Source organism: Microbispora sp. NPDC049633, assembly GCF_040675265.1.
Classification (GTDB): domain Bacteria; phylum Actinomycetota; class Actinomycetes; order Streptosporangiales; family Streptosporangiaceae; genus Microbispora; species Microbispora maris.
Genome location: NZ_JBFAOO010000020.1, coordinates 1 through 57,671, shown reverse-complemented (window position 1 = coordinate 57,671; position 57,671 = coordinate 1). Strand labels below are relative to the sequence as shown.

Annotated in this window: 44 protein-coding genes, 1 tRNA gene and 3 pseudogenes; 23 read left to right on the top strand and 25 right to left on the bottom strand. The window is 68.8% G+C overall.

What is annotated here, in order from left to right; genetic code table 11:
- Positions 1-146: 146 nt before the first annotated feature.
- The 4 genes from AB0J39_RS08205 to AB0J39_RS08190 all read right to left on the bottom strand — a co-directional run bounded on the left by AB0J39_RS08205 (position 147) and on the right by AB0J39_RS08190 (position 4,141).
- Complete coding sequence (locus tag AB0J39_RS08205) at positions 147-1,142, bottom strand: HEAT repeat domain-containing protein (protein ID WP_363462719.1); 996 nt, start codon at positions 1,140-1,142, stop codon at positions 147-149.
- 6 nt (positions 1,143-1,148) lie between these two features.
- Positions 1,149-1,817 (bottom strand): HEAT repeat domain-containing protein, encoded by a 669-nt coding sequence (locus AB0J39_RS08200; protein ID WP_363462718.1) that lies wholly within the window; start codon positions 1,815-1,817, stop codon positions 1,149-1,151.
- Positions 1,818-1,930: 113 nt separating this feature from the next.
- Complete coding sequence (locus AB0J39_RS08195; RefSeq protein WP_363462717.1) at positions 1,931-3,736, bottom strand: MDR family MFS transporter; 1,806 nt, start codon at positions 3,734-3,736, stop codon at positions 1,931-1,933.
- A 177-nt stretch (positions 3,737-3,913) separates the two neighbouring features.
- Positions 3,914-4,141: a hypothetical protein gene (locus AB0J39_RS08190; protein WP_363462716.1), complete on the bottom strand. Its 228-nt coding sequence runs from the start codon at positions 4,139-4,141 to the stop codon at positions 3,914-3,916.
- A gap of 909 nt (positions 4,142-5,050) precedes the next feature.
- Between AB0J39_RS08190 and AB0J39_RS08185 the strand changes: the two genes are divergently transcribed.
- From AB0J39_RS08185 to AB0J39_RS08170, 4 genes are all read left to right on the top strand, one after another.
- Positions 5,051-5,236, top strand: a complete 186-nt coding sequence (locus AB0J39_RS08185) for a DUF6229 family protein (RefSeq protein ID WP_363462715.1) — start codon at positions 5,051-5,053, stop codon at positions 5,234-5,236.
- 19 nt (positions 5,237-5,255) lie between these two features.
- Positions 5,256-8,132, top strand: a complete 2,877-nt coding sequence (locus tag AB0J39_RS08180) for a type 2 lanthipeptide synthetase LanM family protein (RefSeq protein ID WP_363462714.1) — start codon at positions 5,256-5,258, stop codon at positions 8,130-8,132.
- 754 nt (positions 8,133-8,886) lie between these two features.
- Positions 8,887-9,753, top strand: coding sequence for an IS481 family transposase (locus tag AB0J39_RS08175; RefSeq protein WP_363462713.1), 867 nt, complete (start codon positions 8,887-8,889; stop codon positions 9,751-9,753).
- A gap of 1,845 nt (positions 9,754-11,598) precedes the next feature.
- Positions 11,599-13,662, top strand: a complete 2,064-nt coding sequence (locus tag AB0J39_RS08170) for an AIPR family protein (RefSeq protein ID WP_363462712.1) — start codon at positions 11,599-11,601, stop codon at positions 13,660-13,662.
- 93 nt (positions 13,663-13,755) lie between these two features.
- Here AB0J39_RS08170 and AB0J39_RS08165 read toward each other — a convergent pair whose 3' ends face one another.
- The 6 genes from AB0J39_RS08165 to AB0J39_RS08140 form a co-directional block, all read right to left on the bottom strand.
- On the bottom strand, positions 13,756-14,538 hold the full coding sequence (locus tag AB0J39_RS08165) for a SprT family zinc-dependent metalloprotease (RefSeq protein WP_363462711.1): 783 nt from the start codon (positions 14,536-14,538) through the stop codon (positions 13,756-13,758).
- 5 nt (positions 14,539-14,543) lie between these two features.
- Complete coding sequence (locus AB0J39_RS08160) at positions 14,544-18,080, bottom strand: type I restriction endonuclease (RefSeq protein WP_363462710.1); 3,537 nt, start codon at positions 18,078-18,080, stop codon at positions 14,544-14,546.
- Positions 18,081-18,227: 147 nt separating this feature from the next.
- Positions 18,228-19,439 (bottom strand): restriction endonuclease subunit S, encoded by a 1,212-nt coding sequence (locus tag AB0J39_RS08155; RefSeq protein ID WP_363462709.1) that lies wholly within the window; start codon positions 19,437-19,439, stop codon positions 18,228-18,230.
- Positions 19,426-22,017: a class I SAM-dependent DNA methyltransferase gene (locus tag AB0J39_RS08150; protein ID WP_363462708.1), complete on the bottom strand. Its 2,592-nt coding sequence runs from the start codon at positions 22,015-22,017 to the stop codon at positions 19,426-19,428. Before AB0J39_RS08150 ends, AB0J39_RS08155 begins: the two co-directional genes overlap by 14 nt.
- Before the next feature lie 91 nt (positions 22,018-22,108).
- Entirely contained in the window at positions 22,109-22,771 is a 663-nt protein-coding gene (locus AB0J39_RS08145) for an RloB family protein (protein WP_363462707.1), read from the bottom strand.
- The gene (locus tag AB0J39_RS08140) at positions 22,768-24,027 is read right to left on the bottom strand and encodes an ATP-binding protein (RefSeq protein ID WP_363462706.1); all 1,260 of its coding nucleotides are present in this window, start codon (positions 24,025-24,027) and stop codon (positions 22,768-22,770) included. Before AB0J39_RS08140 ends, AB0J39_RS08145 begins: the two co-directional genes overlap by 4 nt.
- Positions 24,028-24,136: 109 nt before the next feature.
- Here AB0J39_RS08140 and AB0J39_RS08135 point away from each other — a divergent pair.
- Positions 24,137-25,099 (top strand): annotated as a pseudogene (locus tag AB0J39_RS08135) (replication initiator); the annotation flags it as partial.
- Entirely contained in the window at positions 25,099-25,290 is a 192-nt protein-coding gene (locus AB0J39_RS08130; protein WP_357314946.1) for a helix-turn-helix domain-containing protein, read from the top strand. The pseudogene AB0J39_RS08135 and the gene AB0J39_RS08130, both read left to right, overlap by 1 nt.
- An 8-nt stretch (positions 25,291-25,298) precedes the next feature.
- On the opposite strand, the pseudogene AB0J39_RS08125 reads toward AB0J39_RS08130, so the two are convergent.
- A pseudogene (locus AB0J39_RS08125) lies at positions 25,299-26,339 on the bottom strand (IS110 family transposase); the annotation flags it as partial.
- 394 nt (positions 26,340-26,733) lie between these two features.
- Here AB0J39_RS08125 and AB0J39_RS08120 point away from each other — a divergent pair.
- The 3 genes from AB0J39_RS08120 (at position 26,734) to AB0J39_RS08110 (ending at position 30,029) form a co-directional block, all read left to right on the top strand.
- Positions 26,734-27,273, top strand: a complete 540-nt coding sequence (locus AB0J39_RS08120; RefSeq protein WP_363462705.1) for a hypothetical protein — start codon at positions 26,734-26,736, stop codon at positions 27,271-27,273.
- 1,033 nt (positions 27,274-28,306) lie between these two features.
- Positions 28,307-28,666, top strand: coding sequence for a hypothetical protein (locus AB0J39_RS08115; protein ID WP_363462704.1), 360 nt, complete (start codon positions 28,307-28,309; stop codon positions 28,664-28,666).
- Between the two features lie 112 nt (positions 28,667-28,778).
- Entirely contained in the window at positions 28,779-30,029 is a 1,251-nt protein-coding gene (locus AB0J39_RS08110) for a hypothetical protein (RefSeq protein ID WP_363462703.1), read from the top strand.
- Positions 30,030-30,294: 265 nt separating this feature from the next.
- On the opposite strand, the gene AB0J39_RS08105 is transcribed toward AB0J39_RS08110, so the two are convergent.
- A tRNA-Ser gene (locus AB0J39_RS08105) sits at positions 30,295-30,383 on the bottom strand.
- 100 nt (positions 30,384-30,483) lie between these two features.
- Positions 30,484-32,661 (bottom strand): AAA family ATPase, encoded by a 2,178-nt coding sequence (locus AB0J39_RS08100; protein WP_363462725.1) that lies wholly within the window; start codon positions 32,659-32,661, stop codon positions 30,484-30,486.
- 447 nt (positions 32,662-33,108) lie between these two features.
- Between AB0J39_RS08100 and AB0J39_RS08095 the strand changes: the two genes are divergently transcribed.
- Positions 33,109-34,071, top strand: coding sequence for an NAD(P)H-quinone oxidoreductase (locus AB0J39_RS08095; RefSeq protein ID WP_363462702.1), 963 nt, complete (start codon positions 33,109-33,111; stop codon positions 34,069-34,071).
- Between the two features lie 124 nt (positions 34,072-34,195).
- The gene (locus tag AB0J39_RS08090) at positions 34,196-34,723 is read left to right on the top strand and encodes a bacterial proteasome activator family protein (RefSeq protein ID WP_363462701.1); all 528 of its coding nucleotides are present in this window, start codon (positions 34,196-34,198) and stop codon (positions 34,721-34,723) included.
- A 19-nt stretch (positions 34,724-34,742) separates the two neighbouring features.
- Here the strand turns inward: AB0J39_RS08090 and AB0J39_RS08085 are convergent, their stop codons facing one another.
- Positions 34,743-35,540 (bottom strand): HAD family hydrolase, encoded by a 798-nt coding sequence (locus AB0J39_RS08085; RefSeq protein WP_363462700.1) that lies wholly within the window; start codon positions 35,538-35,540, stop codon positions 34,743-34,745.
- Between the two features lie 240 nt (positions 35,541-35,780).
- Between AB0J39_RS08085 and AB0J39_RS08080 the strand changes: the two genes are divergently transcribed.
- The gene (locus AB0J39_RS08080; protein WP_041952879.1) at positions 35,781-35,984 is read left to right on the top strand and encodes a cold-shock protein; all 204 of its coding nucleotides are present in this window, start codon (positions 35,781-35,783) and stop codon (positions 35,982-35,984) included.
- Between the two features lie 443 nt (positions 35,985-36,427).
- On the opposite strand, the gene serS is transcribed toward AB0J39_RS08080, so the two are convergent.
- The 4 genes from serS to AB0J39_RS08060 form a co-directional block, all read right to left on the bottom strand.
- The gene (serS, locus tag AB0J39_RS08075; RefSeq protein WP_363462699.1) at positions 36,428-37,693 is read right to left on the bottom strand and encodes a serine--tRNA ligase; all 1,266 of its coding nucleotides are present in this window, start codon (positions 37,691-37,693) and stop codon (positions 36,428-36,430) included.
- Positions 37,694-37,731: 38 nt separating this feature from the next.
- The gene (gene pheA, locus AB0J39_RS08070; protein ID WP_363462698.1) at positions 37,732-38,652 is read right to left on the bottom strand and encodes a prephenate dehydratase; all 921 of its coding nucleotides are present in this window, start codon (positions 38,650-38,652) and stop codon (positions 37,732-37,734) included.
- Positions 38,653-38,856: 204 nt separating this feature from the next.
- The gene (locus tag AB0J39_RS08065) at positions 38,857-39,285 is read right to left on the bottom strand and encodes a DUF4446 family protein (RefSeq protein ID WP_363462697.1); all 429 of its coding nucleotides are present in this window, start codon (positions 39,283-39,285) and stop codon (positions 38,857-38,859) included.
- A 22-nt stretch (positions 39,286-39,307) separates the two neighbouring features.
- Positions 39,308-40,561 (bottom strand): glycosyltransferase 87 family protein, encoded by a 1,254-nt coding sequence (locus AB0J39_RS08060; protein WP_363462696.1) that lies wholly within the window; start codon positions 40,559-40,561, stop codon positions 39,308-39,310.
- Between the two features lie 65 nt (positions 40,562-40,626).
- On the opposite strand from AB0J39_RS08060, the gene AB0J39_RS08055 reads away from it, so the two are divergent.
- Complete coding sequence (locus tag AB0J39_RS08055; RefSeq protein WP_363462695.1) at positions 40,627-43,041, top strand: hypothetical protein; 2,415 nt, start codon at positions 40,627-40,629, stop codon at positions 43,039-43,041.
- Positions 43,042-43,612: 571 nt separating this feature from the next.
- On the opposite strand, the pseudogene mptB reads toward AB0J39_RS08055, so the two are convergent.
- The 3 genes and pseudogenes from mptB to AB0J39_RS08040 all read right to left on the bottom strand — a co-directional run.
- A pseudogene (mptB, locus tag AB0J39_RS08050) lies at positions 43,613-44,095 on the bottom strand (polyprenol phosphomannose-dependent alpha 1,6 mannosyltransferase MptB); the annotation flags it as partial.
- 518 nt (positions 44,096-44,613) lie between these two features.
- Positions 44,614-45,360 carry a glycosyltransferase gene (locus tag AB0J39_RS08045; protein WP_363462694.1) on the bottom strand — a complete coding sequence of 249 codons (747 nt, stop codon included), beginning with the start codon at positions 45,358-45,360 and terminating at the stop codon, positions 44,614-44,616.
- Positions 45,361-45,364: 4 nt separating this feature from the next.
- Positions 45,365-45,715: an STAS domain-containing protein gene (locus tag AB0J39_RS08040; RefSeq protein WP_030511009.1), complete on the bottom strand. Its 351-nt coding sequence runs from the start codon at positions 45,713-45,715 to the stop codon at positions 45,365-45,367.
- Between the two features lie 224 nt (positions 45,716-45,939).
- Between AB0J39_RS08040 and AB0J39_RS08035 the strand changes: the two genes are divergently transcribed.
- The 3 genes from AB0J39_RS08035 (at position 45,940) to AB0J39_RS08025 (ending at position 48,679) form a co-directional block, all read left to right on the top strand.
- Positions 45,940-46,377 (top strand): hypothetical protein, encoded by a 438-nt coding sequence (locus AB0J39_RS08035; RefSeq protein WP_363462693.1) that lies wholly within the window; start codon positions 45,940-45,942, stop codon positions 46,375-46,377.
- A 198-nt stretch (positions 46,378-46,575) separates the two neighbouring features.
- Positions 46,576-47,046 (top strand): hypothetical protein, encoded by a 471-nt coding sequence (locus AB0J39_RS08030; RefSeq protein ID WP_363462692.1) that lies wholly within the window; start codon positions 46,576-46,578, stop codon positions 47,044-47,046.
- A 10-nt stretch (positions 47,047-47,056) separates the two neighbouring features.
- The gene (locus AB0J39_RS08025; RefSeq protein ID WP_363462691.1) at positions 47,057-48,679 is read left to right on the top strand and encodes a multicopper oxidase family protein; all 1,623 of its coding nucleotides are present in this window, start codon (positions 47,057-47,059) and stop codon (positions 48,677-48,679) included.
- Positions 48,680-48,682: 3 nt separating this feature from the next.
- Here AB0J39_RS08025 and AB0J39_RS08020 read toward each other — a convergent pair whose 3' ends face one another.
- Entirely contained in the window at positions 48,683-49,798 is a 1,116-nt protein-coding gene (locus AB0J39_RS08020; RefSeq protein WP_363462690.1) for an ATP-binding protein, read from the bottom strand.
- Positions 49,795-50,508: a response regulator transcription factor gene (locus AB0J39_RS08015; RefSeq protein ID WP_182905073.1), complete on the bottom strand. Its 714-nt coding sequence runs from the start codon at positions 50,506-50,508 to the stop codon at positions 49,795-49,797. The genes AB0J39_RS08020 and AB0J39_RS08015 overlap by 4 nt, the downstream gene beginning before the upstream one ends.
- A gap of 378 nt (positions 50,509-50,886) precedes the next feature.
- Between AB0J39_RS08015 and AB0J39_RS08010 the strand changes: the two genes are divergently transcribed.
- The 4 genes from AB0J39_RS08010 to AB0J39_RS07995 all read left to right on the top strand — a co-directional run bounded on the left by AB0J39_RS08010 (position 50,887) and on the right by AB0J39_RS07995 (position 52,603).
- Positions 50,887-51,054: a hypothetical protein gene (locus AB0J39_RS08010; RefSeq protein ID WP_182905071.1), complete on the top strand. Its 168-nt coding sequence runs from the start codon at positions 50,887-50,889 to the stop codon at positions 51,052-51,054.
- 1 nt (position 51,055) lies between these two features.
- Positions 51,056-51,337 carry a DUF6412 domain-containing protein gene (locus tag AB0J39_RS08005; protein WP_363462689.1) on the top strand — a complete coding sequence of 94 codons (282 nt, stop codon included), beginning with the start codon at positions 51,056-51,058 and terminating at the stop codon, positions 51,335-51,337.
- Positions 51,338-51,412: 75 nt separating this feature from the next.
- The gene (yidC, locus tag AB0J39_RS08000; protein ID WP_363462688.1) at positions 51,413-52,075 is read left to right on the top strand and encodes a membrane protein insertase YidC; all 663 of its coding nucleotides are present in this window, start codon (positions 51,413-51,415) and stop codon (positions 52,073-52,075) included.
- Positions 52,076-52,102: 27 nt separating this feature from the next.
- Positions 52,103-52,603, top strand: coding sequence for a GNAT family N-acetyltransferase (locus AB0J39_RS07995; RefSeq protein ID WP_363462687.1), 501 nt, complete (start codon positions 52,103-52,105; stop codon positions 52,601-52,603).
- Between the two features lie 46 nt (positions 52,604-52,649).
- Here AB0J39_RS07995 and AB0J39_RS07990 read toward each other — a convergent pair whose 3' ends face one another.
- Both AB0J39_RS07990 and AB0J39_RS07985 read right to left on the bottom strand, forming a co-directional pair.
- Positions 52,650-53,102, bottom strand: a complete 453-nt coding sequence (locus AB0J39_RS07990) for an ATP-binding protein (RefSeq protein ID WP_363462686.1) — start codon at positions 53,100-53,102, stop codon at positions 52,650-52,652.
- Between the two features lie 150 nt (positions 53,103-53,252).
- Positions 53,253-55,136 carry a PAS domain S-box protein gene (locus tag AB0J39_RS07985; protein WP_363462724.1) on the bottom strand — a complete coding sequence of 628 codons (1,884 nt, stop codon included), beginning with the start codon at positions 55,134-55,136 and terminating at the stop codon, positions 53,253-53,255.
- A gap of 191 nt (positions 55,137-55,327) precedes the next feature.
- On the opposite strand from AB0J39_RS07985, the gene AB0J39_RS07980 reads away from it, so the two are divergent.
- The 3 genes from AB0J39_RS07980 to AB0J39_RS07970 all read left to right on the top strand — a co-directional run.
- Positions 55,328-55,888 carry a methylated-DNA--[protein]-cysteine S-methyltransferase gene (locus AB0J39_RS07980; RefSeq protein WP_363462685.1) on the top strand — a complete coding sequence of 187 codons (561 nt, stop codon included), beginning with the start codon at positions 55,328-55,330 and terminating at the stop codon, positions 55,886-55,888.
- Positions 55,889-56,067: 179 nt separating this feature from the next.
- Positions 56,068-57,210 carry an ABC transporter permease gene (locus tag AB0J39_RS07975; protein ID WP_363462684.1) on the top strand — a complete coding sequence of 381 codons (1,143 nt, stop codon included), beginning with the start codon at positions 56,068-56,070 and terminating at the stop codon, positions 57,208-57,210.
- The coding region (locus tag AB0J39_RS07970; protein WP_363462683.1) for an ATP-binding cassette domain-containing protein at positions 57,207-57,671 on the top strand (465 nt) is incomplete at its 3' end. The genes AB0J39_RS07975 and AB0J39_RS07970, both read left to right, overlap by 4 nt.

Sequence of the window (57,671 nt, the reverse complement as noted above, 5' to 3'; positions counted from 1 at the left end):
GCCGGCCCCGTACGTGACACGCACGGGGCCGCACGCCGCAGGGCGGCCCCGTGCGCCATGCTCTGCCGCCGTATGAGAAGGCTCCGTCACCGCGCATGCGTTTCCGTCGTCGCGCGCCGTCTTCCGCCAACGCCCGTCGTCTTCCGTCAACCGTCGCGGAGCTTGAGGATGTACGTCGCGGTGAGCGCGACGGCACGGTCGTCGTCCTGTGCCAACTCGGCGAGCGCGCGCGATGCCGTGGGCCCCGGGATGTCCGCCAGCGCCTGCGTCAGCCGTAACCGCGCGGACGATCCCACGGCGCCATGGGTGAGGCGGTCGACGAGCCGCGTAGCGATCCGATCCGCCGACGCCTCGGCCCTCGCCAGCACGCTCAGCGCGTCGGCCGCGTCGGTGTCGTTCGCCCCCTCGACGACCATGTCGATGAGCGTCGGGACCGCGTCGGCCACTCCTCGCGCCCCGAGCGCCAGAGCCGCACGCCTGCGGACCGCGAGGTCGGAGTTCGTGAGGGCCTCCCGCAGCAGTGCGGTCGCCGCGTCGTCCGGAATCTCGGCGATGGACTGGACGGCGCGCTCGCGCACCTTGGCCACCGGTGAGCCGAGGCCCTCCGCCAGCAGTGCCAACGCGTCGTCGCCCGATCGTGCCAGAGCCCATCGAAGGGCTCCGGCGACGTTCGGGTCCGTCTCGCTCAGCGCCGCCTCGACCAGAGCGTCCACCGGCACCTCCGCGGCCGGGGACAGGGCCGCGCGCTGGCGCTTCCCCGCGTTCTCCGACCCCAGGGCCTGAAGGAGCGCGACGATCCGGAGGACGTCCTCCCAGTCGGCGGGTTCGGCGGCACCGATCCGGCGCAGCCGCGTGAGCAGCTCCGTCTCACGCGCGATGCGTTCTCGCGTCTCGCGGATGAGGTCCTCGACGAGCTTCGCGGGCGTGAAGCCGGGATCGTCGAGCGCGCGCCCGACCTCACGCAGCGACAACCCCAACGACCGCAGGATCTCGATGTGGAAGATCCGCCGGATGTCCTCGCTGGAGTACTCCCGGTAGCCGGCCCCGCTACGACCCGTCGGCCGCACCAAACCGAGCGATTCGTAATGCCTGAGCATGCGGGCGCTGACCCCGGACCGTCGTGCCACATCCCCGATCAACACCGCCTGTCACCCCTCCTGGCCGGTCGTACCGAGGGCCACGATGCGCTTCGCCTCCTCGATCGCGAACTCGAACCCGGCATCCGGGTTGCGCGACAGCCGTTCCGTGGCGATCGCGTGCTGACGTACGCGAGGGTCGGGATCCGCCATCGCCTCGCGCAGGATCGGCGTGATCACCGCGCCGAGCGCGATCAGCGCCCGGCTGAGGCTCAACTGCGTCTCACGCTCGCCGCGTCCGAGCTGCGTCGCCAGCACCGCGGCCAGCCCGGGCTCCTCACCCTCGGGCACGAGCACGACCGCCGCCCGCCAGGCGGCCCGCGCCACCTCGTCGTCGGCGTCGGTCAGCAGCGCCCGCGTGATCGCCGGCCACGCCCGCCGATCCCCGATCTTGGACAGCGTGTGCAACGCCTGGCTCCGTGCCTGCGCACGCTCCGAACGGAGTTCGTCGACGAGCTTGGGAAGCGTCAGCGACGACGGGTGGCGGGTGAGCGCCCAGGTGAGCATGTCGCGCACGTAGAAATCGGGCTCCACCGCGCACCGTTCGACGAGCTTGTCGACGAACAGCGGGTCCGGGGCCGTCCCGACCGCCAGAACCGCCTGCAACCGCACCGAGGCGCTGCCGCTCTCCAGTCCCTGGAGCGCCCGCGTCGTGTTCGTGTCCTCTTTCGGCATGGCCATCGGGACCACCTCCTTGGCCACAGTGAAGACCTTGTCACTGTGTCAAGGTCAAGCGGAACCACACTGTGAGGCGGCGCCGACTGAAATCACAGCGTGCTGCCGTGACGCCCGTTTCAATGGCCGGACGGCCCCGGCTCGACGACGCCGTTCGCTCGCGCCGGCAGGAGCAAGGCGCTGACGACCACGGCCACAGACAGCACCGCGCCGATGACGAAGGCCAGCCGCATGCCGTCGAGGTTGGCCAGCACCTCTGAGGCTCCCGCGGCTTTCAGGGCGTCGGCTCGCGCGCTCATCACGGTGATCACGAGCGCGGTGCCGAAGGCCGCGGCGACCTGCTGCAGGGTGCTCAAGATCGAGCTGCCGTGGGAGTAGAGCTTCGGGGGCACCGCGCCGAGCCCGAGGGTGAACACCGGGGTGAAGGTCGCCGCCAGGCCGATCATCAACAGTGCGTGCAGCCCCAGGAGCTGCCAGTACGGCATGGTCATGGTGACCTGCGTGAGGCCGGCGAGCGCGAGCGCGATTCCGATCGCGCCGGGAACGACCAGAACCCGGCCGCCGAACCGGTCGAACAGGCGGCCGACGGTCGGCCCGAGCAGCCCCATCGCGAGGCCGCCCGGCATCACGAGGAGGCCGGTCTCCAGGGGGCTGAGCTCGCGGATGTTCTGCAGGTACAGCGGCAGCAGGATCATCGAACCGAGCATCGCCATGAAGGCCACCGACATGAGGACCAGCGCGATCGTGTAGGTGCGGTTGCGCAGGGTGCGCAGGTCCATCAGCGGCGCGCCGCGCTTCTGCAGCGCCAGCTGGCGGACGACGAAGACGGCGATGGCGACCAGGCCCGCACCCACGATCGCGACGGCCACGCGGACGTCACCACCCTCGAATCGGCTGAGCCCGTAGACCAGGCCGCCGAAGCCGGCGGCGGCGGTCACCACGCTCAGCCAGTCGATCGCACCGGCCTGGGTCTCTCCGACGTTCTTGAGCTGCTTCAACCCGCCCCATGTGATCAACGCGGCGATGGGCAGCACCACGGCGAACAGCAGCCGCCAGGACCCGAACTGGAGGATCACACCCGAGACCGTCGGGCCCATCGCGGGCGCGACCGAGATGGCCAGGGAGACGTTGCCCATCACGCGGCCACGCTCCGACTCCGGCACCACCTGCATCAAGGTCGTCATCAGCAGGGGCATCATCACGGCCGTCCCGGACGCCTGGATGACGCGTGCGCCCAGCAGCACCTCGAACGACGGCGCGACGGCGGCCAACGCCGTGCCGAACAGGAACAACCCCATCGCGGTGGCGTACGCGCTGCGGGTGGACACCCGCTGCAGGAACCATCCGGTGATCGGGATGACAGCGGCCATGGTCAGCATGAAGGCGGTCGAGAGCCACTGGGCGGTCTGCTCGGTGATGTGCAGCGCGTCCATCAGCCGCGGGATCGCATTGATCATGATCGTCTCGTTGAGGATGACCACGAACGTGGCGAGCACCAGCAACCGGATCACGGGCGGGGTGCGGCCCGAAACGGGGGCCGCGGAATCGGCAGGCGAATCAAGCTGTGCGATGGACACGGCACCTCGATCAGAGTTGTCAGGGGGAATGGCCTGGTCTTGGCTGGTGTTCCAGCCCGGGCCCCACAGGAGTTCGTGGTCATGGCAAGCCTGACAGCCGCCACCGACAAAACTCATCGCCCGCCCCCAAGGATTCCGGCAAGCGACGCGTGGTGTCATCCGGTTTTCACCGGCGCCGGACGACGAGCTCCGGCTGTACCCACGGAGGTCCCGGCCTTCCCATCTCCTGCGTGTCCGTGCCTTCTCCACAGGCTGTGGCGCGCTGGTGCGCCGCTCCCGCCATACACGCACTACCTGCGGCAATGCGGCCACGACCTTCACGCGTACCACGCGGGCGGCGACGGGCATCTCAGGGCTCCTTCCGCAACGATCACCGCTTCGACCCAGGTGTCCGAAAAGCGGTCAGGCTCGTACGTAGCGCGCCGCCGAGCGGCGTCGGCGAGGGATAGGTGCGTTCCGTGAAGCGCGAAGACGGAGCCGACGCGATGACGGAGTGCCTGATCTCGTTCCCGAGTCGCGCCATGGTCATCCCCGACGAGGATCTGCAGGCGTTTCGGATGCGTCGCACGCTGTGGTTAAGGAGGCGAAGGACGCCGGCGCCAGCTGACGGGCCTCGATCTCGCCGGGAATCGCATCCGGCCTCGGATCGACGCCGAGGTCGTCGAGCTGATCGTCCGCTTCCGCAAGAAGCTGTCCGGCCGGGCCCTGAACGCCGGGCCGGACACGGTCGCCTGGCACCTGCAACAGCACCACCACGCCACCGTGTCCGGGGCGACGATCAGCCGTCGAAGGTCCCCACGTCCGGCGCCGGGCGGGGCGACCGAAGTTCACGTGGACGCCATGGCGCCTGAGGTGGGGAGTCAGTTCATTCTGGCCACCGCCCGACGGATAAGGGCAGATCGGCGAACCGCTGTGACGGATCACAAGGAGGTGCCGGAGGGCGTTCGGCGCGATGGTGCTGAACGACCCCGACTACGGCCGCCATGCCCGCCCGGCCGCCGAGACCCTCCTCGATCACGCGCCACGCCGTCCCCGCCGGTGAACTGGCCATTGCACGGCGAGGCCCGCTACGACGGCCGGCTCGACCCTCGGCTCACGCACCGCGAAGAACAATGGTTGTCCACTGCTCGGTCCACTGCTCGGGGTCGGCTCGCCGCTGACGGCCCGTCGACGACGCTCGGGCCGGGCGGCGCGTTGCCGGAGGATGCATTCACAAATCGCGATAATTGTCGCCCGCAATATGTGGAGAATCTCCGGTACATTGGTGGGAAATGTCGCCGGACACCCGTGGCCGCAGCTGTTCGCCGCCGTCTGCCGCGCTTCCGAACAGCGAAAACCTTCTCGCGGCTTAAGCGGTTCGCTGGGTCGTCCCGCACTTGGCGTCGTCGCCGAGGTGGCGGTCATGGCCCGTTGCGGGACGAACCCCCTGACGTGCACTGTCGTCCCCTTTGGTGGGCGTGGGCGGGTGGTGTGGAGGGTGGCCGGTCTCGCTCGCGCGTTCCGGACATCCCGTCGGCGTCTAGGCAAGCTGCGTCACAGTCAACCGCAGCTTTCGCCATTTCTGCTGAATGCCGACAAGTCTACATTTCGTCCGCTATGTATTGATTTTTTGAATCGGCTGACTAACGCTGATCGGGACGCCTGGTCATGGAGGGAGTAAGAATGCCTGTCATCCTGGAACGCTCTGAGGAGATCGTCGCCGCGTGGCGCAGCGGATCCGACGTCGAGGGCTGGGGCAGCCCGGCCGGTCCGCTGTTCATCGGCGAGTACGCCGAGTCGGAGATCACGCTGACGGCCCTGGACACCCGGCTGGCGAGCTCGTGCACCTGCAGCCGCTTCTGCTGCTGATCAAGAAAGGAGGATCCGAATGGCCGGGGACTTCGACCCGTCGCTGGACTTTCTGACCGCACCGGCGCTGGCCGGGCTGTCCGCCACACTGGGATCGATCCCCGGCCTCACGGAGGCGGAGGCCCGGCTGATATGCCAGAGCACCGCCGAAGCGCTGGAGGAAACCGTCCGCCTCAAGGTAAACAGGGTCCTGCTGCTGGAACTCAACGCCGCCAGGATCAGCGGAAGGCTGACCGCCGAGACGCCGCAGCTGCGGTGGCAGGAGTGGAAGGCGACGGCCGCGACGCCCGAGTTCTGGCTGTCCCTGACCGGGCACTACCCCACGATGCTGTCCAGGCTCGGCACGATCATCGACAACAGGTGCGCCGCGGCCGTGGAACTGGCCCGCAGGTTCGCCGCCGATCGCGCGGCGCTCACCACACTGCCCGGTGGTCTCCGAGGCGAGCTGGTCGGAGTCGACGTCGGGGCAGGAGACAGCCATCGCGGAGGGCACAGCGTCGCCGTCCTGCGCGGCTCGCAGGGCGAGGTGGTCTACAAGCCCCGGTCCCTCGCCGTGGACGAGGCGCTGGCGCGGCTGATCGACCGCCTGGCACCCCAGCTGCCCGCCGGCAGCCGCATCCGGGTACCCGACGTGCTGATTCGCCAGGGGTACGGCTGGGCGGAGCACATCCAGCACCGCTACTGCGCCGACGAGACGGAGCTGCGGTCCTTCTACCGCAGTGTCGGGCACTGGCTGGCGCTGATGCGGCTGATCGGCGGCAGCGACCTGCACGGCGAAAACCTCATCGCGGCCGGTCCCGCGCCCGTCGTCGTCGACTGCGAGACGCTGTTCACCCCGCACGTCCCGGCCAAACCGTCCGGATACGGCGACGCCGTCGACCAGGCGACCGACCTGCTCAGCGGATCGGTGCTGCGCACCGGACTCCTTCCCGGACGCGGCGTCTCGCTCGCCTGGCGCGGCGTCGACATGTCCGCCGCCGGAGGCCTGCCCGGCCAGCAGCCGTACACGCAGGTGCCGGTCATCGTCGACGCGGGCACGGACATGGCGAGATTGGGAATGGAACGGGTCGAGCTGGGAGCGGTGAGCAACCACCCGAGCCCCGATCCGATCCTCGTCCACTACTGGGACCTGGTGCTGTCCGGATTCACCGAGCTGGTCGAGCACCTCGACATACTGGATCGGCGGGGTGAGCTCGCCGGGCTGCTCACGGAATTCGCCGACCGTCCGATCCGGGTCGTGCTCCGCGCCACCGAGGCGTACGCCGAGCTGGCCCGCATGTTGTGGCACCCGGCCTCACTGCACGACGAGCCGACCGCGATGGGTAGGGCGGCGAGGTTGCTGGCCCAGCATGCCGAGAACCTGCCCGGCGCGCCATCGGACCCCGAGGTGATCGACGCCGAGGTGGCCGAGTTGCTGGTCGGCGACATCCCCTTCTTCGCCACAACCCCTGCTCGCGGCCGTCTGGATGGCCCTGGCGGAACCTCATACGGAGACGAGCAGGACCTCATCGCGGACGCGCTGCGGCGCTGGCGCGGCCGCGACGCGGCCCTGGACCGCGAGGTGATCCGGTCCGCTCTGGTCAGCGCCTACCTCAATGAAGGGTGGATGCCCGCCAACAAGCGTATGACCGTGCCTCTCATCCGGCACCAGGACCTCGAGCGGCGCCGGCGCCGGATCGCGGCCGGGATCGCCCGCAGCATGCTTGACACGGCGGTCCGGGGCGACGACGGCACCGTCACCTGGACCGCGCCGGTGCTCACCTCCGACGGCTGGTTCGTACAGCCGCTGTCTCCCGACGTGTACGGCGGGGCATACGGGGTCGCCATCACTCTGGCCGCCTACGTGAGTGAGACCGGGCAGGGCAGGGCCGACGAGGTGCCGGGGCTGGACGGGCTGCTCGCCGATCTCCTCCGTACGATCAGACTGGCCGAGGAGCGCGACGCGGAGGCACGCCGCACCGGCCCACGGCGCCGCCCCGTCACCCCGGGCGGCTATGTCGGCATCGGCTCGCAGATCTGGAGCTGGCTGCTGCTGCGCAGGCTGGGCACCATCGGCTCGGAGGAGGCGGTCGCCCGGGCCGGCGCCCTGGCGGGGCAACTGCCCGAGGCGGTGGCCGCCGACGGGGTATACGACCTGCTCACCGGCATGGCAGGCGCCATCGTGCCGTTGCTCCGCCTGTCGGAACAGACCGGTGACCAGCAGTGGTCCACGCAGGCCGACCGCATCGGGGAGCGCCTGCTCTCACTGGCCCACATCGACGAGCGGGGAGCACGCTGGCCCAGCACCGCCTTCCCCGAAGGGTTGGGCGGCGTCTCACACGGCGCCACCGGGATCGCCTGGGCGCTGGCCCGGCTCGCTGACAGTGCCACGACCGGCGCTGCGGACTTCCGCGCCCTGGCAGACAGGGCCTTTCTGTACGAGGAGTCACTGTACGACCCGGCGGAGAAGGGCTGGCGTGACCTGCGTGAGATGGACGACCGTCGCGTGACCTCCAGTGCATGGTGCCACGGAGCCGTCGGCATCGGCCTCGTCGCGGCCGACCGGCTGGCCCGCGAAGGTGACCCGCGCTGGGCGCACGTGCTACGCCGGGCCGCCGCGTCGTCCTGGTCGAGGGGCATCGGCTGGAACCACACGCTCTGCCACGGAGACCTCGGCACCTGGGAAATCGTGCGCCAGGCGATCGATGTGGGTGTCGGGCCCGAAGAGCTGACTCCGGAGTACCTCGCCGCGTACATGATCGGCAGCATGGACGAGCACGGCCCGGTGAGTGGCCTTTCACGTGACGCCTTCAGCCCAGGTCTGATGCCGGGAGTGGGCGGCATGCTCTACCAACTACTACGCCTGCACCCCGGCACCTCCCTCCCCTCTGTCCTGCTCCCTGACCCGGAGAACTGACCGCCTCGTCTCCTCTCCTGCCCGCCCCGGTTTTCTTGCCGCGGCCCTGCTCGGTGACCGGAGAACTGGTGAGGGCCAAGCACGTGTGGGCGGAACGCCGACAGAGCTTCAGCGGAGCTGGGACGAGGCCCGCCGCGCCGCCCTCAGTCCGGACAGTACGGCTCACCGCTGGCGAAACGGCGTCTACGACTCCGTCATGCGTGCCTGTCCACCTGGCTCAACGCGGGCGTCTCACCGAAGCAGGTGGCCGAGTGGGCAGGCAACAGCGTGGAAGTGCTCTTGCGCACCTACGCCAAGTGCCTCGTGGGCCAGGACCAGGTCTCCATGCGCCGGATCAGCGAAACTCTGGGCTGAACCTTCGCCACGCATTCGGCACGATCAACCGGAGTCAACGGACGACAGCCGGACACCGGCAACTGATCCAGAACACGAAAATTCTGCTTCTCGAGCCCAGGAACCGACGCAATCGCTAGCGCCCAAGATCATCCCGCGCATATTCCGCGGGGGACAGGACAGCGGCTGAGGGCTGCTCAGGGTGGCGTACGGCTGCGCATGGCTTGAAACGAGCAACGGCGTCTGAACCGAGCGAAATCGCTGGTCAGACGCCGTTTCACGAGGTTGAGCGGAGAGCGTGGTGTTCTGGTTCAGGACATAGGAAACGGGTGTCTCGAGACATAGGAAACTCCGGCGGCGCATGTCTCCGGAGATAGGAAACACAGAGAGCTAGAACCTGCGGGCGGTCGACAGTCGGCCCGTGTCGAAGGCCAGACTCATCATCACGGCGGTCGTCGTCGAGGGCCGCTCACAGGCAGAGGTCGCCCGCTCCTACGGCGTCTCCAAAGGCTGGGTGTCCAAGCTCGTTGCCCGCTACCGACAGCAGGGCGAGGACGCCTACGAGCCCCGATCCAGACAACCCAAAATCTCACCGACCGCGATCGACGCCGCCACCGTCGAACTGATCCTCCGCCTGCGCAAGGACCTGTCCGACCAGGGCCTGGACGCCGGGCCGGACACCATCGCCTGGCACCTGCACCACCATCACCAGGTCACCGTGTCCCGGGCGACGATCAGCCGTTACCTGACGCGGGCCGGTCTGGTCACCCCCGAGCCGAACAAACGACCACGATCGTCCTACATCCGCTTCCAAGCCGAGCAGCCGAACGAGACCTGGCAGGCCGACTTCACCCACTACCGCCTGGTCGACGGCACCGACGCCGAGATCCTCACCTGGCTGGACGACCACTCCCGCTACGCCCTGTCGGTGACCGCCCACCCCCGCGTGACCGGCCCGATCGTGCGCGACGCCTTCCGCCACGGGGTGGCCGCCCACGGCGTGCCCGCCTCCACCCTGACCGACAACGGCATGGTGTTCACCACCCGACTGGCCGGCGGCCGCAACGCCTCAAAAAGCGGACTGCGCCGCCTGCACGTGATTCAGAAGAACTCCACCCCCAACCACCCCACCACCTGCGGAAAAGTCGAACGGTTCCAGCAGACGATGAAGAGGTGGCTGCGCGCTCAGCCCGACCAGCCCGCCACCATCGGCGACTTACAGACTCTCCTCGACTGCTTCGTCGACGCCTACAACCACCACCGCCCTCACCGGTCGTTGCCCCACTGAGCCACCCCCGCCGCGGCCTACAACACCCGGCCCAAGGCCCACCCGGCCGGCAGCCGCGAAAGCGACACCCATACCCGGGTCCGGCACGACCGCGTCAACCACACCGGCGTCGTCACCCTGCGCATCGGCGGCCGACTCCACCACATCGGCATCGGACGAACCCACGCCCGAACCCACATCATCATGCTCGTCGACGATCTCCACGTCCGCGTGGTCAACGCCACCACCGGAGAGCTGATCCGCGAGCTGATCATCGATCCCACCCGCGACTACCAACCCCAGTACACAAAGAAACCCCCGAACCGTAGGTTCGAGGGTTTCCGACGTCCTGCGACAGCACAGAGCGGAGAGCGTGGGATTCGAACCCACGAGACCGGTCACCCGGCCTAGCGGTTTTCAAGAGCACTACGGTTTCTCCGTCCGTACCGGCCTTGACCTGGGGCTCAGCCATCACCGAAGGTCGGGCCGAGCAAGATCACCCCGCGCATATCCCGCACTGGACCGGCGCTAGCCGATGTGCGGCAGGCCGGTACAGGTGAGGTAGTGGCGGATCCGCAATGCCCTTGGCCGGCCCATCGACAGTCCCGCGACCTGGGTCACGGGGGACGATTCAAGATCGTATAGATTGCGGCTGCCCGTCCGCCGACCGTGTGGACCGCAGGGATGCCATCAGTTGGCGAATCCGTGGCGTCGCAGGTGCTCCAACGCGTCGGGCTGAGTTCGCGTCCACTGTGTGCAGACCGCCCAATGCACCGGGGTTCCGTCCTTCTCTTCGAGTAGCACGTCATGGTTGCCGACTCCGCCGCATGCCCCCGCTTCCCCGTGCGCGCTGCACCGGCCAGCGGACCCGTCTGTGTCGATGAGGAACCGGTTTGGGTCGTAGTCCCGAAAGATCTTGAGGATGGTGGATTCCATCTATCAACAGACCAAGGGGGTGATGCTGTCCGTCAATGGGCCTGGTAATCGCGACCGTCCGCTTGTCAGGCGGAGCAATTACCCAGGTCGGCTGATCGAGACCGTAGTCAGGGAAGTGTGGACGGACGGCGGCGCAGGCGTGTCGGCGTACGGGGACGTTGCTGTCAGCGCTGCTGTCACCTCAGCCATGGTCACCCAGTGCCGAGGCCCGACGAAGGAGAAACTCGGCGGATCGCCCCCGCCATCGACGGCGAGAACCGAAGTCGGCAATCATCACGGCCTTGACCGGCGACAACGTGTCCCGTGTATGTAACCAGATGAGCGCCTACTTGCAAACGAACGCCAGTCACGGCGTAGAAACCTCCTCGCCCTGCTCAAGCGGCAGACGGCGAGCGGCGGCGTGCCATCGTCGCGGTCGGCCACTCCATCCTGGTCATCATCTGGCACCTGCTATCCGGCCCCGAGGCGCACTTCATAGATCTCGGCGCCAACTTCTACACCCGGCGCACCAACCCCGACCGCAAGAAGCGCAACCACAGCCGCGAACTTGAAGCCCTCGGCTAGCACGTCGCCCTTGAACCTGCCGCCTGACCACTACTGCCCGCACAACCCCGCTCCCCATCACCACATGAGGTTCGCTGCCGCGTGCCCGGCGAATGACTGATTCTCGGATCAGGAGAGCGCAGTCACTTGAAGTCATCGTTAGGGATGACCTGCAAAAACACCCTCTTCGGCACTCGTCGCTCTCGTGATCATCCCGGGTATGTCCCGCTGCCACCGCTGGGTGAAACAGGCCAGGTTGGTCGCCGTGCTCCATGAGTGTAGCTTGGTCATTCTCCATGTTCGGATGGCTTACTTGAGACTGGTAGCGATGAAGCATGGGTTGGCAGACGACCTGCTAACTGGGCGGGTTCGGATCTAGGGGGTTCGGTGAGCGTTCTGCTTGTCCGGCATATCGAAGGGGAGTTGAGGCGTTCCTTCGAGGGGTTAATTGATCTCATTGATGTAGCTGAGAATGCTTCCAAGGAACAACGGGATGCACAGTTTCTGAGCCGCGCGTTGGCGGCCTACGTCGCGCAGCATATGAGCAAGTGCTCTGCTGAGGAAGCCGCCGGGTTCGTGATCGACGGCCGCGATGACAACGGCATCGACGCCATCGCGATCGATGATGACAAGCCCCATGTGTGGCTGATACAGGCCAAGTGGGTCAAGGCTGGAGATGGGTCGATCGACAAGGAGACGACGCTCAAGCTAAAGGAGGGTCTCGATCTACTGCTGACTATGGACTATGACGCTTTTAACGGGCGCTTCGCGAAGCTGGCAGACCGGGTTGATAAGGCGCTGGGAAACCCTGAGGTGAGGATTACCCTGGTACTCGCGGTGCTAGGGAACGCGAAGATGGACCCTGTCGTTGAGCGGCCGCTGTTGGCCGCGAAAGACTACGTCAATGCTGGAGCGAAGCCTGAGGACGAGATCCTCGACATCCAACCATTCGGACTCCAGGATATCCACAAGGCCATTCGGGCCAAGTCGGCTCCGGAGAGTATTGATCTCTCAGTGACCCTGGACGGTTCAGGGCGCCTGCAGGAGCCATACCTCGCTTACTACGGGACGGTCTCGGTCGGCCAGGTGGCTCGCTGGTACGACCAGTTCGAGGGCAACCTATTCGAGCAGAACATTCGTAAGTCACTCGGCCTGACTGGTGTCAACAGATCGCTGGTCGAGACGCTGGTGAGCCGTCCGCGAGATTTCTGGTACTTCAACAATGGAATTACGGTTCTGTGTGACAAGGTCCGGCCCTCTGTGCAGTACGCTATCTCCGATAGCGGGCCCCGCGAGTTCAAGTTAGAGGGCGCGAGTGTCGTCAACGGCGCCCAAACAGTTGCGGCGATCAGCGAAGGATTGCGGCGAGCGCCCGACGAGGCTGGAGCGGCACGGGTCTGGATCCGGTTGATCTCACTAGAGGACTGTCCAGAGGGCTTTGCCGACCAGATCACGCGAGCGACCAATACCCAGAATCAGGTTGCACGCCGTGATCTAGCAGCGCTCGACAAGGTGCAGGTTCGGCTGCGAGAAGAGTTCTCCTGGGCCCTGTCCCGCACCTATGTGGTCAAAGGAGGGGACGGGCCTCCCGATCCGAACCGTGGGTGCAGCAACGTCGAAGCCGCGGAAGCACTCGCCTGTACCCACGCTCGGCCCGAGCTCACCGTCCAGGCGAAGACCAGTGGCGACACGCTCTGGGAGCGAGAGGGCGGGAACGTCTATGACCAGGTGTTCCCTAGGAAGATCAGCGTCCACAGAGTCTGGCGAGCCGTGCTGTTCAACCGAAAGGTCGGCGCGGCTCTGGACGAGGAGATCGAGCGGCTTGAGGGAATCACCGCCAGAGTGGCGGAGCACGGCAGGGCACTGATCACGCACATCGTCTTCCACACCTTTGACCAAACGGGGATAAACGAACCGCTGTCCTCCTGGGAGGACAGGGTTCTCCCAGGAGTCAAGGGACGCACCATCGAAGTCCTGGCCTGGCTCGCTCACCATGTCGAGACAATGGGCGGTTACGCCGGAAACACCTTCAAGAATCCGGAGAAGTGCCGGTCTCTCGCAGCCTCGGTGGCCGCGTCACTCAAGGGTCAGACCGCCACGCCGGAGCTCCAGGTGAAAACGCGTAGTGCGCGCGCGGTCGGGGTGCTCGTCGACGCCGGCGTAATCAGCGAGGGAAGCGTGCTTGAGCTCAAGATAACCGGTGAAGAACAGGCTGGAATCGAGTCATGGCTGGCCGAGGATCAACGGCGCGGGCGAGCCACTTGGGTGAACAGCAGATCGAAGCCGCTGATCTGGGAAGCGGACGGCGTTGCGTACTCTCCAACCGCGCTCGTGGCCAAAGTCAGACTTGCTGCCCTGAGTAAGAAGAGCGCGGTACAGGGAACGAAGTACTGGTATCTGAATGGGCGGTCACTGGTTGAGCTTGCCGAGCAAATCCGCAACGCCGAGTAGGCGAAATGCCCATGGCATGCTCGCGGGCGCTCTCGTCGCACAGCTCGGCGCGGCCGCTCAGAGAGGCGCACATTCTGAGCCCCTCGCTCTATGCTAGACAACTTCTCCCATCCACATACGCCGGCCAAGGTCATCGAGTTCCATGCGGCTTTCCTTGTATTCGGGCAGCGCCTGCCTCACCAGTCGCCAAAAGTAAGCGTTGTGCCCGGGAATCCGGGCGTGGGCGAGCTCGTGAGCGATGACATAGTCAATTAGGTGCATCGGGAGCTGGAAGAGGGGCCAACCAAGGCTCATTCGGCCCGGCCCTCGCCCCGCTTCCTCTGAGCGGTACGTTCCCCAGCGGCTGCCCAGGTCACGTACATCCACCGCCGGCTCCGGCACGGACATCCGAGCCGCCCAGGGTTGGAGTCGTCCCGTTACCCAGGCATGACCGGTCCGACAGTACCAATCAATCAGCGCCGCCCGACCACGTGCCGTGTCTTCGGCCAGTTCGCGGCTCATCACCATGCGTCCGGCCACTAACCGAACCCTGTCGTTCTCTGACGCTTCCCCCAGTATGGCGAGCCGATACGTCCGGCCAAGGTAACGGAAGATCTCCCCCTCTATAAGGCGTTTCGACGGATTCAATGGTCGAGCCTGCTCTCGCAGTGCACGTTTACTCATCAGCCAGGCCCGGTGCGCGCGTATGAAGTCTTCAGCGTCCGATGCCAAGCGCCCCTCTGGAGCGTGCAGCGTGAGAGCGGCGTCCGCCTCCACCGTCAGCGCGAAGCGTCTACGTCGGGCGCTGATACGCACTCGAAGCGCCAGCCCATCGACGGTGAGGAGGCTGTCGTCCCTCAGTGTCTGCGGGGTGCGGTCCTCGGCCAGTACGGTCACCCGCCCTATTCTCCCTGAGCCCTCCGCAGGAACTGTGGACGGTTGTCGTTGGCGTACGCCGCGAGGCTCTCCGCGATGGCCTTCAAGGGCGCCCAGTCCACACCCGCGGGTCGGAGACCGCCGCGGAGCAACTGACTGTGAATGGCGTTCGCCAGATCGCCGACGTCCTGGCTCTGGCCTTGATATGCGACACTACCCATAACGCGTGCGGCAGTGTCGCACACCATATCGACCAGCTCCCGTAGGTCCGTTTCCCCGCGGAGGACTTCCGGGTTCCCCTCTACCTTCTCCTCGATGAATCGGTACAACCGCTGCTCCAGCACGCTGAGCCCAGCCAGGAAAGGGTCCTCCTCGTCCTCCCTACGTGCCTGTTCGATGAGCGGACCCAACTCCTCGACCTGCTCTTCAAAACGACCGGGAAGTCTTTTCAAGAGCTCCTCCAGGCGCTGCGAGAGCCGGATGTACTTCTCCGGATCCTCTCGTCTGACCCGTTCCTCCAGGTGGAAGCGGAGTGCGTGACCCATCTCGGCCGCGGCCTCACGCGCCGGAATGTCCCTCACCATGTCGTTGAAGGCGTCCGAGGTTAGCGAGACCGGCGGGATGACCTGTTCGATCTGCGGACCTTCCAGGTGGGCCGCGATCATGGATCGCACCTTCCGCCCGTAGCGGCGCAGGGTGAAGGTGCCGCCCTCCGCGTCCCGGTAGAGCCTCCGAATGCGCTTCTGCAACATCCCCCAGCGCCGGGCGTCGGACACGTACTCCAGGGCGTGTTCGTGAGGCAGCACACGTTCCAGCGCATTGAGGAACTCGTGCAGCACCTCGTCGAAGGCGAAACGGTCCTGCTCGTCCTCGAAGGCTAGGGCCGCTCTCCGCAGCCCGGCGAAGCCGGTGAGATCCTCATCGGTGACCCCCCGACGGCGCAGGAGGCCGCGGACGACATCGGCCGCCGGGCGGAGATTCCCGATCTCCTCAGACAGGCTGCGCATGGTGTCGTCGACATCAATCTGTCGGTAGGCACCGAGCGCGTCGGCGAGATGCTCCAGGACACCGTAGTAGTCGACGACGTAGCCCACCTTTTTGCCTGGCATCGGGCGGTTGACCCGGGCGACGGCCTGGAGCAGCTCTGCGTCGCGAATCGGTCGATCGAGGTAGAGCACCTGTTCGCGAGGGGCATCGAAGCCGGTGAGCAGCATCGACTTCACGATGAGGAAGGCAACGGGGCTGTCGGGGTGGACTGGGTCGGGTCCAGCTGCCGGTTCCGGCCGCCCAGGCACCTGACTCTGGGACCAGGGATTGTCGCCTGCACCGCCGTACGGCGTCTCCCCCGGCAGCGGGTTGAAGGGAACGATGGCCGTCCAGTCATGATCTGGTGGCAGCTGGGGAAACGGCTGGTGAAAACGGGCGATGTACGCCTTCTGCCGTTCCGCGTCGGTCCAATACAACCACTGGTGGTGCTTGCGCTCCGCGCCCGCGGATATCACCGGCACGAAGTCGACACGACGCAGCAGCGCGCGGTACTGGTAGGCCATGTGGAGATAGCGCATCCTTTCGGACATCTTCTCCACGGGAATCCCGGCCGCCGACTCCGGATCAAACCCGGTGAGCTCCTCCAAAAGGGCGTCCCGCGCCCGCCGCAGGGCAGCGCGATACTCTACGGCCGCCTTCCGGCTGACCGCGGCGACCTGGGCCTTGAACCCCTCCGGCAGCACCCAGCTCACCCAGTGCTCCAGCATGTCCTCGGCCTTGGCCTGGATCATCGGCTCCGACTCGGCGATGTCGCGCTCGGTGGGCCAGCGTTTCAGCAGGGCTCTGCGCTCGTCGTCCGTACGCTCACGGACCAGGTCGTCGAAGTTCCGGTCGAGGCCGTCCCTGTCGAAGACCTTGCCCTCGCCGGTGCGGCCCTCGTAGCGGATGCGTACGACGACGCCGTCACGCTCGGCCTCGCTCATCCGGTACTCGTCGAGGAAGCCCCCGCCGGGGCCGCCGCTGAAGATCCGTCGTGTGTCCTCCGTCCGCCCGGTCATGATTGGTGTGCCGGTAAAACCAATTTTTGCCGCGTTGGGGACGGCCTTACGCAGGGCGGCGTGCAGCACGCTGGTGTGCGAACGGTGCGCTTCGTCGACCAGGACGAGGATCGCGGGAGAGGTGTTGCACTCCGGGAAGTTCGGCTCCGGCGGGATCTTCTCGGCCTTCCCTTCCCGCCTGGCCTCTTCCGCGGCCTCGTACTCCTTCGCCAGGTCGCGGTCGTCTCCGTCTTCGGCGGCCTCCGCGGCGAATGCGAGCCCGCTTCCATACTTCTGGATCATTGCGAAGACGACCCGCCTGCCGCCGTCCCGGAGGAGCCCTTCCAGTTGGGCGCGGGTCTCAGCGGTCTGGACGTCGGACTCGCTCAGCTTCAGGGTCTGGGAGAGCTGGTCCTGAAGCTGGGTGCGGTCGGTGACGACCACGACCATGAACTCGCTGAGCTCATGGTGCAGGTGGATGCGGCGCACCAGGAAGGTCATGGTGAGGCTCTTGCCGGAGCCCTGCGTGTGCCAGATGACCCCGCCGCGCTCGTCGGCGTCCCGCGGCCCGCTGCGGATCCGCCCGGTCCGCAGCCTCCGTACGGCCTCCTCCGCGGCCCGGTACTGCTGGTGCCGAGCGACGATCTTGACGGTCCGGGTTCCACCGGATTCGTTCTCGACGTGGAATGGGATGACGTAGTGCCGTACGACGTTGAGCAGGGCGGCGGGGCGCAGCACGACCCCGACCAGTTTGTGCCTCTCGTTCAGCGGGCCGGCCCTGTCCGGCGTCTCCGCTTCAAGCGTCTCCCGGCGTTCCGGCTTCACGCTCCGCCAAGGGTGGAAGTGGTCGGGCGTAGAGGTGACCGTGCCGACGTGCGCGGTCTCCGCTGTAGCCGCGACCAGCAGCTGAACGGTGCGGAAAAGCTCCGGGAGGCCGGCGGGCTTCGGACCGCTTTGAGAGTCTCCCTCGTCGGCGAGTGGAGTCCCCGCGTAATGCCGTAGATCACGTACGGCCTGGTAGATGGGGTCAGCGAGGTCGGGACTCTTGCACTCGACGGCGACGAGGGGGATGCCGTTTACGAAGAGGACGAGATCGAGGACCGACACGTCCCCTGAGTTGGTCCGCACCCGGAGTTGATCGACCACGGTGAAGTCGTTGAGCGCGACGCGGTCTTCGTGCCACTCGACGTACTGCACAGTCGCGGAGGGGCCGCCGTGCGCCGCGGACGGGCCCGCCAGGACGAACCCGTTGAGAAGCAGGTCAGTGGCGTCGAAGTTGGCCTGGACGACACCGCGGCCGAGGGAGACAGAGGACAACCGCTCGACGGATCTCGCCACGTCGGAGTCGTCCATCCACGGCCCGCGACCGGTCGTCTTGAGATTGATCCGGCGCAGAGCCGCGGTCAGCCTCTTGATGAGGAGTGGGCTGCCAGTGTCGAGCGTCCCGACCTCCGTGCCGGAAACGTGCGTCCAGCCCATAGCCTCAAGCTGGGCGATGATGGGTCGTTCCACCTCGTCCCGCTCGACCTGTACCACCACGTCACCACGCCCTCCGGCCCTCGCCTGCCGCTTCAGTGATCCATTCTGCGCTTTGCAGGGGCGTAAGGGTGAGGGTTCCGCCGAAATAGGACACCCTGATGAGAGGCAAGCCCATTGCTCAGTACCACCGGCGACGAGTCGGACCGGTCAGACGCTGACGCGGCCGCTCAACAGGTCGTCTACCATCCCCTGCTTGAGCCTGCCCAACTTGGCGAGCTCATGTTCAAGGGAACGCCTCTGCTGCGCAAAAGCATCGACGCCTTCGATGATGCGTCGTTGCTTGGCGAGCGGCACAAGCGGGAAGTTCAGTGCCGCGAATCGCTCACCGCCAAGATGGGCGATGCTTGTGGTCTTCTTGGCAACGGCAGCGAAGACTCCGTCGCTCAACCAGCGCTCAAAGATCACCTGTGCATATGCAGGGAGAACTTGTTCGCTTGGACGGAAACGAATAAGGGTATTTTGGAAGCAGAACGCGCCCTCATTGCCATCGTAAATGGCACTCCGACCGACAAGCTCAAGACTCTGCCCTTCATTCAAAAGGATATCACCCGGTCGCAGGCCATATGTCTCGCGTTCACTCTCACTAAACCCCATAGTTTTTACATCGGAGTAATCTATTCTTCCATTCAATACATTAGCAACTCGCAAGTAAGGAAACTGCCCGGTCGCCTCGCGGCTCGACGGAGAGAGCTGTTTCCCCATCCGTACCGTCCCGACCTCGCGCACCGGGATCTCCATGAGCGAGTCGCGCTCCACTGCAAGAAGCTCGGCCGTGATTCCTGTCTGGACAACTTCCAGTTTCGCGATCGACGCCTTGATGGCCGACTCCTGATTGGAAACCGCATCGACTATCTCCAAGACTCGCTGCTGCTCGCTAATGGGCGGACTAGGGACCGGCATCGCTTTCAACTGAGACAGACTAATTGACGCCAAATTCGTCGTCTGTTTGGCGATCCTCAGAAAATATGCCTTGCCTTCCGGAGAACCCATATAGAGGGCAAGGAACCCTGGCAGCAGCTTATTTTCCAGGCAGCGCACCCTAAAGACGTGATTTTGATGGAGGCATGGGTCAATCCGCCCATCCCATACCGCCCCGCGCCCCAGCTTGTCTGCGTCCCCGCCTTCGGTAAGTACAACATCACCGCACCTCAGGCGGAATCGCTCTACCAAACGAGCCGATACCGAAATAATCTTGAGATCCGCCGTGGAAATATATCCGTCTTGAACGTTGGCAACACGCAAGTACGGGAGTTTGACACTTGCCCCATCGGGTGAGATTCCACCAAGCGTTATTCCACCACTTACATCAGCCATGGAGTCGAGACGAGTATATTCGACGCTCTCATCATTGGTGGGCATAGCCAAGCTCCTTCAGAAATCCGTTCAGAATCGCCGCCGATCTCTCCCGCTCCGCCTCGATATCCCGCAGCGACACCGCGTACTTGTCCTCCCACCTCTGGTAAGCCTCAGCCAGCTCCTGGCGGCGCCGTACGACATGCCCTTCCAACTTGGCCGCCAGGTCGTCCCGAAGGAGGTCGAGCACCACCCTGCGCTCGTCCTCCAAACTGAGCTCCTGTCGTGCCCGGAACAGGCGGGGCGGCTCCTCGTCGAGCTTGGGCGGGTCGCTCGGCCAGGGGAACCAGAAGTCGGTCTCCAGACGCTTGACCACAGCGGCGGCCTTCGTTCGCGCCTTCTTCACCCGGTCGAGCTCCGCCTGCTCCTCTGGGCTCAGGACCTTCTGGTGGCGCGCCGAGTCCTCGTCGTCGCCCTCCGCCTCGCCGTCCTCGGACGGCTCGGCGTTCAGCTCCTTCCACCGCGCGTCGAGCTCCGCCTTGCGCGTCTCGGCCTCGGCCAGCTCCTTCAGGAAGTCCGGGGCGATGGCGGCGACCACCTTATGGTCGTAGGCCTGGCGCCTCTCGGCGGCCGTCCGGTTGCGCAGCTTCCTCGTCCTGGGGTCCTGTTCGGGGGCGAGCATCGTCTCGACATTCTCCGCCCACCCGTCCAGGACGCCCGCGAAGCCGTTCTCCGAGAGGGTAAGCAGGTCGTACTTCGCCTCGTACCACCAGCCGGCCACCGCGCCAGCGAGCGCGTACTGGTCCAGCAGACCTTCCTGGCCCAACCGCTCCACAAACGACTCGATGAGCGAACCGCGGACCGCCATCAGCGCCGCCTTGCGCTCCGAGGGGGTCAGGTCGGCGAGGCGCTCCGGAGTCGCAGCCACCGCCTCCAGTTGCCGGGACTCCGCCTCCCACCACTTCGCGAATGCTCCCCGCAACTGTTCTTCGCACGGGCGAGCCAACTCGCTCAGCCGGGCGGCGTCCGGGTGCCTCCCCTCCGGCAGGAAGTCCACGTAGTCCGGGTCCATCGGGTCCCGCTCGGCGAAGAGGTCTCGCAACCCGATTCCGTACGCGTCGAGCAGTTCCTTCCTGCCCTCGATCTCCGCGCGCGGCACCCCGCCCACCAGATGGGCTCGCACGTCCTGCGGCTCCGGCGGCGGTGTGTTGTCCACGTAGCGGCGGATGTTGAGGTTGTCGCCGTTCTCGCGCAGCGTCTCGCGCTTGACGATCCGGGAGAAACCGGGAACCTCGGCGTAGGTGTGGAAGGTAGAGGTGATCTTCTCGGCGTGTTCGGGGAGGAGCACGTTCTGCGCTCGCTCCGCGTGGTACTCACGGTCGGCGTTAATGAACAGGATCTTGCCCGCGCGTTTCGGATCCTTCTTGCCCGGCGGGCGCAGCACCATGATGCAGGCCGGGATGCCGGTGCCGTAAAACAGGTTCGGGGCCAGACCGATGACCGCCTCGATCGCGTCCTCGTCCAGGAGCTTCGTGCGGATCTCTTGCTCCCCACCCCCGCGGAACAGTACGCCATGCGGCATGACTGTGACGACCATGCCGCCGGGTCCCTCACGCTTGGTCATCCAAAGCATGTGCTGGAGGAACATCAGGTCGGCCTTGCCTCGCTCGCTCGTCTTGCCGTACGCCGCGCGCTGGCTGGGGAACCTGAGATCGGCGAGGACGTAGTCCATGGAGAACGGCGGGTTGCTGAGGACCGCGTCAAACCGGTCCGCGTCGGATTGCGGCCGGTGCGCCGGCTCAGCGAGGGTGTCGCCGGTCTTCAGGTCGAAGCGGCGCACCCCGTGCAGCACCATGTTCATCGTCGACATGATCCACGAGCCGCTGTTGGCGTCCTGGCCAGCGAAGAACATGTCCTTGGTGTCCCCGCCGTGCTCCTCCACGTACTCCTTGGTGTGAATGAGCATGCCTCCCGAGCCGACGCACGGGTCGTAAATGCGCATGCCCTGCCGAGGGCGGACTAGCTCGACCATCATGCGGACCACATCACGCGGGGTGTAGAACTCGCCGCCCTTACGGCCCGCCGAGTCTGCGAACTCCTTGATCAGGTATTCGTATGCGGCGCCGATCAGGTCGGGAAACTCGAAGTCGTCGGTCCGCAGCCGGACGCGCCCGAAGTGCGCGATGAGCAGCTTGAGGCGCTGGTCGGCGAGCTTGGCCGCGGTCGCGGCCGCGCCGGAGCCGCCGATGCGGTTGAAGTCGAGGTGGTCGAAGAGACCTCTGAGCTTGCTGTTCTGCCCTTCGAGCGCCTGGAGCGCCGGACGCAGCCGTTCCTCATTGATGTTGTGGGTGGCCGAGGAGATCCACTTCCAGCGGGCGTTCTTGGGGACGAACAGCACGTCGCGTTCGCCGTAGGGTGCAGGCTGTTCCAGAAAGCTGTCCAGCAGCTCACCCGTGAGGCCGAGTTCCCGGACGGCATGTTCCCGGACGCGTTCCCGGGCCGCCTCGAACTCGTCGTTGGCCCGCTTCAGGAAGAGCAGGCCGAAGATGTAGTCCTTGTACTCGGAGGCGTCCATCGTGCCGCGGAGGATGTCCGCGGCGGCGAACAGATGCCGCTCCAACTGCGCGAGTGTGAGCTTGGCCACCCGTATGACTCCCTATGACCTGGCGTGACTAAGGAACCCTACGGCGACAGCGTGCGGTAGCGGAAAAAATTGCACCGATGGGCGGGAGTTCTCAGTAGGCGGTGAGGCCTAGGCCCTGCTCTACGAAGTGATAGACGTCGGTGTACGGATCCCGCTTCTGCAGGGGCACGTGGTCACTGTGCTGGGCATTCATGCGAAGGGCACGTTTCTTCGCCTCGGCGTACCTGCCTAAGATCTGCTCCGGCCGCACCTTCTTGATGTTGACTGTCTCCTTGAACGGAAGCCGCGCTGTCACCAGGTCGCACACCTGATTGAAGGTCCCGGCTACGTCCTTGTGGTGCAAGAGCCTCCACACCTCGAAGCAGGGGTGTGAGAAAGCGACGCGGACCTGTCCCTCACGAGCCTGTATCAGCGCCTGCTCCAGTTGCTGGTGATCATCTCGATCGAATAGGCACCATACCTGGGGCCAGAACTCCTCCCGCAGCCGGCTGCGTTTCGCCTCTACAGCCAGCTCACGCATGAGCGGCACCGCTGCCTCAACCAGGTTGATCGGCTTGCGCCGGGAGCCCGGTGCGCTGGCGTTCGCAATCCGCACGTCGACAGGAAGCGTCTGGTCCTTGAGGACGTCCTTCATAATGTCGATGTACGAAGGCTCGGTCAGCTCTCCTTCGGTAAAGACGTGGACGACTCGGTTGCGTCGGCCACGCTGCCGCTTGGAGGGCCCCAGCGCGTCCTTCCCTCTCGTGCGTGTCATGGGACCCGCTCTGCCGCGTGCCTGGGTTCCAGCCCACTTACGCCGGACAATCGGCGAGCGATCTCCCCTTCCACGATGGAGGGAACCCCCCCGAAGGCCCCAGCCAGATAGGACTTCATCAGGTTCTCGTCCTCTCCTGGCTCGGCGGCGGTTAGGGGGTATAGCTCGGTTGCACCGTCCTTGTTCTTCTCCGTCAGCCACACCTGGCCCGGCTCCAGCAGACGCTCACCACTCGGAGTAGCGAGTAGTGATGAGTCATGCGAGGTGAAAACGAGTTGAGCACCCCTGGGGTTGGCATTTGAATCTCGGAAGAGTCTGACGACCTCAGCGGCGAATCGTGGGTGCAGACTCGCGTCTAGCTCGTCAATGAGCAATACGGCACCCTCGTCGAGCGCCAGCAGCATGGGACCGAGCAGCGCGAACCACGAGCGGGTGCCGAAGGACTCGTTCTGCCAATCGAGGGGAACTTCTCCGGTAGCGGATTGGTGTATCAGCTTTACCGTATGGTGTTTCTTGCCCTCCCGGATCACCTCCGCGCCAGTGATCCCTAGATCGGCGACTCTCAAGAGTTCTTTGATCCGAAGTGCGCGACTGCCGGAGAGCTCTCTCAGAGTAAACTCCTCTCGTTGTTCTCGCTCGTTCTCCGGGTTGATGAGCCACAGATTGCGACGGAACCAGTGGAAGAGTGTTGAGAGCTGAGGGTGGTTGTCCGTACCCGCTGTGGACAGCACTAGCGCGTTGGGGCGAGTGCGTTTGACCAACTGAGCCCGATCCTTGACCCGATGGCCCGGCCATTCATACACCTCGACCCGTGAAGCATCGCGATCGAGCCATACCTGACGGTGGCCACGGGGATAGCTGTGGATCCATTCGGCCGCGACACGGGTCGAGCCCAGCTCAAACCCGTACGTCCAGCGCACATCATCGATCACGAGGTCGACTTCGAAGAAACTCGGCTCTCCTTCTCCTTTAGGCTCCAGTCTGAACGGCTCGCGTGGAACACCCTCAAACGAAGCCCATTGGGCGTAGGAGTTGAGGACCGCCGTACGCATATCGGTTAGAGCGGCCAGCACGTTCGACTTACCTGAAGCGTTGGCACCGAAGATGCCGATCAGAGGGAAGACGCTCGTGGAGCGGCCCCCGCCGAGCGTTATCTGACGTGCTGCCTCGCTCGACTCCGGTTCAGGGACCACAAAGGACAGCTCTTGCTCGTCGCGTAGTGACCGTACGTTCGCGGCACGGAATCTGAGCAGCACGCCATCCCCCTCTCACTCTACGGTTAGAGTAACTGCCCGATCTCCTGCTGGCTCGCCCCAGTAGAGATCACGTTCTGATGAGCTTGAGAAGCTTGGCCACAACGGGAGCGTCCTGCCCTGCCATCCGCGCCGTGACGCCGAGACCTGCCCGCACGGGCGCGTCCTGTCCTGCACCGCCCGGCACAGCACCGAGGATGAGTGCCTCGGCGAGCCGCTGTGCCCCGCCTGCTACGACTACACCGGCTCGGTCCTGTTCAACGCGGTCGCGCCGCTGCTGTGGAAGCGCTTCGCCGACGCCCTTCGCCGGCACCTGGCCAAGCTCGGCGGCCTGACCCTGCGCGACATGCGTGACCAGCTCGTCGTCTCCTTCGCCAAGGTCGCCGAATACCAGCGCCGCGGCGTCGTCCACCTCCACGCCGTGATCCGCCTCGACGGCCCGGCCGGACCCATCTCCCCACCCCCGACCTGGGCCACCCTCAACCTGCTCGCCCAAGCCGTAGGGCACGCCGCCTCCGTGGTCACAGCCAAGGTGCCCGCCTACGACGACCTACCGGAACGGGTGCTGCGCTGGGGCACCCAACTCGACGCCCGCCCGATCACCATGGACGGCGAGCTGACCGACCAGGCCGTAGCCGCGTACGTGGCCAAGTACGCGACCAAGGCGGCCGAATGCGTCGGCACCATCGACCGGCGCATCGTCCTCGGTGAGGACCTGACCGCCCTGCCCGTTCGCGACCACGCCCGGCATCTCATCACCGAATGCCTCCGCCTTGGCGCCTTCGAGGAACTGGCCGACCTCCGGCTCATCCACTGGGCGCACATGCTCGGCTTCCGCGGCCACTTCTCCACCCGATCCCGTCGCTACTCCACCACCCTCGGCGACATCCGCGCCAACCGCCAGAACCACGCCCGCGACGATGACATCGCCACCGGCCGCCTTCCCCTCCTCGACGAAGACGCCGTCCTCGTCATCAGCGAGTGGGAGTACGCCGGGAAGGGCTACTCGCCGGGTGACGCCCTCGTCGCCGCACTTACCGCCTCCTCGTCAACCGGCGTCGGACGGAGCGGCTGATGGCGCGCAACGACCAACTCCTCACCGTTCCCGAAGTGCTTGCTGAACTCGGTGGAGTGTCCCGCCGAACCTTCTACCGCTGGCGCGAACTCGGGCATGCGCCTAAGTGCATCAAGCTTCCCAACGGTGAACTCCGCGTCTGGCGCAGCGAATTGTTGGTCTGGCTCGACACCCTTCGGGAGGCTGCCTAATGCTTCTGTCAAGCCACCGCAGCCCGGACATGGCTAGGCTCGTACGGCCTCCTGTGCCGCAGAATCGCGTGCAGGACGTTGACACGGCGGCGGGCCAGGGCGACGAGGGCCTGGTGATGCCGTTTGCCGGCGGCGCGCTTGCGGTCGTAGAAGGCCCGGCTGGCCGGATCGCAGCTGATAGCGATGAACGCCGACTGGTAGAAGACCCGCTCGAGGGCCTTGTTGCCTGCCGTGGCGCGCTGCAGGTAGCGGACCTTGCCCGACTGCTTGAGCACCGGGGCCAGGCCCGCGGCCGAGGCGAGCTGGTCGGGGCTGGCGAATCGGGCGATGCCGCCGGTTTCGGCGAGGAACTCCGCAGTCAGGGTCGCCCCCATCCCCGGCAGGCTGAGGATGAGGGCCGCGTCAGGGTGGCGCGCCAGCACCTCCTGGATGCGCGCATCGAGCTGGGCCAGCCGTTCACGTCCGGCCAGCGCTTCGGCCGCCAGGTCCCGGATGATGTCGGCAGCCACCGTCTGCCCGGGGACGGCGATGTGCTGGGCCGCTGCGGCGTCGACCGCCGCCTCGGCCAGTGCTCGGACCATCGAGGCCTTCACATGCCGCACCTGGCGCAGGTGGGCCAGCGCGTCCTCCAGTCCGGCGTCGCGGATCTCAGCCGGCGTGACGAAGCGGGTCAGCAGGTGGAGGCCGAGCTTGCCGGTGACATCGACCACTCGTTCCAGGCCGGGGTGGATCGAGGTGAGCAGATCCCGCAGGCGGGCGGCCCGCCGGGTGGCGTCGGTGACCAGCTCCGCACGCCGGCCGACCAGCAGCCGCAGTTCGGCGTCCAGTTCCCGGCCCGGCTGCACCGGCCGCAGGTCATCGCGCATGCGTACCTGATCGGCGATCACGCGGGCGTCCTTGGGGTCGCTCTTGCGCTCCCCGCCCACGGTGGCGCGCCGTGCCCGGTTGACCGCCATTCCCGGCACATGCACCAGGGCAAGGCCCGCATGCAGCAGCATCGCCTCCAGCAGGCCGGCGATACCACCCAGCGCGTCGATCCCGACAGTGGCCGGCCGTGCTCGGCCTGCGCGACGGTGATCTGCTCGATCAGCTCGCCAATGGCACCAGGGGTGTTGTCGAAGCGGCGGCTGAGCAGCACCTTCCCGGTCTCAGCGATTTTGATCTCGGCCCAGTGGAACTCCTTGGAGACGTCGATCCCCACAGCGACGGCCATGCCACTCCTTCCTCTCCCGTCACTGCCATGCAGCCTCTCCTCGCCGTCCATGCCCTACATAGCGATCAATCGCAGTGCCTAATCAGCGGTCAAGGAGAAGCGACGAGGCAGGGGGCCGAGCCTCCCTTGCCATCGAGGGCAGCCAGCGTGAGAGCCATCCCTGCCTCGTTCGCACACCCCGATCTTCTACACCAACCGGAGCGTGCTCGCACTCAGAAAGGTAGGGCCGCGTGAACACCAGCTATGACGTGAAGTTCTGGGACATCCGTCGCAACGCCTCCAGCAAGACGCCCTCCTACGTGGTCCGGTGGAAGGTAGGCGGGCGCGAGAAGTCGAAGACGCTGAGGACAAAGGCCCTGGCGGAAAGCTTCCTTTCCAACCTTCGCCAGGCCGCCAAGAACGGTGAGGCATTCGACATGGTGACGGGACTGCCCGTGTCGATGCTGAAGGTCAAGAACGCCGTGACGTGGTACTCGTTCGCTCTGGCCTACGTGGACATGAAATGGCCGCATGCGGCAGCCAAGACGCGGGGCAGCCTGACTGACGCCCTCGCTAGGGTCACCCCGGCCCTCGTGGTGGAGGACGCACCCGACGCGCCGGATCTCCTGGTGCTGCGGGAAGCGCTCCGGCAATACGCACTCCCCCGTCGTCTCGCGACCTCGCTCAACCGGACGACATCCGTACGGCTCTCGCCTGGCTCGCGTGCCATTCCCTCCCCGTTGCTGACTTGGCCAAAGTCCGCAATGCACGCCTCGGCCTCGACGCGCTGACGCTCCGACTCGACGGCGGAGCAGCTGCGCCCACGACTATCGCGCAAGCGCTCAGTCTTCTACAACGCCCTTCAGTACGCGGTGGACCTGGAAGAGTTGCCAGCCAACCCCATCGACAAGCGTCAAGGCGTGGAAGCCGCCGAAGGTGCGTGAGGTGGTTGATCGGCGCGTGGTGGTCAACCCGAAGCAGGCGCGCGAGCTACTGACTGCGGTCACCTACATGGGCCGCCTCGACCGAGGGCGTCATCTTCGGGCCTTCTTCGCCTGTCTCTACTTCGCCGGCCTACGCCCCGCGGAGGCCCTCGGTCTCCGTAAGCAGGACTGCTATCTTCCAGAGACCGGCTGGGGGCGTCTGATCCTCGCCAAGTCGAAGCCCCAGGCCAACAAGAAGTGGACGAACAGCGGAGAAGCTCACGACGATCGAGGGCTCAAGCATCGCGCTCAGGACGAGGGCCGACCCGTCCCAATCCCACCTGAGCTGGTGACCACCCTTTCGCGAGCACATCGAGGAGTTCGGCGTTCATGACGACGGGCGCCTATTTCGCACGTCACGCGGCGGCGTGATCTCGATTGGGACATACTGTCACACCTGGAAGGCGGCGCGAGCCCTGGCGCTGCCCCCCGAACAGGTGGTTTCCCCACTGGCCGCCCGGCCATACGACCTGCGTCACGCTGCCGTAAGCCTCTGGCTCAACGCCGGAGTCTCAGCCCCTGATGCGGCCGAACGGCAGGACATGAGGTAGACGTCCTGCTCAAGGTCTACGCCAGGCGGCGCAAAAATCGCCAACCAGAGAATTGACCTCGCTCTGAACTCGTAATCAGGGCAGGGGACGGGCCTCTGCAAGAGGGCCGGGGGTCCGCTCCTCCCTGACGCGACGTCCGGTTCGTGTTATGTCCCTTCAACCGCCCTGCCGACGTTGCCGCTATTCGGACAGCGCCCGCAGTACTTGATCCGTTCCCGGGACATGGATGCCGTTGGGTGCGTAGGGTTAACACCTACTAGGTTCGACTAGCGATTAATAGGAGATCAAGGGTGCCAGACGCCGGGATCGCCGAGTTGAGAGCTAAGCTGCAGCGACTGCACGAGGACTACGTCAGGAAATCTAAGCAGGCACTAGCGGCCTTGGAACGCGAAGAACGTGCAATCAAGCGAGAGATAGCCGCAAAGATCAAGACGGCCGGACAGCTCAAGGTTCTGATGCGCCTAACCACAGGTCCGGCTGTGACTAGCTACCACTCTGCCCGCTACCCGTGTGGACGTGTCACATTCAGAGAAAACTACAAGGAGCTGGCAGAAGCGGATGCGCAGGGCCGCGGCCTGTTGCGGTGCACGGCCTGCAACTGGTCACGCCACGAGATGGACGAAGCCGAGCATCCGAGTGACGGTTCGTAGCATCGTTCGACCAGGACAGCCTCATGCCTGATAGCCTAATTGGCTGCCCTTTCCCCCGGCCACCGCCTAAGCCGTACAGGCGAACGCCGCCGCATGCAAAGGAGTGTGCGCCATGCCCCAGGCGGTTATCAGTTACGTGGGCGAGATGCCCTACAGGCCGGGGGGCATCGAAGACCTACATCCGTTCGTGCCATGCCTGCAAGCTGAGATGGGCGACGAGCTGCTATTCAAGGTGTGGGTGCAACTGTCCTTCGAGGGCAGCATCAACGCCATCCGGCAACTTGAACGACGGGGACTATCGACGGACGCGGCGAATCAGGTTATTAGTCACGCGCTCGTTCGGTATGGAGTGGATCGCTTAGAGCAGTTCGTCACCGAGTACTTGAGCGCTGGTAGCGGGCCCGCCGGATCTTCTGACGTATGGCGCCTGACCACTGACGACGTACCGCAACTACTTGCGCTTGTTGAGCATAAGGCGTGCGACTACCAAATGCGCATGCAGCGTGATCTCTTTTGCACGGCGGCGATCGCCAAGGACGCATCAGGGGTAGGAAAGGTTAACGGGCGCAATGCCGCTCCTACCAGTAGACCTCTATGCCAAAGCTGCGCGCTGCCTGGTACCCAAATCATCTGCTCCCATCTCATGCATCCAAGAGTGACGGCCCTCATAAGTGGTGCATCAAGGATTTCCGAGCGCCACGTCGTCGACGCTCTATGCGACAGAGGCATGAACGAGGTGCGCAACGTGGATGGATGTCGTGCTGGGGGGCATGGATGCTGGCAACGCATCGTGGCAGTCGAGCCACCGGATGCACCGCCCGTCTCACCACTCGAACTGGCAGAAGCGTTCGACGTGTTGGATGCCGTGTGGCGTCTTGCATTCGACAAGAAGAAGCCGCTGCTGTCGTTGAGCACGGTAGCAACGCCGGCCGCGTTGTCGCTGCGCTGCACTACGCGAGCCGAGTTCGAGACACGCATCAGCGACTTGGCCGACCTGATCGATCGCATCAAGGTAGACGATCTTTATTTGAAGCCGCGTTCGGAAGAAGAGTTAGAGAAGGACAAAGACAAGCTGAAGGCAAGCCTCAACCGCATTGAGGACTGTCTGCATTACCACCTGGATCGTGCACAGCATGCGGCAGTAGACAGGGCTATCAAGACTCTGCGCACGATCCGCCAGGCGCGTAACGCGGAGCAACACGGCATCACCGAAGGCGGGGGTCTGACGGCAAAACTCCGTGATCTGGGCATCTATGACGCCCCGCCGAATTGGGGCGGCGCATGGGATGCGGTGCGGGCACGGGCAGTGGAGGCACTGACCACCCTCCGGCATGAGCTCATGGCGTACGTAAACGCTCAGTGAGGCCGAGCAATCGCTCGGTCCTGGCGTCCGTCGGACAAGGTAGCCAAGGTGCTAGTGATCACGCTCAGGAGAGTTGTGGGAGTGGCCGAGGCGCCCTCCCGCAACCGGGTGGCCTGCCAAAACACACCCAAGATCATTCCGCGCATATTCCGCAGACAGCGGCCGAGGGCTGCTCAGGGTGGCGTATGGCTGCGCACGGCCGGAATGATCAACGGCGTCTGAACCGAGCAAACCTGCTGGTCAGACGCCGTTTTGGCTGGTTGAGCGGAGAGCGTGGGATTCGAACCCACGAGACCGGTCACCCGGCCTAGCGGTTTTCAAGACCGCCGCCATCGTCCACTAGGCGAGCTCTCCCCGGCGCCCCGCGCTGGAAGCGCCACGCAGCAGCCTAGCCCCTCACCCGCAGGCGCGTGACCGCGACCGCGAAAGAGATCATTCCCGCCCTGCCAGTCGCCTACAGGTGGTCCGGAATCTCGGAGAACCTGCGCTCGGACAGCGCCTGCGGGCCGGCGAAGCCGTCGCCCACACTGGCGGCCAGGCGGAGGTAGGCGTCCCGGGTCGTCTGCTGGAGCCGGTCCAGGTCGATCTCCGCACCCTCCTCCAGGTGGGGGTCGTACGGCACCCGGACCACGGTGCGGCAGCGGGCGGCGAAGTGGGCCTCCAGCTTGTCGAGGTCCACCGTGGACTTCGACCGGGGCCGTACGCTGCACAACACCACGGTGGCGGCCCGGACGAGGTCGCCGTAGTGGTGCGCCTCCAGCCAGTCCAGCGTGGCCGAGGCCGCGCGGGCGCCGTCCACGGACGGCGAGCTGACCAGCACGATCTGGTCGGCCATGCCGAGCACGCCCGACATGGCGGAGTGCAGGAGACCGGTGCCGCAGTCGGTGATGCAGATGGAGTAGAAGTTCTCCAGCACCTGCGCCACCGCGTGGTAGTCCTTGGCGCTGAACGCCTCCGACACCGACGGGTCACGGTCCGACGCCAGGATCTCCAGTCGCGAGGGCGTCTGCGACGTGAAGGCCCGGATGTCGACGTACCGCTTGATCTGCGCGCGCTCGTTCAGCAGGTCGCGTACGGTGGCCGCCGTCTCCAGCTCGACCTTGTCGGAGAGCGTTCCACGGTCGGGGTTGGCGTCGACGGCGATGACGCGGTCGCCGCGCACCTGGGCGAGCGTGGCGCCGAGGCCGACCGTCGTCGTGGTCTTGCCCACGCCGCCCTTGAGGCTGAGCACGGCGACCCGGTGGTGGCCGGTGGCGACGGGCGTGCGGGCGCGCTGCACGAGTTCGCGGCGCCGCCGCACCTCCGGGGCCTCGCCCGGCTTGATCAGTCCGGCCGACGCCTTGTAGACCAGCCGCCGCCAGCCCGTCGCGGGGGTGTTCCTCCGCCCCCTCAGCAGGGTGACCGGGTCGAGGCTGTCGGCGGTCGGCTTGGACCCCGCCTTCGACCCTGTCGTACGCGCCGGCGAGCTGAAGGCGGAAACGGGAGGAGCCGGGCGGCGCGCGGTCTGGTACGCCTCCCGCTCCGCCACCGCGTCACGTTCCACCGCGTCGCGTTCCACGGTGGGCGCCTGCTCGAGTGCGGGGCTCGGCGCCGACGTGCGCTCGGGCGCGGGCATGGGCGCGGGTGACGGCACGGGCGCGGGCGCCGCGACAGGACCCGGCTCGTACGGCTTCCGCTCCTCGGCGGCCAGGTCCTCCCGCAGCGAGCCGGTGAAACGGTCGTCCGTGAAGTCAGGCGCGGTCTCGGCCCGCGCAGGGCCGAAGGGCCCCTCGGGAACGAAGGGCCGCTCAGGGCCGAAGGGCCGCTCAGGGCCGAAGGGCCGCGCGGGAGGCTCCTCCGGCTCGGTGGCGCGTTCCTGCTGCGAGGGCGGCACGGGTACGGCCGGCTCCAGCCAACCCCGCAGAGGCTCCTGCGATGGAGACGGCTCGTCGGAGGCCGACGGGGCGTAGGGCTTGACGGTCTCGCTGCCGGAGAAGGCCCCGACGTTGTAGGAGTCGGTGTCCGCGGGGGAGCCGGGGATGACGCCGCCGCCGAAGCCTCGTTCGCCGAACAGGGGGGTCGTGTAGGCCGAGGAACCGCCCGGCGGCGGGATGGAGTGGCCGTCGTCGTCCGGCTCCCGGTCGCCGCTCGGCGACTCCGCCGTCGCCTCCGAGGGCTCCGGTCTCGCGTCGACTGACGAACCGAAGGACGACGCGGCCGATCGATCCGGCGCTTGGCCGTAGGACGACTCGGACGCCGGCTCGTAGGACGACTCGGACGGCGAGCCGTAAGACGACTCGGACGCCGAACCGTAGGAGGTCTCGAAGGACGGGGCGCTGACGGGCCCGGTCGACGCGGCGGACGTCTCCGAGCCGGAATCGGTGCCCTTCTCGGAGGCATCGCCAGCGGCCGGGCGCTCGGCCGGCGCGTCCTCGCTCTCCTCGGTAGACGAGGGCTGAGGCCTGGTCACGAAGGCCGTGTCGCCGAAAGCCGAGTCGGCGAAGCCCGAATCACCTAGGCCGGTGTCACGGAAACCACCGTCACCGAAGGCCGTCTCGCCGTAGCCCGATTCGGCACCATACCCAAATCCGGACTTTTCGCCACTTTCATACCCAAAGACGCCCGAATAGCCACCGAAGGTGGACTCCCGGATGGGACTGGTGGCGGACGCCTCGCCGGCCTCCGAGCTCTCGAAGGTCTCCGCGTCCTCCCGCGACGGGGCACCGTACGCGGAGCCGGTCGCACTGTCGGCGGCGCCACGGAGCAGCCCGCCGGAGGCGGGCTCGGACGGGACGAGGCTCCAGGGGTCGGCGGGGTACGGGGAGGCGGACTCGGGGTCGGCGGGCGGCGGCTGTGGAGAGGCAAGGGTGGCGGAGGTGACAGCGCTGACCGCTATCTCCACCTCGTCGGGCATCTCCTTGATCGCGTCGAGCCACGCGAGCTGGTCCTCGAGAGAATGGGGATCCTCGCGATCATGTCTCGCCACCGTGTACCCCCTCGGGCTGGGCTAATGGGGTAGCAAACACATTGCAGATTAGCGCCACGTAACCCGGTGAATACGGGCAACCGCCGAGTTCTGTGCCACGCTACTTTAGGTCACATGCGTGCGATAGTGATTTCCGAACCCGGCGGACCTGAGGTTTTGGCCTGGCAGGAAGTGCCCGACCCGCGTCCCGCCGCAGGTGAGGTGGTCATCGACGTCGCCGCGTCGGCCGTCAACCGGGCGGACCTGCTCCAGCGCCGCGGCTTCTACCCGCCGCCGCCCGGCGCCTCCGAGATCCCCGGACTGGAGTGCTCCGGAGTGATCATAGAGGTCGGGGAGAACGTCCCGCACCTCGCGCCGGGCGACCGGGTCTGCGCCCTGCTCGCGGGCGGCGGGTACGCCGAACGGGTCGCGGTCCCCTGGCAGCAGGTGATGCCGGCGCCGGAGGGGATCGCGCTGGACGAGGCCGCCGCCCTTCCCGAGGTCGCCTGCACGGTGTGGTCGAACGTGTTCATGACCGCCCGCCTGAGGAAGGGCGAGACCCTGCTCGTCCACGGCGGCGCGAGCGGCATCGGCACCATGGCCATCCAGCTCGCCAAGGCGTACGGCTCCCGCGTGCTGGTGACGGCGGGCTCGCCGGAGAAGATCGAGCGGTGCCGTGAGCTGGGCGCGGACGAGGCCGTGAACTACCGCGAGGAGGACTTCGCCGAGCGGTTCGAGGGCCGGGCCGACGTCATCCTCGACATCATGGGCGCGAAGTACCTGCCGGGGAACCTTCGTGCCCTCGCCACCGGCGGGCGGCTGGTCGTCATCGGCATGCAGGGCGGCACGAAGGGCGAGCTCGACCTCGGCGTGCTGCTCGCCAAGCGGGCGGCGGTCCACGCGACCGCACTGCGCAGCCGACCGGCCGACGACAAGGGCGTGATCTGCCGCGGCGTCGTCGACAACGTCTGGCCGCTGGTCGCGGCCGGGTCCGTACGGCCCGTGGTGCACGAGCGGATCCCCCTCGACCAGGCCGCCCGCGCCCACCAGGCGCTCGAAGAAGGGGAACACGTCGGCAAACTCCTGCTGGTCAGGTGAGTTAGGTTGGATCGGGTCGGGAGTGCCTGACGAAGCTGTCCGTCGCATGACAGGGCCGTGATCCGGCAGGTACGACCTGGCACGGTGTGCCCCAGCGGAGCGAATCAGGAGTTGTAAGCGATCGATGAACGCAGACGAGAGCACGCCGCAGATCGTGGTCGTGGGGCCGCAGGGCCTTTCGGTCTCCGGCGGCAACGGTAAGGACGAGCACGAGGAGCGGTCCGTCGCCGACCTGGTGGAGCAGCCCGCCAAGGTGATGCGGATCGGCAGCATGATCCGCCAGCTGTTGGAGGAGGTGCGGGCGGCCCCTCTCGACGAGGCCAGCCGCAAGCGGCTCAAGGACATCCACCAGAGCTCCATCAAGGAGCTCGAGGAGGGCCTGGCGCCCGAACTGGTGGAGGAGCTGGAGCGGTTGTCCCTGCCGTTCGCCGACGATAGCGACACCGCGCCCAGCGACGCGGAGCTGAGGGTCGCGCATGCCCAGCTCGTCGGCTGGCTGGAGGGCCTGTTCCACGGCATCCAGACCACGCTGTTCGCCCAGCAGATGGCCGCCCGGGCGCAGCTTGAGCAGATGCGCCGCGCACTCCCCGGCGGTATGGGCCAGGCCGCGCAGGACGACCAGGGCCACCGCGCGGGCGGCCCCTACCTCTAGAACCCCCGCACGCGCGGACTCAGAACAGGGTCTCGAGCACGACCGCCACACCGTCGTCGTTGTTGGCCGCCGTCACGTGATCGACGGCGGCCAGCACGTCGGGGTGGGCGTTCGCCACCGCGTACGAGATGCCGGCCCACGTCAGCATTGGCAGGTCGTTCGGCATGTCACCGAACGCGACCACCTCCGCGGGCTTGATCCCCCGCTCATCGGCAAGCGTGGCCAGCGCCGTGGCCTTCGTCACACCGTGCGCGCTCATCTCGATCAGCGCCCGCCCGCTCGAGTGGGTCGGGGTCACGATGTCGCCGACGATCTCCACCACCCCGCGGTGCAACTCGTCGGGGTCCATCGAGGGATGCTGCGCGAGCAGCTTGGCGCACGGCCGGGCCGTCAGCGCCGAGATCGCCAGCTTCCGGCCGAAGGACAGCTCCCGGGCGTCCCACCCGCCCAGCGGGTAGTCGGCCTCGTGCGCGAAGCCCCCCTCGTACTCGACGGAGAACGTGAGATCCGGCACATGCCGCCGCAGGCGGGCGACGCACTCTTCGAGGACGTCGGACGCGATCAGGTGCGACTCGACGATCTCCTCGGTGTGGAGGTCGTACACGAGCGCGCCGTTCGCGCAGATAGCGAGCCCGCGGTGCCGTACGGCTCCCGCGACGGTGTGCATCCACCGCGGTGGCCGCCCGGTGACGAAGACGAGGGTGCCGCCCGATTCCTCCACCCGGGCGAAGGCCGCGGCCGTACGAGGAGAGATCGTGCCGTCGGTGCGCAGAGCGGTGCCGTCGAGGTCTGTGGCGACGAGGCGGGGGCAGGTCATGACAGGTTCCAGTGTGCACTGAGATATGCCATGGCATGTCCTCGGCCGCCCCCCGGGCGAGAAATCTCCCCCAGACGTGGAACACCAACGGGCTACATAGTGTTAGATGTGAAGGCGTTGTATTAGCTGTTCCCGTAGCGAAAACCAGTTTGACTGTATGAGCCACCCGGGGAGCTGTGCGACACACCCGGGGTCCACGAGGTGTGGTCCCCAAGATTCACTTCCTTAGGGAGAGCAGTAATGGCTCAGGGAACCGTCAAGTGGTTCAACGCTGAGAAGGGCTTCGGCTTCATCGCACCGGACGGCGGCGAGCCCGACGTGTTCGTGCACTTCTCCGCGATCACGGGCAGCGGCTACCGCAACCTGGAGGACGGCCAGCGGGTCGAGTTCGAGGTCATCGCCGGTCCGAAGGGTCCGCAGGCTTCGAACGTCCGCGGCCTCTGACCTGACGCGACGAAGGCGGGGCTCGCCTGGCGAGCCCCGCCTTTCGCGTGCCCGGGGGTGTCCGGACCGGGCAGAGCGGCGCCGCCGAGCCCCCACAGCCTGAGCCGAGTCCTCCCCAGAGGGGAGCCGAGCCCGGCCGGCCGCGCGCGGAGCGGTCGAGGTCGCCCGGACGGCCGAAAGACCTCCGCGCATGAAAGTTTCACTCGCGAGGCCTTCTCCACGCGCAAATCCCGTCCGAACTGAGAGATTTACATCACACCTGACGGCCCTACCGCCAAGGGCGGCGTTTCGCACTCTCTGGGGCTTTCGGCCGCACTTTCCGGCAGCAGGGCCGACGGTGTCCCGCGCGAATCGCCGCGGCCAGGACTTTCTCACGATGAGACACGAAGACCTCCGGACTTGGCGGTCGCCCGCCACGCCGGAGGTCCTCGATGGACGGCCCGTCAGCGGGACAGCGGCTCCAGGACGTCGAGCCCCACGTACGGCCGCAGCGCCTTGGGCACGACCACCGAGCCGTCGGCCTGCTGGTGGTTCTCCAGGATCGCCACGATCCAGCGGGTGGTCGCGAGCGTGCCGTTGAGGGTGGCCACGTGCTGCGGCTTGCCGTCCTCGTCCCGGAACCGCACCTTCAGGCGACGGGCCTGGAAGTCGGTGCAGTTGGAGGTCGAGGTCAGCTCCCGGTAGCGGCCCTGCGTGGGCACCCAGGCCTCGCAGTCGTACTTGCGCGCCGCCGACGAGCCGAGGTCGCCGCCCGCCACGTCGATCACGCGGTAGGGCAGCTCGACCTTCTCGAGCATCTCCTTCTCCCAGGCCAGGAGCCGCAGGTGCTCCTCGTGGGCGTCCTCCGGGCGGCAGTAGGAGAACATCTCGACCTTGTCGAACTGGTGGACCCGGATGATCCCCCGGGTGTCCTTGCCGTACGACCCGGCCTCGCGGCGGAAGCAGGACGACCATCCGGCGTAGCGCAGCGGCAGCGACGCCCGGTCGAGGATCTCGTCGGAGTGGTAGGCCGCCAGCGGCACCTCGCTGGTGCCGACCAGGTAGAGGTCGTCGGCCTCCAGCCGGTAGACCTCGCTCGCGTGGGCGCCGAGGAAGCCGGTGCCGGCCATCGCCTCGGGCTTGACCAGCACGGGCGTGATCATCGGCGTGAAGCCGGCCTCGACGGCCTGCTGGATCGCCATGTTCAGCAGCCCGAGCTGGAGCCGCGCGCCGACGCCCTTGAGGAAGAAGAACCGGGCGCCCGAGACCTTGGCTCCGCGCTCGGTGTCGATCGCGCCGAGCAGCTCGCCCAGCTCGACGTGGTCGCGGGGCTCGAAGTCGAAGACCGGCTTCTCGCCGGCCTCCTCCACCACCACGTAGTCGTCCTCGCCGCCGGCCGGCGCGCCCTCCTCGACGATGTTCGGCACGGTCATGAGCAGCTCGTCGAGCTCGCTCGCCAGCGCGGCGGCCTCGCCCTCGGCCGCCTTCACCTGCGCGGCCAGCTCCTTCGCGCGGTCGAGCAGCGCCTGGCGCTCGTCTCCGGACGCGCGGGACACCGACTTGCCGATGCTCTTCTGCTCGGCGCGCAGCGACTCGAAGTTGTTGAGCGCGGCACGGCGGCGCTCGTCGAGCGACAGCAGGGTCTCCACGACCGAATCGTCCTCGCCGCGGACGCGCTGCGACGCCCGGAGCCGGTCAGGGTCCTCACGAAGGGTTCGCAGGTCAATCACGGCTCAAAGGCTACCGGAGCCGGTGTGGCTTCCGCCCGTCAAGCGCGACCGGCGCGGATCTTCGCGAGCCAGTCGGCGGCCTCGGCGAAGTCCGCGTCCGCCGTACCCTCCTTGATCTGCGTGAGAACCCGGTCGGCGCGCGGATAGCTGCCGAGGAAGCGCACGTCGTCGCAGAGCCGGTGCAGGCCGGCGACGGCCTCCCCGACGCGGGCGTCGGCGATATGGCCCTCGAGATCGAAGTGGAAGAAGTAGCGGCCGATGCCGTCCCCGGTGGGACGCGACTCGATGCGGGTCAGGTTGACTCCGCGGACCGCGAACTCGCTCAGCATCTCCAGCAGCGCGCCCGGGTGGTCGTCGCGGAGGAAGGCCACGAGCGAGGTGCGGTCGGCTCCGGTGGGCTCGGACAGCCGCCCCGGGCGGTTCACCTTGATGAACCGGGTGACGGTGTCGGAGCGATCGCCGATGTCCGAGGCGATGGCGTCGAGCGCGTAGTACTCCCCGGCGATGGCCGGGCTGATCGCCGCGTCGTACGGAGACTCGGGAGAGGCGACCTCCTGCGCGGCGGCGGCCGTCGACGACGCCGCGACCACGACGGCGCCGGGCAGCTCACGCTCGATGTATCCACGGCACTGGGTGTGGGCCGCCGGGTGGGTGATGACCCGCTTGATCTGTCCCAGCTCGGTGCCGGGCCGCACCAGCAGGGAGAACTCGACCGGAAGCAGCCACTCGCCGGTGATGTGGAGCGGCCTTCCCCCGGCCAGCTCGTCGAGGGTCTGGGTGATCGCCCCCTCCACCGAGTTCTCCAGCGGGACGACCGCGCCGTCCGCCTCGCCGTCGCGGGCGGCGTCGAGCGCGGCTCCGACGTTGGCGCAGGGCAGGCGCTCGGCGTCCGGCTCCAGGAGTCGCAGGGCCGCCTCACAGAAGGTGCCCTGAGGCCCCAGGTACGCGAGCTTCGACATGTCCTCAAGAGTATCCGCAGGTTCGTGTGGCGAGCATGCGAAAAACGCTCCCTGTGGACAAACTCCACGATCACGCTTGCCCTGGGGACGGCCCACATCGGCGCCGGTCAGCGGGGAAGGCCGCGTCAGCGGGGGGCAGGTACGCCCGTGGGGGACGCGGCACGCCCTCGGGGGGCACCGTGCGTCAGCGGGGGGCGCCGTGCGTCAGCGGGGGACGCGGCGCGGCTCGGCCTCGGGCCCGATGCCGAGTCTGGCGGCCCACACCGCGTGCTCCTCCTCCGGCGACAGCGGCTGCACTCCCTTGCCCCCGCGTACGGCACGGGCGTACGTGCGGGTCTCGGTGCGTCCGTTGATCGACGTCAGCACGATCCCGTCGCCGAAGCCGTTGATGAGCGCGACCGAGAACGACAGCCTGCCGGTCATCTCGTCGAGCGCGTCGTACCGGTACAACGCCACGTCGCGGATCGCCCTGCTGTCCACCTGGCCCTCGACGCCCTCGACGACGGCCCGCCGGGCGAGGACGTCCAGGCACTCCCGCACGCTGCGGCGGGCGGCCCGCAGCGCGATCAGACCGACGGCCACACCGGTCGCACCCGCCAGGACCCCGGCCATTTCCACAACGGTAACCAGCACGGCACCGAGCGTAATGAGCCGGTCAAGTCGCCGCAGCGGGAACGGCGACAGCGGTCCGCCGTCGCGGCAGCCAGGAGCCGAGGAGCCAGACCAGGCCGATCGCGCCGAGCCCGAACGCGTTCTGCACGATCTTGCCCGCTACCGGGCTGAGCACGGGGATCTCCAGCGCCTTGAGCGCCACTCCCCACCACGGGATGGGCAGCACGTAGAACAGCCACACGCCCGCCGCGACCAGCAGCCGGACCGGATCGCGCCCGGAGCCCGCGAGGGCCGCGAGCACGACCACGACCCAGGCGATGTGGTGGATCCAGGCCACCGGCGACAGCAGCACCGCCATCAGCCCGGTGAGCGCCACCGCGGTCGTCACGTCGCCGTCCAGGTGGGCCCGGCGGGCGCGGCGGAAGCCGTACCAGCCGATCGCGGCGACGGCGGCGAGCCAGGCGACCGAGGTCAGCCAGCCGGGCAGGTAGAGCCTGAGCAGCATGCCGCGCAGCGACTGGTTGGTGGTGGCGGCGTTGGCGCCCAGCCGCTCGGAGTCGAGCAGCGCCCCGAACCAGAAGTCCCGGGCGTCGTCGAAGATCACCAGGAACGGCAGCAGCGTGAGCAGGGCGGCCGTGAACACCGCCATGAGGAAGGCCCTGCGCTGCGCCGTGTCGCCCTCCCGGGGCGGGAACGCGGTGATCGCCAGGTAGACGAGGAACACGCCGGGAGTGAGCTTCACGGCGGTCGCGAGGCCGATCAGCATCCCGCGCGGCCACCACGGCCTGCGCGCCACGCAGTCCAGCAGGCACAACGCCAGGAGGAACAGATCCACCTGGCCGAACCTGAACTGGTCCCTGATCGGCATGAGATACGTGCACGCGACGCACAGCACGGCGAACAGCAGCGGCGCGGCCAGGGCGCCGCGCACGCCGTCCAGGAAGGCCCGGAAGGCGTGCCGGACGGTCACGGCGAGGACGGCGACGATGGCGGCCGTCCACACCCACTGAGCGACCGGCCACGACATCAGGGCGAGCGGCACCGCCAGCATGGCGGCCACCGGCGGGTAGGTGAACGGCAGCAGCTGGGGAGCCGGCGTGATCACGTCGTAGACGGGCAGGCCCCGCAGCAGCGCCCAGCCGCCCGTACGGTAGACGTCCAGGTCCACCAGACGCTGGTCCTCCGGATTGGTCAGCCAGTAGGCGATCAGCGGCGCGGCCGCGGCGGCCACCGCCACGAGGGCGAGCGCCCATGCCCAGGCGAGCCGGCGGGCCCCGGCGATCCGGCCAGTCGTCATGATTAGGCAGGTTACCGTGGAGGACCGCGGCCACAGCGTCGTCGATCACGAGGGAGCGCGCGACAGTGCCACCTGGTTCAGCACCGGGTCCGGCGGGCCCGGCGATCCGGGCCTCCGGCCGGCCGGGCGGCTCGCCGTGGCCCTCGAACACGGCCCGGGTCCCCACGGCCCAAGCCACCACGGCCCGGGTCCCCACGGCCCAGACCACCACGGCCCAGACCACCACGGCCCAGACCACCACGGCCGGGCGTCGCCGCGCGCCGGCCGTGCCCGGCCGTCCCGGCGCCCGGCGTGGTGCGCTTGCGAAGGTCTTCGCGTCGCTGCTGATGCTCCTCGTCGCGGCCCTCGTCCTGCCCGCCGCCCCCGCGTCGGCTTCGGGGCACGCCACCGCCGCAGGACAGGCCACCGCCGCACAACAAGCCACCGCCGCAGGACAAGCCACGGTGACGGGCCGGGTCGTGCTGATCGGGGTGCCCGGGCTCCGCTGGGACGACCTCGACCCGCGGCGGACGCCAGCGCTGTGGGATCTGGCCGGTCGCGGCTCCAGCGGGTCGCTGTCCACGAGGGCCGTCCCTCCGGAAGGGCTGCCGGTGACCTGCCCGGCCGCCGGATGGCTCACGGTGTCCGCGGGCCAGCGTGCGGGGGCTCCGGGCCCGGGCTGCGCGCCGCTCCCCGGACCCGTCGGCGCCGCCGGCGGCACGGCGACGATCCCGGACTGGTCCGAACTGGTCGCCGTGCAGCAGGCCGGCCCTTTCAAGGCCCGGCTCGGGCTCCTCGCCGACGCCGTGACCGCCGCCGGAGGACGGATCGCGGCCATCGGCCCGGGGGCGGCTCTGGCCGCCGCCGACTCCTCCGGCAGGGTCGCGACGTACGCCGCGACGCCCGCCGCGCTGCCCGACCTCACGCCGTACGCCCTCGTCGTCGCCGAGGCGGGGGAGATCACCGGCGCCGGAAACGGCGGGCAGGCGCGCCGGGCGGCCGTGAACGCGGCCGACCGGACCGTCGCGGAAGTGCTCGCCAAGGTGCCCGCCGGTTCGGCCGTGCTCGTGGCAGGGCTGTCCGACTCCCCCGGCCGCGGCGAGGGCTCCACCGCCCACCTGCACGTCGCGATCGCCGCGGGCGGGCCGTACGGGCACGGGTGGCTGACCGCCGCCTCGACCCGGCAGCGGGCGCTGGTCACGATCACCGACGTCACGGCGACGGTCACCCACCTGCTCGGGGTCCCCACTCCCGAGGGCGCGGTCGGCAGGGCCTGGACGGGCGACGACGCGATGCCGCCCGTGGCCGAGGCGGCCCGCGAACTCGCCGACGCCGACCTGGCGAGCCAGATGCTCCGGGAGGTCAGGGAGCCGTTCTTCATCACACTGGTCGCCGCGCAACTGCTCTTCTACGCCCTGGCCGCGGTCGTGGTCAGGCGCCACCGGAGGATGCTCACCACCACGCGGGTGGTGGCGACGGTCAGCGGCGCGCTCCCGGTGTCGATCTTCCTGGCGCAGCTCGTGCCGTGGTGGGGCTTCGCGCACCCGATGCCCGCCCTGCTCGGCACGATCCTGGCCTTCGCGGGCCTGGTGGCGGGGCTCGCGTACGCCGGGCCGTGGCGCCGCCACCTACTGGGGCCGCCGGCCGTGGTCGCCGCGGTCAGCTCGCTCGCGCTCCTCGCCGACGTGGTGACGGGCTCGCGGCTGCAGGTGAACGCCGTGGCCGGGTACGAGCCCGTGACCGGCGGCCGGTTCTACGGCTTCGGCAACATGGCCTTCGCCGTCTACTCGACGGGCACGATCCTGCTCCTGGCGGCCGTCGCCCACGCGCTGCGCCGCCGGCCGAGGCTCGCCGTGGCCGTCTGCACGGCGTACGGCCTGCTCGCGATCGCGGGGGACGGCTGGCCGACGTGGGGCGCGGACTTCGGCGGGGTGCCGTCGTTCGTGCTGGGCGTCGCGGTGTGCGTGCTCATGGCCGCGGGCGGGCGGGTGTCGGTCCTCCGGCTCGGGCTGGTCGCCGTGGCGGGGGTCGTGCTCATCGCGCTGATCGCGGTGCTCGACTGGCTGCGGCCCGCCGACCGGCGTACCCACCTGGGGGCCTTCGTCCAGCAGCTCGTCACCGGCGAGGGCGGTTCGGTCGTCGGGCGCAAGCTCGGGGCGATGCTCCACACGCTGGGCAACCTGCCGCTGACGCTGCTGTCGCTGGTCGCGCTGGCGTTCCTGTTCCTCGTGCTGGCCCGGCCGTCGCGGTGGGGCGCCTCCGCGCTCAGCCTGGCGTACGAACGGGTCCCGGAGTTGCGGGCCGGGCTGATCGGCGCGCTGACCGCGGCGTTCGCCGGGTTCCTGATCAACGACTCGGGGATCGCCATCCCGGCGATGGCCCTGACGGTCGCGGTGCCGCTGGCGCTCGCGGCGTCCGTACGCGCGCTGCAGACCGCGCCGCCCACCACAGCAGCGCGATCGTCAGCGCCAGCAGGAGCGACGGCGCCACCCAGGCCCTGACCACGTCGACGAGCCAGCCCAGGTCGCGCGGCTGATCCGCCTGGCGCGCGGGCAGGTAGGCCAGCGAGAGCACGGCGAGCCGGGCGACCAGGAACGCCTCCAGGCCCGGCCAGGCGACCAGGGCCAGCAGCGCGAACCCCAGCCCGTCGTACCAGGGCAGCGCGTACGGCGTGGCGAACAACCAGGCCACGGCGACGGCGAGGGCGACCACCGGCCCCTCGCGGTCCGCCGCCGGGCGTCCCCGCAGCAGGAGGACGGCGAGCACGGCCAGCAGGAGCAGCGACCCGGCCTGGATCCACGCCCGGTAGGCTCCGGGGCCGGACAGCGCCTGCAGCGCCCTCTGTGCGAGCTTCCACGGCGTGGCGAGCGAGACCGACTTGCTGGCGTTCAGCAGCTGGTCGAGCGCGTGGGGCCCGGCCAGCAGATAGGCCACGAGCACGGTCAGCGCCGCCAGCCCGGCGACCAGGGCGAGCCGCCGCGGGTTCCTGCGCAGCTCCCACGCCGTGCCCAGCGCCACCAGGCCCACGGTGGCCTTGACCGCGACGCCCAGGCCGAGCGGCACACCCCTGCGGGCGGTCAGCCCGGCCACGACGAACGCGATGGCCACGGTGTCGAGGTGCATCCCGGCCACGAGCTCGTAGACGACCAGCGGGTTGGCCGTCCACAGCAGGGCCGCGCGGCGCTGCCGTACGGGGTCGCCGGCGGCGGACCGGTGGAGCAGCAGGCCGGTGGCGATGAACGCGGCGGCGTTGACCAGGGCCATCACGAAGACCGTCAGCCGGACCGACTCGCCTCCCGCGTGGCTTGCCAGCGCCTGCACGGCCGTCGCGACCGGGCCGTACACGCTGGGTGTCCTGGTCCACTCCTCCACCCGGCCGACGACGGGATCGGCGGGAAGGTCGGCGGGCACGGTCACGTACGGGTCGAGGCCGAGGGCCGCCATCCGGCCGTACGCCGCGTAGTTGAGGTGATCAGCCGACCCGGAGGGCGGCAGGAACGCGAGGACCACGGCGGCGGCGCACCCGGCGACGACCAGCGTGCGCGCCCGCGGCATCCGGTCGGGGTACGCGAGACCGGCGGCCAGGCCCATCGCGCCGAGCACGAGCGCCGCGGCGGCCAGGGCGACGACGAGGTGGCCGCCGGGCGCGAGGCCGAGGGAGTAGGGAGGCTGCCACGGCCGTCCGGGCAGTGCGGGCACCATCGCGGACGGCCCTAGGGCGCCGATCGTGATCGTGTGGTGGATCGACAGGCCGCCGGCGGCCGGGGCCAGCCGGGCGGCGGTCCGTGCGCGCCCCCGAGAATCCACCCGAGAATTCCACCACATCGGCCCGCGACGTCGGCGAAGTCACCGGTCCGGGCCTCCCGGGCGCACGGGCCGCCACAGCGGGTCAGCGGCCCGAAGCAACAGCGCGGCCCGGCGGCGCGACTCACCAGCGCGGCCCGTCCCAGCGGCGCGGCGGCCCGCAAGCGACAGCCCGTCCCAGCGGCCCGCAAGCAACGGCGCGACTCAGGGGCCCAAAGCAACACCGCGACTCGACAGCGCGGCCCAGCGGCCCGACGCAGCGGCGCGGCTCAGCGGCGCGGCGGGCGGAGGGCGGAGCGCGCCTGGCCCACGGCGGGCTCGCGAGCGGCGAGGGCCAGGCCGACGTCGCGGAGCTGCCGGGCTCTGTGCAACTGGGAGCGCCAGTCGGTGCCGGTCGCCCGGTGCGCCATCTCGACCTCGACCTCGACCACCCGGAAACCCTTCCTGAGCAGGTCGACGGTCAGGCCGGTCTCGACGCCGAAACCGTGCGCGAGCGGCCGGCCCGCCTCGAACGCGGCCCGGGTGAGACAGCGCTGCCCGTTGAGCGGCTGGGTCGCCTCCCAGCCGGTGAGCCGCTTGATGCCGTCACGGGCCAGCCGTACGACCATGCCGTGCCCGCCGAGCTTGACCCTGGTCATGAACGCCGCGATGGTCATGTCGGCCTCGCCGTCGCGCACCGGCGCGATCAACGGGAGGGCCGCCGCCGCCGTCTCGCCCAGGTCGGCGTCGAGGAACAGCAGGTGCCGAGGATGCTCCTCGTCGAGGAGGCGCACCGCCTCGGCCCCGCTCTCCATCGCCGCGGCCTTGCCCCGGTTGCGGCTGTGCCGTACGACCCGGGCGCCCGCCGCCCTGGCCGCCCGGCCGGTCTCGTCGGACGAGCCGTCGTCGACCACGACCACGAGATCCACGCCGGGCAGCTTCAGGGCGGCGGTCACGGTGGCGCCGATCCGGTCGGCCTCGTCCTTCGCCGGGATCACCACCGCGGTGTCCGGCTCGGGCACTGCCATTTCCCCCATGCGCCTAACCCTGGTGCTCGGCCGTGAGCAGATCGGCGGGCACCGTGTCGTGCACGGTGAACACCGAGTCCAGCCCGGTGACCTGCAAAATCTTGCGTACCGCCGGTCTCGGTGCCGCCACCTCCAGCGTGCCGCCCCGCTCGCGCAGCCGCTTGAGCGCCGACAGCAGCACGTTCATGCCCGTGGAGTCGCAGAACTCCACTCCGGACATGTCGATGACCACCCGGTCCGGCCCGGTCTCCAGCAGGCGGGTGAACTCCGCCTGCAGCCGGGGCGCGGTATACAGGTCGATTTCGCCGAAGACAGCCATGACGGCCTGACCGGCGTGGGATTGCGTCGCGACTTTGAGCTCCACGAGGCGCACACTAGCGTCGTCCCGGCCCCGGGTCACGCTCCATCGGATTCGTCGAAGAGTCGTCCGCCCTTTGTCCCCGATTCCGGCCCCATGTAAACGGCGAGTGCGCGAAGCTTGACGCTATGCGACACCGGCGTCGCCGGATGGAGGGCCCGGAACCTCCGCGTCTTGGTCGTCACTTCGCAAAGGAGGGCGGGCGCCGAGCACAGCGGGCCCGAGATCAGATGAACACTGAGATACCCGAGGATCCCCACCGCCGCGTGCTGCGCGAGCATCTGGAGACCATCCAGGTGCGCACCGAGAAGGCCTCGTCGTGGCGCGAGGCGGCCGAGCCGCTGCGCGGCCTGGTCAACCGCGAGGGGTACGTCCCGGTCAGCGCCCGCCTGGCGGCCGAGGACCTCGACTTCCTCGCCGAGGCCCGCGAGGAGCTGCTGTGCTTCTCCGAGCTCGGCATCCGGCTGCTCGACCTGCATCAGCCCAGGGACGCGGGCGGCATCTCGAGCGACCCGGCCAACCCCATCCTGCGGTGCCGGAGCTGCATGTGGCGCTGGCCCTGCCCCACGTTCCGGGCCATGACGGAGGCGTTCGCCCCGCGCCGCCGGGAGGCCGCTCCCGACATCCCCCCGTGGCGCGGCCAACTGGAGCACCAGGGCGAACCGTGACCTCGCCGACCTGCGCTTTCCTGCGGCTTCTCCCGGCGCCAAGAGCCGGCGAAGTCGTCGTTAAGCGACCGCCATGGAGGCGCTCCTAACTTCCCCTGTGTAAGGGCCGGCGTACGGAGGCGGACGCCGGCCGACACAGAAGAGGACCGCGAAGCCCGGACGTGGAAGGGCTTTCAGGTCCTGGATGGGGAGAGCGTCATGAAACTGGTCTACAAGGTCCTGGCCTCGCTGGTCGCCGCCGAGGTCGCCGTGCAGGCGATGATGGTCGTCCTCGGCGACGCCGGCCTGTTCAAGTACGTCGAACAGGGTGGCGTGATCGACAAGGCGACCGCGGAGAGCGGGGGGATCCAGTTCCCCGAGTTCTTCGCCTTCATGGTCCACGGCGTGAACGGGATGATGGTCATCCCCGTGATCGGGCTGCTCCTGCTGGTCTCCTCGTTCTTCGCCGAGATCCCCGGGGCGGTCAAGGGGGCGGCCCTCGTGGTCCTGCTCGTCGTGGTCCAGGTCTCCCTCGGTCTCCTCGGTCACCAGATCCCCGCCCTGGGCGCCCTGCACGGCCTGAACGCACTGCTGCTGTTCAGCGCGGCCGTCCACGCCGCACGCCGTGGCCGCCGGACGGACGCGAGCGTCCCGGACCGGTCGCACGCCCGTGTCGAGACCGTCGTCTGACGACGATCCGATGGACAGGACTCGCCGCCGCGGCGCCCGCCTGCGCCTCGCCCTGGCGGGCGCCGCGACTCTCGCCCTGCTCGGCCCTCCGATCTGGCTCTGGCAGGACAGCCTCATGCCCGGTACGTACTCCGTCATGGACATGGGGTACGCCGACCACGGCGGCGCCCTGACCCACGTGGCCGGCACTTCGGAGCACGCAGAGCACACACAGCACGCACAGCACAGCACCGGACACAGCACCGGGCACGGTGCAGGACACAGCGCAGGGCACAGCGCAGGGCACAGTGCCGGAGACAGTGCCGGAGACAGCGCCGGCCACACAGGGCACAGCACGCCGGCGCGCAGCCTGACGTCGTTGACCGCGGATCCGGGCCGCGCGGCCGACGTCGCGGTCACTCTGGTCGCCCGCAAGCAGCGGTTCCGGCTGCCCACCGGCCGCTCGGTGGACGGCTACACCCTGAACGGCACCTCGCCCGGCCCCGTCATCCACGCGACGGTCGGACAACTGGTGCAGGTCCGCCTGGTGAACGAGTCGGTGCCGGACGGCGTCACGCTGCACTGGCACGGCGTCGACGTGCCCAACGCCGCCGACGGAGTCGCCGGTGTCACCCAGGACGCGGTCCGCGTGGGCGGGTCGTTCACCTACCGCTTCGTCGCCGGTCAGGCCGGCACCTTCTGGTACCACTCCCACCAGGTCTCCCACGAGCAGGTGCGCCGCGGCCTGCTGGGCGCCCTCGTGGTCGCCCCGGCGCGCCCGCCCGCCGGCGTCGTCGACGTCGTGGCGCTGATGCACCTCTACGACGGAGCCCGCACGATCAACGGCCGGGAGGGCGACGTGCGCGCCGAAGCCCGCCCCGGCGAGCGGGTGCGTGTGCGGGTGATCAACACGGAGAACGGCCAGACACCCGTATGGGTCGGCGGAGCCCCGTTCCGGCTCGTCGCCGTCGACGGCACCGACCTGCACGAGCCCGCACCCGTGCGGGACACCGCCGTGCCGGTCACGGCGGGTGGCCGCGCCGACATCGAGGTGACCATGCCCGAGGACGGCTCGCCGGTGCGGGTCCACGTCGGCGGCCCGGCCGGCGTCGTGCTCGGTTCGCGGTCGTACGACGTGCCCGCCGTCCCCCGGCCCGCGGTCACACTCGACCTGCTCTCCTACGGCACGCCTGCCCCGCTGGGGCTCGACGCCGACCGGCCCGACCGGCGGTTCGACTACGAGATCGGGCGCCGCCCCGGCTTCCTGGACGGGCGTCCCGGGATCTGGTGGACGATCAACGGTCACATGTTCCCCGACGTGCCGATGTTCGTCGTCGCCGAGGGCGACGTGGTGCGGGTGCGCATCGTCAACGACAGCGGCGAGCCGCACCCGATGCACCTGCACGGCCACCACGCCGTGGTGCTGAGCCGGGACGGCGTACGGGCGACGGGCAGCCCGTGGTGGGTGGACTCGCTCGAGGTCGGCGCCGGCGAGACGTACGAGATCGCCTTCGTGGCCGGCAACCCCGGCATCTGGATGGACCACTGCCACAACCTGCCGCACGCGACCGAAGGTCTCGTCGCCCACCTCATGTACGAAGGGGTCACCACGCCGTTCACCGTGGGCGGGACCGCCGCGAACGAGCCGGAGTGAGCCTCAGGCCAACGGCAGTGTGATCTCGAAGCGGCAGCCGGGACCCTCGTTGACCACGCCGATCCCGCCGTCGTGGGCCTCCACGATGCCGCGCGCGATCGCGAGGCCGAGCCCGGCGCCGCCGTCGGGGCCCGGCGTTCGCGCCGCCTCGCCGCGGAACGCGACGTCGAAGACCCGGGGAAGGTCCTCCTCCGGGATGCCGCCGCAGCCGTCGAGCACGGACAGGCGGGCGGTGGTCCCGTCCGCCGTCGCCCGCACGACGACCGTTCCCCCGGCGGGCGTGTGACGGATCGCGTTCACCACCAGATTGCGTACGGCCCGGCCGAGCTGCCCGGCGTCGGCGTGGACCGGGACGCGCGGATCCGCCTCCCCGGTCAGGCGCACGCCCCCGGCGCGGGCGAGCGGCTCGACGGCGGCGAGGGTGTCCGCGACGAGGTCGCCGAGCCCCGTGCGGGTGAGCGTGGGCCGCAGCGCGCCCGCGTGGATCCGCGACAGCTCGAACAGGTCCTCCACCATCCCGGCGAGCCGGTCGACCTCCACCCTGATCTGGACGTGATAGCGCTTGACGGTCTCGGGGTCGTCGGCCACCCCGTCCTCCAGCGCCTCCACCATCGCCCGCATGCCTGCCAGGGGGGTGCGCAGGTCGTGGCTGACCCACGCGACCAGTTCGCGCCGCGCGCTCTCCAGCGCCCGCTCGCGCTCGCGGCCCAGCCGCAGCCGCTCGTACGCCTGCTCCAGCGCGGTGCTGATGGTCTGCAGCTCGGCCGGGAGCGGCGTGGGCGGCGGGACGAACCGGCCGGAGGGCGGCACGCTCTCCAGCGCGCCGACGAGGCTCCTGCTGGCGCGCACCACCGTCCGGGCGTTCACCAGAGCGACCCCGAGCCCCACCAGGCCGCCGATGCCGACGACGGTGAGCACGATGTTCTTCGGCCGCCCGTCGATGATCATGGCGAGCGTGATGGCGACCACCCCGGCCAGCGTCGCGGAGACCGTCACCGCCGCCACGACCGCGAGCATCACGCCGATCGACCGGCGGCGCAGCGCCCGCAGCAGCGCCAGGCCGAGGGCCGCGATGACGAGACCGAGCCCGGCCGCGACCGCGACGATCTGGACGATCACGACAGCGGTTCGTAGCGGTAGCCGACGCCCCAGACCGTCACGATCCGGTGCGGGTCGGTGGGGTCGTCCTCGATCTTCTCCCGCAGCCTGCGCACGTGGACCGTCACGGTGGAGGAGTCGCCGAACGACCAGCCCCAGACCTGGTCGAGCAGTGCCGTACGGCTGAACGCCTGGCGGGGGTTGCGCAGCAGGTAGACGAGCAGGTCGAACTCGCGGGCGGTCAGGGTGATCTCCTTGCCGCCCAGGCGCACCTCGTGGGCGCCGACGTCGACCACCAGGTCGCCGTCGCGCAGCACGCCGGTGCCGGTGGGCACCAACGCGCCCCGGGCCCGCCGCAGCACGGACTGCACGCGCAGGGCCAGCTCGCGCGGACTGAACGGCTTCGTCACGTAGTCGTCCGCGCCGGTCTCCAGGCCGACCACCCGGTCCATCTCCTCGCCGAGGGCGGTCAGCATGATCACCGGCACGGGCCGGCGCTCCCGCAGCTTCCGGCAGACCTGCAGGCCGTCGAGCTTGGGCAGCATCAGGTCGAGAACCATCAGGTCGGGCGGGTCGGCCAGGGCCCGGCGCAGCGCCTCGGCGCCGTCGCCCACGCACTCGACCTCGTGCCCGTCGCGTTCCAGATAGCGGGCCACCACCTCGGCGACGGTGGGGTCGTCTTCCACCACCAGGACGCGGGCGGGATTCTGGGACGTTCTCGAGGAGGGCACGTCCCCACGGTAAGTCCGCCGGGCGGCCCGGCGAAGCGCCGTCATCGCCCCGTAAGAACCCGCCGCTCGCGGCGGCCGTCGCGCTTCGAGGAGACGCGGTAATCGAGTGGAGTCTACGCCGCATGCGGCGCAGGCAGCCGATGGGACCGCAAGGGGCCGCCGGAGGAGCCATGACGTTCTGTCGACGAACTGCCGCCGAACGCGATGATTCACGTGAAACCTCATGAATCACGGGTATGCGAACCGGTTCTGGATCAGGGGTGTGGCTGCCGGATGCCGCCCGTCGCGAGCGCGGATCCAGGTGGACGTATCGCGAGGCCGAGGACGGCCGACACGATCAAGCTCGCGGTTGTCGGTCCCACCGCGTACCTTGTGGCTATGGCCCGTACCGTACTGACCGTACTGGGGATCCTCCTGGCCCTCTGGCTGGTGTTCGGATTCGTGATCCCCGCACTGTTCGCGACGCTGAAGTTCCTGCTGATCATCGGCATCATCGCCCTCGTCGCCGTGGTCGTCGTCACCGTCGTCGGGAAGCTGTCCCGCTGAGGTGAACGCGCTCCTGGCCGCCATCGGATCGCTCCTCTGGCTGCTGGCCGAGTTGGCCGCCGGGTCCCCGAGCCCCGGCGCGCTGACCACGGTCGGCCTGGCCGGCGTGGCCGTCCTGGTGTTCGCCTGGATGCTCTGCCGGCTGACCGGCGTCCCCCTTCTGCGCCGGGGGCCGGGCAGGCCGTCGTACAACGGTGAGACGGCGATGGTCAGGTTGCGTGATCCCGGCACGCCTGGCCGTCCCCGTCCCCGCGCACCATCAGGAAGCCCCGCGCTCGTCTGACCGGAGATCCAGCCGGACGAGCGCTTTCGTCATGCCCTCATCCACCGGCAACAGGTCACAGACGAAAGGCTTCCCATGTTCGACTTCGTGCTCGACCCCGCCTACCGGCTCATCGACGCGCTCAGCCACCTCACCGGCGCCGGACTCGCGATCGTCCTGGTCACCCTCGCCGTACGGCTGTCGCTGCTGCCGCTGAGCGTCCGCGTCGCGCGGGCGCAGCGGATCCGCATGCGGCTCGCACCCCAGGTGGACGGGCTGCGCACGCGGTGGAAGAACGACCCGCAGCGGCTCCTGCGCGAGGTCGACGCGTTGTACGCCAAGGAGGGCGTCGGCCAGCTCACCGGCTATCTCCCGGCGTTCGCGCAGTGGCCCTTCTTCACGGTGACCTACCGGCTGTTCACGGCGGCCGTCATAGCGGGGCACCCGAACCTGCTGCTGGCCCAGAGCGTGCTCGGCGTGCCGCTGGGGGAGCACCTCGCCGCCGTGCTCGCCGGGGCGGGCCTGCTCAGCCCCGCCGCCGGGGTGTTCGCCGCGCTGCTCGCGCTGCTCGTGGTCGTGGCCGTGATCGCCGCCCGCAGGGTCGAGCCCACCGCGCCGATGCGGCGCCTGGCGGTCCTGATGCCGTTCTGGACCGTGCTCGCCGCGGCCTTCCTCCCGCTCGCGGCGGGCGTCTACCTGCTCGTGAGCAGCGCCTGGACGACGGCCGAGCGGGCCGTGCTCTACCCACGCGCGGCCTGACCCGGGATCGGTGGAATGTCGGCGGCCATGATCGGTGACATCTCGATAGCGACCTGGGCGGCCTGGGACGACGGCCAGGAGGACCTGCGGGCGCTCCTGGCCGCCTACCACCTGCGGACCGAGGCCGAGAAGGGCGTCCCGGTGGCCGACGCCACGCGCCTGCCCGAGCGCTACCGGGCGGAGGTCGAGAACCCGGGCGCGGCGTTCGCTGACGACGTCGTGCTGGTCGCGCGGCGCGGCGACGCCGCGGTCGGCTGCGTGGTGCTCGCGGCGCCCGCCGGCGGACGGGCGGAGATCAAACGCCTGTGGGTGGACCCGGACGAGCGGGGCAGGGGCGTGGCCGCCGCGCTCGTCCGCGCCGCGCTCTCCCGCGCGCACGCGATCGGCCTGCGGTCGGTACGGCTGTCGGTGTGGCGGTGGCGGACGACGGCGATCGCCCTCTACGAGCGGCTCGGGTTCACCGTCACCGCGTCGTGGGACTCCCGCGACGACCTGATCTGCATGGAGCACGCCCTCGGCCGGCCCTGAACCCCGGCCCTGAACCCCGGCCGTGCGCGGGGCGTGAGCGCGCCCGTCAGCCAACCTCGCGCAGCACCGGAATTTCGGACAGCTCGGCATGCCCATTCTGGTCAGGCCATGAGGCGGGCACGACGGCCCAGACGGTGGTCGCCTCCTCCTCGTGCCGGACCCCCCAGCGCTCGGCCAGGTACTCCACGATGCCGAGCCCACGGCCGCCGAGGGACGACAGCGTCGGGCGGCCCGCGCGGGGCTCCGTGTACGCGCCACCGTCGCTCACGGCCACCTCGACCTGCGAATCCGAGCAGATCCAGGCCACTTTGAGCCGTCCGCACGGGAGAGGGTGGGCGTGGCGCAGCGCGTTGCTCAGCAGTTCACTCATGATCAACACGACGTCGTCGACGGCGGAGGCGAGCAGCCCTGCGGTCGAAAGCTCGGCGCTCAGGCGCTGACGTGCGACGGCGACGCTCGACGGTGCGTACGGCAGCATCACGACGCTCGACGCACTCACCTCCCCCTTACCCCCGTATCTGCTGCACGAGCAACTACGACCGAAATGCCCCGCTCGCTCGGCCGGGAAACCGTGCCCCGCATCACAGCTTGTGCACATTGGACAATAGATCAGTCCTTAAGTGGTGACGCCACGCTCCGTTCTGTCCTGTCAGGATGAAGATTCCGCCGAGTTCAGCACCAGCCGCATCCGGGTTCCCCCACCGGATCGGGGCAACGCGGCGACGTCCCCGCCCTGGGCCCGGGCGAGGTTGCGCACGATGTAGAGCCCCAGGCCGACGCCGCCGAACCTGCGCCGGTTGCCGCTGTCGGCCTGGACGAACCGCTCGAAGATCCGTTCCCGGTCGCCCGGCGCGATGCCCACTCCCTCGTCGTCCACCACCAGCACGACCCGGTCGTCCTCCGGCCATGCCTCGACCCGGATCAGGCCGCCGTCGGGGGAGTACTTGAACGCGTTCTCCAGCAGCTGGGCCAGGAGGATGTCGGTGGCCAGGGCGTCGCCGTACACACGGGGGAGATCGGGCGGGATGTCCACCTCCAGCCGGTGCCGGTCCGACAGGACCGGCAGCCCGAGCGTCGCCGCGTGCACCCGGGCGGCCAGGTCGAAGGGCTCGACCCTGACCTTCAGCTCCTCCGCGCCCGCCCGCGCGCCGAGCAGGAGATGGTCCATGAGCTGCCCGAGCGAGCGGGCGCGCTCGGCGATCGTGTGGACCGCCGACCGCCGCTCCACGTCCGACAGGTGGTCCCAGCGGGAGTCGAGCGTGCTGGCGAAGCCGTGCACGATCGTGATCGGCGTACGCAGTTCGTGGCTGGTGGTGGCGAGGAACAGGTCCTTGGCCTCCTCCAGCTCCTTGGCCCGGGTCACGTCGCGGAAGTCGACGACGGTCTCCCCCGTCTCCCGGATCTCCGCGCACAGCACGTCGAGCCACCGGCCGGACGGGAGCTGGAAGGTCAGCTTCTCCCCCGGCGCCGGCAGCGGGAAGGGCGGCGGTCCACCGATCACCCGGTCCGCCGGGTGACCGGTCAGCTCGGCCGCGGCCGGGTTCCACCGCACGACCGCTCCCGTGCCGTCCAGCACCGCGATGCCGTCGGCGCTGGCGTCGAAGACCGCCCGCTCGTGAGCGCGCTGCCGCACCGCGTCCTGGTAGGCCGTCGCGTTGGCGACCGCGATGCCGGCGTGCCCGGCGAGCAGTTCGAGCAGTTCGAGCTCCAGATGACTCGCCTTACGCCGGGCGAACAACGCGTAGAGCGCTCCATAGGGACGCCCGCCGACGGCGGCGATGCCGACGGCGATCGTGTGCAGGCCGGGCAGGCGCGCCCAGATCAGGTCCGGGAAGCCCTCCGGGCCGGTCTCCAGCAGCACGGTCTTGCCGGTGCGCAGCAGCTTGGCGACCAGGCTCGTGTGCAGGTCGGCGGTGGCCCCGCGCAGCGTCTCGGGCAACCTGTGGACGCCGACCAGGCGCAGTCGGTCCCCCTCGATGGACACGAAACCGCCGGCGTCGGCGCCGGTCAGCTCGGTCAGGCTCGCGGCGATCCGGTCGAGCACGACGGGCAGGTCGAGTTCGGCGTTGATGTCGCCGACCACGTCGGTCAGCCGCCGCACCAGGCGGGCGCGGCGCACCATCCTCCCGTGCGCCGCGTCGTCGTCCTCGGCCGCGTGGTAGACGTTCACGTACCCCAGCAGGACGCCGCCCGGCGAGCTCAGCGCGCTCGTGTCCACCCGCAGGTCGAGCAGCCGCCCGTCGCGGTGGAGACGTTTGGTGGTCAGCGACACCCGGCCGCCCGCGCGTACGCGTTCGAGCACGGCGTTGTGCTCGGCCATCAACTCGTCGGGCACGATCGGCGCCCGCCTGCCGAGCAGATCGGCCGCGGGCCAGCCGAACATCCGCTCGGCCGCCGCGTTCCAGCTCAGCACGGCCAGGTCGCGGTCGAGCGCGACGATCGCGTCGGGGGAGCCGGCCAGGACCGCACGCGCGAGGCCCTCCTCGACGTCGCTCCCATGGAGATCCGCGCCGGAGCCGCCACCAGGCTCCATGTCGAATCCGCCCGCGAGCACGTCCGCGGCGTCAGCGATCTCGGGGGCGATGTCCGCCGCCCGGCCGTCCACGCTGCTGTCACCCACGCCCCCATCGTGCCTTCTTTCACGTTTTGATCTTGGCCTTTTCCGTCACCTCGCAACCGCTCCGATACGCTGCCTGCACGCGGAGAAGAGAAAGTGGGGCGCCCATGTCCACCGAGGACCTCGAAGCCCTGCTGCGCGTGACCTCACCGGGCTACGTCGGCGAGACCCCGCCCGAGGTCGCCTTCGGCACCACCGACGCGCCGGTGGGCCGCATGGTCCTCGCGGTGACCGCACGCGGCGTGCTGGCCTGCACCTACGAGGGTGAGCACGAGGTCTTCGCCCGCATCTCCCGCGCCGTCGGCTCGTTCATCGGACCCGACCCGCGCCGCCTCGATCCCCTCCGCAGGGAGCTCGACGCCTACTTCACGGGCAGGCTGCGCACCTTCTCCCTCTCCGTGGACCTGCGCCTGGTCACCGGCTTCAGCCGTACGGTGATCCAGCTCATGCCGGCCGTGCCGTACGGCAGCGTCACCACCTACCAGGACATCGCCGAGCGGATCGGGCGGCCACAGGCGCCCCGCGCGGTGGCCAACGCCCTCGCCGGCAACCCGGTCTGCCTGCTCCTGCCGTGCCACCGGGCCGTGGAGGGCCCCGGCGCGCTCGGCGGCTACGCGGGCGGCCAGCCGGCCAAGGAGCACCTGCTCCGCCTGGAGAACGCTCTCTAGTCACTCCAGCGCGCCGGCGTGAGGTCTCAGCGGCAGACCTCGCAGCACGCTCGACGGACTACGGCCTCTCGGCGCTCCACGGACGACGACGCGGACTTTTTCCCGACGCAGTGTTGGTATGTTTACCAACACTGCGTCGGCAAATCGCGGCGCTCATTCCCTTGCTTCGAAGGAGTGCCATGTTCCTGGCCTGGCGCGAGCTGGTCTTCGCCCGCGCACGCTTCGGCCTGATGGGCGGAGTCGTCGCCCTCATCGCGATCCTCGTCGTGCTGCTGTCCGGCCTCTCCTCCGGGCTCGTCAACGACGGCGTCTCCGGGCTCCAGCGGTTGCCCGTCACCGCGTTCGCCTTCGCCGAGGGCACCAAGACCGACTCCGCCTTCTCCCGCAGCACCGTCAGCGTGAACCAGGCCGAGGCGTGGAAGGGCCGCGACGACGTCGGCGACGCCGCGCCGTTCGGCAACATGCTGGTCAACGCCAAGGCCACGACCGCCGCCGGCACGCAGGTGCCGATCGACCTGGCCCTGTTCGGCGTCGACCCCGGCTCCTTCCTCGCCCCCGCCGTCTCCGACGGCACCGGACTCGGCGACCCCGACGGGATCGTGGTCAGCAAGACCGTCCTGGACGAGGGCGTGGACGTCGGCGACACCATCGTCATCGACCGCCTGGGCACCCGGCTCAAGGTCGTCGGCACCACGGGCGACCAGCGCACCTTCGGGCACGTCGACGTGGCGTACCTGCCGTTGCGCACCTGGCAGCAGGTGCACGCGGGCGCCGGGCCGGGGGACGAGGTGCGTGACGGGGCGTACGAGGAGGCCACGGCCATCGCTCTGCGCGCCCGGGACGGAGACCGGATCGACCTGTCCGGCGGCGACGCCGCGGCGGGCACCACGAGCATGACGCTCAAGGAGTCCTACAGCGCCTCCCCCGGCTACTCCGCCGAGACCTCCACGCTCACGCTGATCCAGGTCTTCCTCTACGCCATCTCCGCGCTCGTCGTCGGGACGTTCTTCACGGTGTGGACGATCCAGCGCAAGCACGAGCTCGCGGTCATACGGGCCATGGGCGCCTCGACCGGCTACCTCATGCGGGACACGATGATCCAGGCGACCGTCATCCTGACAGTGTCCACCGCCATGGGCTTCCTGCTGGGGGTGGGGGGCGGCACGCTGCTCACCACGACCCCCATGCCGTTCGCGCTGGAGGCGGCCCCGCTCGTCCTGGCCGCCCTGCTCCTCGTCGGCCTCGGCCTCGCCGGTGCCGCGGCGGCCGTGGGCCGCGTCGTCCGCGTCGACCCGCTCGCAGCCCTGGGAGGGCAACGATGACCACCGGCAGCTCCACGTCCCCCCATCCGGCCGCTCGCCGGGCCGGCGCCCAGGAACGCGGCGGCCTGCTGGTGGAAGGCGTCACCCTGACCCTCGGCGACGGCGACGCCACGGTCACCGCGCTCGACGACGTGCGTCTCGACGTGGCGTCCGGCGAGTTCGTCGCCATCGTGGGGCCGTCCGGCTCCGGCAAGTCGAGCCTGCTCGCCGTCGCCGGCGCGCTCACCACGCCGGACACCGGCCGGGTCCTGCTCGACGGCGTCGACATCTCCCGGGCGAGCGCCCGCGAGAAGGCGCGCCACCGGCGCGAACGGATCGGGTTCGTCTTCCAGTCCGGCAACCTCATCCCGGCCCTCACCGCGCTCGACCAGCTCCGCTTCGCACTCGACGTGGCGGGCAGGCGCGCGGGTGACGGTCACGACCCGCGAGAGCTGCTCGACCGGGTGGGCATGGGGCACCGC

Excerpts from the sequence above, each read along its gene's own strand:
- AB0J39_RS08200 (WP_363462718.1), bottom strand. The coding sequence starts at position 1,817 with ATGGCCATGCCGAAAGAGGACACGAACACGACGCGGGCGCTCCAGGGA.
- AB0J39_RS08195 (WP_363462717.1), bottom strand. The coding sequence starts at position 3,736 with ATGCCCGTCGCCGCCCGCGTGGTACGCGTGAAGGTCGTGGCCGCATTG.
- AB0J39_RS08185 (WP_363462715.1), top strand. The coding sequence starts at position 5,051 with ATGCCTGTCATCCTGGAACGCTCTGAGGAGATCGTCGCCGCGTGGCGC.
- AB0J39_RS08180 (WP_363462714.1), top strand. The coding sequence starts at position 5,256 with ATGGCCGGGGACTTCGACCCGTCGCTGGACTTTCTGACCGCACCGGCG.
- AB0J39_RS08155 (WP_363462709.1), bottom strand. The coding sequence starts at position 19,439 with ATGCCCACCAATGATGAGAGCGTCGAATATACTCGTCTCGACTCCATG.
- AB0J39_RS08145 (WP_363462707.1), bottom strand. The coding sequence starts at position 22,771 with ATGACACGCACGAGAGGGAAGGACGCGCTGGGGCCCTCCAAGCGGCAG.
- AB0J39_RS08130 (WP_357314946.1), top strand. The coding sequence starts at position 25,099 with ATGGCGCGCAACGACCAACTCCTCACCGTTCCCGAAGTGCTTGCTGAA.
- AB0J39_RS08110 (WP_363462703.1), top strand. The coding sequence starts at position 28,779 with ATGCCCCAGGCGGTTATCAGTTACGTGGGCGAGATGCCCTACAGGCCG.
- AB0J39_RS08095 (WP_363462702.1), top strand. The coding sequence starts at position 33,109 with ATGCGTGCGATAGTGATTTCCGAACCCGGCGGACCTGAGGTTTTGGCC.
- AB0J39_RS08090 (WP_363462701.1), top strand. The coding sequence starts at position 34,196 with ATGAACGCAGACGAGAGCACGCCGCAGATCGTGGTCGTGGGGCCGCAG.
- AB0J39_RS08085 (WP_363462700.1), bottom strand. The coding sequence starts at position 35,540 with ATGACCTGCCCCCGCCTCGTCGCCACAGACCTCGACGGCACCGCTCTG.
- AB0J39_RS08080 (WP_041952879.1), top strand. The coding sequence starts at position 35,781 with ATGGCTCAGGGAACCGTCAAGTGGTTCAACGCTGAGAAGGGCTTCGGC.
- pheA (WP_363462698.1), bottom strand. The coding sequence starts at position 38,652 with ATGTCGAAGCTCGCGTACCTGGGGCCTCAGGGCACCTTCTGTGAGGCG.
- AB0J39_RS08060 (WP_363462696.1), bottom strand. The coding sequence starts at position 40,561 with ATGACGACTGGCCGGATCGCCGGGGCCCGCCGGCTCGCCTGGGCATGG.
- AB0J39_RS08045 (WP_363462694.1), bottom strand. The coding sequence starts at position 45,360 with ATGGGGGAAATGGCAGTGCCCGAGCCGGACACCGCGGTGGTGATCCCG.
- AB0J39_RS08035 (WP_363462693.1), top strand. The coding sequence starts at position 45,940 with ATGAACACTGAGATACCCGAGGATCCCCACCGCCGCGTGCTGCGCGAG.
- AB0J39_RS08030 (WP_363462692.1), top strand. The coding sequence starts at position 46,576 with ATGAAACTGGTCTACAAGGTCCTGGCCTCGCTGGTCGCCGCCGAGGTC.
- AB0J39_RS08025 (WP_363462691.1), top strand. The coding sequence starts at position 47,057 with ATGGACAGGACTCGCCGCCGCGGCGCCCGCCTGCGCCTCGCCCTGGCG.
- AB0J39_RS08010 (WP_182905071.1), top strand. The coding sequence starts at position 50,887 with ATGGCCCGTACCGTACTGACCGTACTGGGGATCCTCCTGGCCCTCTGG.
- yidC (WP_363462688.1), top strand. The coding sequence starts at position 51,413 with ATGTTCGACTTCGTGCTCGACCCCGCCTACCGGCTCATCGACGCGCTC.
- AB0J39_RS07995 (WP_363462687.1), top strand. The coding sequence starts at position 52,103 with ATGATCGGTGACATCTCGATAGCGACCTGGGCGGCCTGGGACGACGGC.
- AB0J39_RS07985 (WP_363462724.1), bottom strand. The coding sequence starts at position 55,136 with ATGGAGCCTGGTGGCGGCTCCGGCGCGGATCTCCATGGGAGCGACGTC.
- AB0J39_RS07980 (WP_363462685.1), top strand. The coding sequence starts at position 55,328 with ATGTCCACCGAGGACCTCGAAGCCCTGCTGCGCGTGACCTCACCGGGC.
- AB0J39_RS07975 (WP_363462684.1), top strand. The coding sequence starts at position 56,068 with ATGTTCCTGGCCTGGCGCGAGCTGGTCTTCGCCCGCGCACGCTTCGGC.